The following is a 57,671-nucleotide window of genomic DNA, read 5'->3' as shown; positions in this document are numbered from 1 at the left end:
ACCTTCAGCCCCAACAGATCGGCCAGTTGCAGCAAGCCATAATAAGTCGGTGATTCGGCGGCGATCAGATCACCCGGCTTGGTCAACACCCGCAGCGACATCTGCAACGCATCGACACAGCCATGGGTGACCACCACTTCACTGGGATCAACCACCACACCGGCATCACGCATGCGGATGGCGATCTGCCGGCGCAAAGGCTCAAAACCCGGGCTGAACATATAGCTGAACGCCCGCGGACTATGGAAACGAGTGACCTTGGCCAGTTGTTGATGCAGCGCCCGCACCGGCAAGTAGTCGACATGCGGCACCGCTGCGCCGAACGGGAACACACCGTCGCGCCGCGCTTCGGTCAGCACTTGCTGGATGATGCTGCTGCGGGTGACCAGACCGGGGCGCTCGACCCGGGCGATATCCGGGGTCTGCGCCGTCAGCGCCGGGGTCTGGTGCACATAATAGCCAGACTGCGGACGAGCGCGGATCAACCCCTGGTCTTCCAGGTTGGCATAGGCCTGCAGCACCGTGGCATGGCTGACATTGAGCTGCGAACTCATCTTGCGCACCGACGGCACCCGCTCGCCCGGCTGATAGACACCACGACGAATGTCTTCGGCCAGTTGCTGGGCGATGCGCTGGTAGAGCAACAGGTTGGTCATGATCGGTTCTCGACACGCAGGCAATGTAGTTATTTTTGTACGACTCGAAGTTCGAGCCAGAATACCGGAACAGTTGCAAAGTGTACTGGGACAGATTGCAGAATAGTCGACAATACAGTTGTGTGACAGCCCCCTGCCGCCACTTTCTGACGCCCATAAAAAAGCCCGGTGAGCGGCACTCACCGGGCTTTTCAGAGGGTGTTAGCGCGCTGCGCCAAGCTTGCCCTTCTCGTCGGAAAAGACGATCTCGACCCGCCGGTTCTGCGCCCTGCCCCGCTCCGAAGCATTGGCTTCGACCGGGTACTGGTCGCCATATCCTTCGACCTGAATGCGCTTTTCGTCGACTCCCAGGTCGACCAGCATATCCGCCACCGCCTGCGCCCGGTCGCGGGACAACTTGAGGTTGTCCTCCGCAGCACCGGTGCTGTCGGTGTAACCCTCGATACGCACGACACGCTTGGGGTTGAGTTGCAGGAACTGCACGAGCTTGAGCACGGTTCGATTGGCCGAGTTCTTCAACTCGGCGCGACCTGTATCGAACAGTACATCGCCCAGGGTCATGACCAGGCCGCGATCACTCTGGGTGGTAGCCAGGCTGACAATCTGCGCCTCCAGCCACTTGCCCTGCTGCTGCACACTGGCAAGCTTGGCCTCACGCAGCGCCAGCTGCAGGCGTTGACGCTCAAGCTCAAGCTTGGCCAGACGCTCCTGGTTGAGCACCAGATTGCTGTGCTCACGGGCAATATCACTGTAGCGCTGGCTCAGGTAGGCATAGTGGCGCACATCGGCACCGGTCCCGAAGTAGCTGGACAGCCGATCGGCACGCGCCAACGACTCACCCGCGCGAATGACATCGCGCGGCGCACTGCGCAGCACATCGGAATCGTCCTTGACGGTCTGGAATTTGGCTGTCGCTTCATCCAGCGCCGTCTCGCTGCGCTGACTGGCGCAACCCTGCAGACCGACGAGTCCGAGCAGCAACAAGGCGGCCATAGGTTTGATCGAACTCACGGCTGTTCTCCCAACTGTTTACGCAGGCGATTGACCCGCGATTGCAGCAGGTCGAGCTGCTCTTTGCTTTTGCTGGTCAACACCCGCGCCTCGGCCAGGCGTGCGTCGAGCTCGGCCTGTTCGGCGCGCATGCGTGCATCGCGATAGGCTTCATGGCTCATGTTGACCTGGGCCCGGGCCATTTTGTCTTCGGCCAGCTTCAGTTCTGCCACTTCATCGGTCGCACCGACGGCCTTGGCCTGCGCCAGCGCCTGCTCGGACAGGCGCAGCTGTTCATTGGGGGCCGGGTCATTGGCGCATCCGGCCAGGGCCAGCAGCGCCAGGGCGGCGAATAGTGAATGAGTTCTCACGCAATCTTCCTACTGATTAGGGGCATCCAGCGGTACCTGCATCTGCGCCTTCCAGCGCTCGACATTGCGTTGCAGCACCGCCTGGGACACGCCGGAGGCCGGCAATTCTGTCAGCTTTTTTGCCAGTTGTCCGCGCAACCAAGCGTCATTGCATGCCGAATTATGCGACAAGGCTAGGTACAAACCAGGACGGTCCAAGGGCAAGCCACGGGCGATCAACGCATTGCTCATGCCCAGGGTCTGGGCCATGGCCATACCGGCGTATCGTCCGGCCAGCACATAGTCGACCTGACCAAGCAACAGTTTCTGAAACGCCTGGGTCAGATTCTGCGCTGGCGCAAGCCGCAACTGACTCTTGGCGTAGGCTGAAAATTCCGGGGTAAGGCGGGCTTTTTCCGAAACACTGCCCTGGTGCTCGCGCAGATCGGACAAGGTGTCGTAGACCAGCGACGAGTCGTGGCGAGTCCAGACTACGTACTCGTTGTTTAACAACGATGGGTGGACATAGTCCACCGTAGTGAGCTCGGCCACCGCGAAGGGTGAGTCAATCAGCAGATCCACACGACCGCTGCGCACTTCTTCCAGCGCCTGGTTGCGCGTTCCGCTATCAAGCACTTCAACCTTCAGGCCCAGCTCGCCAGCAACTTGTTTGAACAGATCGACGTTGGCGCCGATCAGGTGTTTGGGATCTTGCGGGTCACGCCAGGAATAAGGCGGAGCATCAGGGCTGCCGGTAGCCACCAGCCGTTCGCACTTACCCACGGCCCACGCCGACAACGGCATCACTAGCGTAGCGAAAACCAGCGCCGTGTTGATTCGGCCATGCCATCCCATGCAATCACTCCCACCCTTAATACCCTGAATGAAAAAGCCCGATCAATCGAGCTGCACAAGACTGGCTTGCGCAGCCCGAACGGATCGGGCTCTTTTATAAGTGAAGCGGCTGGATTAAACCAGCTTCTCCAGCTCAGGGATGGCTTCGAACAGGTCAGCGACCAGGCCGTAATCGGCCACCTGGAAGATCGGCGCTTCTTCGTCCTTGTTGATCGCAACGATCACTTTGGAGTCTTTCATGCCGGCCAGGTGCTGGATCGCGCCGGAGATACCGACGGCAATGTACAGCTGTGGCGCAACGATCTTGCCGGTCTGACCGACCTGCATGTCGTTCGGTACGAAACCTGCGTCAACGGCAGCGCGCGAAGCGCCGACAGCAGCGCCGAGCTTGTCAGCCAGGGCGTACAGGTGCTTGAAGTTGTCACCGTTCTGCATGCCGCGGCCGCCGGAAACGACGATCTTGGCAGCGGTCAGCTCAGGACGATCGGACTTGGCCAGCTCTTCGCCAACGAACGCCGACTTACCAGCGTCGTGAGCAGCAGCAACCGCTTCAACCGCAGCCGAACCACCTTCAGCAGCAACGGCATCAAAGCCGGTGGCACGCACGGTGATGACCTTGACGGCAGCGCTCGACTGCACAGTGGCAATGGCGTTACCGGCATAGATCGGACGCTTGAAGGTGTCAGCCGATTCCACCGAGATGATTTCGGAGATCTGGTCGACGTCCAGCAGCGCTGCAACGCGTGGCAGGATGTTCTTGCCGTTGGAAGTGGCAGGTGCCAGCACGTGGCTGTAGCCCTTGCCCAGCTCGGCTACCAGCGGAGCAACGTTCTCTGGCAGTTGATGGGCGTAAGCGGCGTTGTCGGCAACCAGCACCTTGGCAACGCCAGCGATCTTGGCTGCAGCTTCAGCAACACCACCGACATTCTGGCCAGCGACCAGCACGTGGATGTCGCCACCGATTTTAGCGGCAGCAGCAACAGTGTTCAGGGTGGCCGGGGCAACGGCACCGTTTTCGTGTTCAGCGATAACCAGGATAGTCATTTAGATTACCTTCGCCTCGTTCTTCAGTTTCTCGACCAGTTCAGCAACCGACTTGACCTTGATACCCGCGCTGCGTGCAGCTGGCGCTTCGACTTTCAGGGTCTTGTTGGTGGAGGCGGTGGAAACGCCCAGCGCGTCTGGAGTAACGGTTTCCAGCGGCTTTTTCTTGGCCTTCATGATGTTCGGCAGCGACGCGTAGCGCGGCTCGTTCAGACGCAGGTCGGTGGTGACGATTGCTGGCAGGTTGAGTGCCACGGTCTGCAGACCGCCGTCGATCTCACGGGTGACGTTGACCTTGTCGCCAGCCACTTCAACCTTGGAGGCGAAAGTGCCTTGCGCGAAGCCGGTCAGCGCCGCCAGCATCTGGCCGGTCTGGTTGTTGTCGCTGTCGATCGCTTGCTTGCCAAGGATCACCAGCTGCGGCTGCTCTTTGTCGACCACAGCCTTGAGCAGTTTGGCCACGGCCAGCGAGGTCAGCTCTTCAGCGGACTCGACCAGCACGGCACGGTCGGCACCCAGTGCCAGGGCGGTACGCAGTTGCTCCTGGGCAGTGGCCGGGCCGACGGTAACGACGACGATCTCGCTCGCAACGCCCTTTTCTTTCAGGCGTACGGCTTCTTCTACGGCGATTTCGCAGAAGGGGTTCATGGACATCTTGACGTTAGCAAGGTCGACGCCGGAGTTGTCCGCCTTGACGCGAACCTTGACGTTATAGTCGACCACTCGTTTGACAGCTACAAGAACCTTCATGGATTCCTCGTTACTCTCCGGTGAAAAGAATGTCGCCTGGGGCAAACCCGGCGATTGCGCGTGGGTACAAGGGCACCTCTAAAAACGATTGCAGCCGATAGAATTTAACCCTGACCCAGCAGTCCCAATTCGACCTTGCAGCAGCAAAACCCGTGAGTCATTTTCTGTCGTGGTGTGTAAACTCCACTACAAAGCGGCCCGCGGCCCAGCTGCCCTGCTTTTCGCCTGGTTTTTAGGGGTGCACCTGCATCCGGCGGTCAGCCTACGGCGAGCGCAAAACCGCTCGTATCTTGACCGTAACGCCCAATCCGGTCAATACGGCAAACCGGTCAGATTCACGCCGTGCGTCTTTGATTTTACTGGCCTGCGGCAAATTCAAACAAACGTTTGTATTGGACCCCGTGAGTGGTGTAGATATAATGCGCGGCCAAGAGAAAGCGGTGTAGTCCGTCATCACTCGAGCTACAGCTTACACGTAGTAAAAAATGACCGCCTGACACCCGCCAACAAAGAAAAACCGATGAGCCTTGAGTAGGAGAGAACCTGTGGAACGCGAATACATGGAATTCGACGTGGTCATTGTCGGCGCTGGCCCGGCTGGCCTGTCCGCCGCCTGCCGACTGAAGCAGAAGGCCGCCGAAGCCGGTAACGAAATCAGCGTCTGCGTGGTCGAGAAAGGCTCGGAAGTCGGTGCCCACATCCTCTCCGGCGCGGTTTTCGAACCGCGTGCCCTGAACGAACTGTTCCCGGACTGGAAAGAGCTCGGCGCCCCGCTCAACACCGAAGTCAAACGCGACGACATCTACGTGCTCAAGGATGCTGGCAGCTCGGTCAAGGTCCCGGACCTGTTCGTGCCCAAGACCATGCACAACGAAGGCAACTACATCATCTCCCTGGGCAACCTGTGCCGTTGGCTGGCCCAGCAGGCCGAGAACCTGGGCGTGGAGATCTACCCGGGCTTCGCCGCCCAGGAAGCGTTGTTCGACGAGAACGGCGTAGTCCGCGGGATCATCACCGGCGACCTGGGTGTCGACCGTGAAGGCAACCCGAAAGAAGGCCTGTACACCCCGGGTATGGAACTGCGTGGCAAGTACACCCTGTTCGCCGAAGGCTGCCGTGGTCACATCGGCAAGCAACTGATCAAACGCTTCAACCTGGACAACGAATCCGACGTTCAGCACTACGGCATCGGCCTGAAGGAAATCTGGGAAATCGATCCGGCCAAGCATGAGCAAGGTCTGGTTGTGCACACCGCTGGCTGGCCACTGGATGTCATGGCCAAGGAAAACACCGGCGGTTCGTTCCTCTATCACCTGGAAAACAATCAGGTGGTGGTTGGCCTGATCGTCGACCTGTCCTACTCCAACGCTTACCTGTCGCCGTTTGACGAATTCCAGCGCCTCAAGCACCACCCGGTGATCAGCCAGTACCTCGAAGGCGGCAAGCGCATCAGCTATGGCGCCCGCGCCCTGGCCAAAGGCGGCTTGAACTCGCTGCCGAAAATGGTCTTCGCCGGTGGCGCCTTGATCGGTTGCGACCTGGGCACCATGAACGTGGCCAAGATCAAGGGTAGCCATACGGCCATGAAGTCCGGCATGCTCGCTGCCGACGCAGTGGCCGATGCCCTGCTGGCCGGTGGTGAAGGCGGCGATCAACTCAACAGCTACGTCGAAGCCTTCAAGGCCAGCTGGCTGTATGAAGAGCTGTTCTCCAGCCGTAACTTCGGCCCGGCCATGCACAAGTTCGGCCCGATGCTCGGCGCGGCGTTCAACTACCTCGACCAGAACTGGTTCGGTGGCAAACTGCCGTTCACCCTGCACGACACCAAGCCGGACTACGCCTGCCTGAAGCTGGCTGCCGACTCGAAGAAAATCGATTATCCGAAGCCCGATGGCAAGCTCAGCTTCGACAAGCTCAGCTCGGTGTTCCTCTCCAGCACCAACCATGAAGAAGAACAGCCTTGCCACCTGAAGCTGGCCGACGCAAGCATCCCGATCGGCACCAACCTGCCGCTGTATGACGAACCGGCCCAGCGCTACTGCCCGGCTGGCGTATACGAGGTGGTGACCCAGGAAGACGGCAACAAGCGCTTCCAGATCAACGCCCAGAACTGTGTGCACTGCAAGACCTGTGACATCAAGGACCCTTCGCAGAACATCACCTGGGTGACGCCGGAAGGCGCTGGTGGTCCGACTTACCCGAACATGTAAATCAGGCTGCCAACAAAAAGCCCCCTCGCCTGGCGGCCAGGGGGCTTTTTGTTGCACATCGGTTAGCGTCAGCAGCGTACGGCCTGATCCTCAAACCCGAGCGTTTCCCGCGCCCCGTAATACACCGCCGTCAACAGCCCGACCACACCCATGACCAGACTGAAAACCACGCATACCCACGGACTCCACGGCATCAGCGCAATCAACATCAGCGGCGTGGTACTGGCCCACAGTGCATAGGCGATGTTGTAGGTAAAGGAAATCCCCGACACGCGGATCGACGCCGGAAACAGCCCGACCATCACCGACGGCACCACACCGACCACACCACAGGCCAATCCTGCCAGGGCATAGGCCAGCCCGGGCCACTGCCAACCACCCACCAGGCTCGCATACAAAGCACCAATGCCCAGCGGCAGCAGCAAACTGTAGAACATCAGCGCGCGCCAGGCGCCGACCCGGTCGACCAGCAGCCCGGCCAGCACGCAACCAATGTTGAGAAAAACGATGCCCATGCTGCTCAAGGCGAAGGTGTGTCCGGCACTCATGCCAAAGCGCTGCTGCATCACCGTCGGGGTTATGACCACCAACACCACCACCGCCGAGGTCAGCACACAGGTCAACAGCACGGCAGGAATCAGCGCCCGCCGGTGCTCACTGAGCACCGTGCGCAACGGAAATGCCACCGGCTGCTCGCGGCGCTCGCGCAAGGCCAGGAACACCGGCGTCTCGCTCAACCAGCGGCGCAGCCACACGCCGATGACCCCGAACACCCCACCCAGCAGGAACGGCAAGCGCCAGGCGTAGTCGAGGATCTCTTGTGGGGTGAACAATTGCGCCAGCAGCGTCGCCGTCAAGGCGCCAAGCAGATAGCCGAACGTCAGCCCTGCCTGGAGGAAGCCCAGCGCATAGCCGCGCCGTCCGGCCGGTGCGTGCTCGGCAACGAACACCCAGGCACTGGGCACTTCGCCGCCTACCGCTGCGCCCTGGAAAATCCGCAGCGCCAGCAGAATCAGCGGGGCGAAATAGCCGATTTCGGCGTAGGTCGGCATCACCCCGATCAACAGGCACGGCAAGGCCATCATCAGGATACTCAAGCTGAACACCTGCTTGCGTCCCAGGTGGTCGGCAAAGTGCGCCATCAGGATTCCGCCCAGCGGCCTGGCCAGGTAGCCGGTGACAAAGATCCCGAAACTCTGCAACAAGCGCAGCCATTCGGGCATCTGCGGCGGGAAGAACAACTGGCTGAGGGTCAGGGCGAAGAACACGAAAATGATGAAATCGTAGATTTCCAGTGCGCCGCCCAAGGCCGCCAGGCTCAGGGTTTTGTGGTCACTGCGCGTCAGGCGTAGCGCTGGCGCAGGCGTGGTGGCTGTCATAAGGGCATCCGTCAATCGATGGGCATCGACGCGCTCTGCGGCGCGCCCGGGCGAACGCCAGAGGATAGCAAACCACACCGCAAGGATGTGCCAGCTGATGCCACGACTCAGGATTGACGGGAAAAGATCGACGGCGCAAAACTCATTCGCCGCGGTGAATACCCCGCAGAAGGCGTCCGTTCGAACACACCTGGCAGCTGCCCGATGACTTTCGGCGAGTCGATGATCGCCATGAAGGTATGCATGGTCTCGTCGTCTGGGACCTTGGGAAGGCTGACACTCACCGCTTCGCGCTGGCCACTGGGAATGGCCGGCACTTTCAGGTGCTGGGACTGGTACAGCAGGGCGTGCTGGATCTGCACGCTACCCCGGCAGAAACGCTCCAGGTCGACCCCGACATGGCTGGCCAGGTCTATATTGCCCACCAGCAGGTTGAATGGCTGCAGTGCGCTCTGCACAAGGCGCTGCAAGTCTTCAAACGATTCGACGGGAGCAATGCGATAGTAGCCCATGCCATTGAGGATTTTCTCCAGCTGCAGCAATTGCATCGGATGCTCGTCGGCAATCAGGATCCGTAGTGATTTGTTTGGCATCGTCTATGACCAAGGCTTGATAGCGTTAGTGACGTTCCTTGACCTTACTGCGCCAAAAACTCAACTACAGGCTGGTGGCGGGCACTTCGCCGGATATAGGGTCTTTCTTGATAGTTGTTGGGAAATCCACAGAAAGCAAGCGCGGCCACAACGAAATTTTCACACGTCCCCGGTAATCCACCCGTATCAGGACTCCCACTGACGCATGCGCACACGGCAGTGTTTCATCGCATTGACGATGTGTTTTTCCACCAGGCTGCGGGAAATATCCAGACGTTCGGCGATTTCCTGATGTGACAGATCTTCGAGAATGCGCAGCAGAAAGCTGTCGCGGCAGGGCTAGCTCAACTCACCGAGGGCACGCTGCATCAACGCAGGCGCTGTCGCAGCTCCTCAGCAAGACGGACCTATCAGACCTCTCCTGCCCAGTGATCGGACATGAATGACTGTCAGCAAAAATCGGCGCTGGTAAATTCCTCGGCAACCGGCTCGTCTATCTGGGAGCCGCCCATGCCTGTACTGCCTGTCAGCATGAAACCACGGCCCAACCCCTTGGCTGGAAACCCACATGAGACGTCCTTCAACTACCCGCCGTCTGTTGCTTTGCGGCCTCGGCCTGCTCAGCTTGGGCGCCCTCCTTGCCTGGAAAGCCCTACCCGCTGGCGGTGACTTGCTCAGCACCGTGGCAGTGACACGCAGCGATATCGAAAGCAGTGTGACCGCGCTAGGCACTTTGCAGCCCCGACGCTACGTGGACGTGGGTGCCCAGGCTTCAGGGCAGATCCGCAAGCTGCATGTGGAAGTTGGCGACCCGGTCAAGGAGGGGCAGTTACTGGTCGAAATCGACCCTTCCACCCAGCAGGCCAAGCTCGATGCCGGGCGCTTCTCGATTGACAACCTCAAGGCCCAGCTAGCCGAACAGCAAGCGCATTACCAGCTCGCCGAACAACAATACAAGCGCCAGCGCAATCTGGCCGCCGGAGGCGCAACCCGCGAGGAAGACGTCCAGAGCGCCCTGGCCCAGCTCAAGGTGACCCAGGCGCGCATCGACATGTACCGCGCGCAGATCCGTCAGGCCCAGGCCAGCCTGCGCAGCGACGAGGCCGAACTGGGCTACACGCGTATCTACGCGCCGATGTCGGGGACCGTGGTCGCCGTGGATGCACGCGAGGGCCAGACCCTCAACGCCCAGCAACAGACACCCTTGATGCTGCGCATCGCCAAACTGTCGCCGATGACCGTCTGGGCACAGGTATCGGAAGCCGATATCGGTCACGTCAAACCCGGCATGTCGGCCTACTTCACTACCCTGGCGGGCGGCAAGCGCCGCTGGACCAGCAGCGTACGCCAGATCCTGCCGGTACCCCCCAAGCCCCTGGACCAGTCGAGTCAGGGTGGCGGCAGCCCGGCCAGCGCCAGCGGCACCGGCACGGGCAGCAAAGTGGTGCTGTACACCGTGCTGCTGGACGTGGACAACCCTGACAATGCCTTGATGGCGGAAATGACCACCCAGGTGTTTTTCGTTGCCGGCCGCGCCAGCAAGGTGCTGACCGTACCGGTGGCCGCCCTGGATGAAGACGCCAGCAACGAAAACATGCGCATTGCCCAGGTACTCGATGCCAACGGCAAGATCGAGCAACGCCAGGTACGCACCGGGCTGAGCGATCGCCTGCGGGTACAAGTGCTTGAAGGCTTGAACGAAGGCGAGCACTTGTTGATCGGCGCACCTGCTGCCAGCGGAGGTTGAATGAGTACGCCGCTGATCGAACTGCGTGACATCCGCAAATCCTACGGCGGGGTCGACACCCCGAAGGTCGAGGTGGTGCGAGGCATCAGCCTGGCGATCCACCCGGGCGAGTTCGTTGCCATTGTCGGCGCATCCGGTTCCGGCAAGTCCACCTTGATGAACATCCTCGGTTGCCTGGATCGTCCGACCTCCGGGGACTACCTGTTCGCCGGCAAGAACGTTGCCGAGCTGGACAACGACGAGCTGGCCTGGTTGCGCCGTGAAGCCTTCGGTTTCGTGTTCCAGGGCTACCACTTGATCGCCTCCGGTTCGGCCCAGGAAAACGTCGAGATGCCGGCCATCTATGCCGGTACCCCCGCAGCCGAACGCCATACCCGCGCCAGCGCTCTGCTCGATCGCCTGGGGCTCGCCAGCCGTACCGGCAATCGCCCGCACCAGCTCTCCGGTGGCCAGCAGCAGCGCGTGTCGATTGCCCGCGCATTGATGAACGGTGGCCATATCATCCTGGCCGACGAACCCACCGGCGCACTCGACAGCCAGAGCGGCGCCGAAGTCATGGCCTTGCTCGATGAGCTGGCCAGCCAGGGCCATGTGGTGATCCTGATCACTCACGATCGCGAAGTGGCGGCCCGGGCCAAGCGCGTCATCGAGATTCGTGACGGTCTGATCGTCAGCGACTCGGCCAGCGAACAATCCCCCGCCGCCGTTGGCGCACCCGGCCTGCAGGCTGAAGACCTGCGCCAGCGCCTGGACCAGGGCGCCACCCACAGCGGGGCCTGGAAGGGCGAAATGGTCGAGGCGCTGCAAGCGGCCTGGCGAATCATGTGGATCAACCGTTTTCGCACCGCCCTGACGTTGCTCGGTATCGTCATCGGCGTGGCTTCGGTGGTGGTCATGCTCGCCGTCGGCGAAGGCAGCAAGCGCCAGGTCATTGCGCAGATGGCCGCGTTTGGCTCCAACATCCTCTACCTGGGTGGCAGCATGCCCACCCTGCGTGAGCCCCCCGGGGTCATCACCCTGAACGATGTTGCCGCGCTGGGCAGCCTGCCGCAGGTGAAAATGATCATGCCGGTGATCGGCAACAAGTTGATGGTGCGCTACGGCAACAACAACCAGGAATTCTATGTCGGCGGTAACAACACCCACTTCTCCAACATTTTCAACTGGCCGGTGGTTGAGGGCAGTTTCTTTACCGAAGCCGATGAGCAAGCCGCAGCTGCCGTCGCGGTGATCGGCCAGAAGGTCAAACAAAAGCTGTTTGGCACCCAGATCGACCCGATCGGTCAGTACATCCTGATAGGAAACGTGCCCTTCCAGGTGCTCGGCATCCTGCAAGGCAAAGGCGCCAGTTCAGGCGATCAGGACAGCGATGAGCGCATCGTGGTGCCCTACTCGGCAGCCGCAATCCGCTTGTTCGGCAGCCACGACCCGGAGTACGTGACCATCGCCGCTGCCGACTCGCGGCAGGTGGCCGAAACCGAAGCGGCGATCGACAGATTGATGCTCAAGCTGCACCACGGCAAACGCGATTTCGAGTTGAGCAACGACGCCGCGCTGATCCAGGCCGAAGCTCGCACGCAGAACACCCTGTCACTGATGCTTGGCTCGATTGCCGCAATCTCGCTGCTGGTCGGCGGTATCGGCGTGATGAATATCATGCTGATGACCGTGCGCGAGCGCACCCGCGAGATCGGTATCCGCATGGCCACTGGCGCCCGTCAACGCGACATCCTGCGCCAGTTCCTCAGCGAAGCGGTGCTGCTGTCGATGGTCGGCGGCCTTACCGGCATAGCCCTGGCCTTGCTGATAGGCGGCGCGCTGCTGCTTGGCAACATTGCCGTGGCCTTCTCTCTGCCTGTCGTGCTCGGCGCCTTTGCCTGTGCAGTGGTCACCGGGGTGGTGTTCGGTTTCATGCCGGCACGCAAAGCCGCCCGTCTCGACCCGGTCAAAGCCCTTACCAGCGAATAATCAATGAACGTGCCCAGCCGTCTCAGTGTGTTGTCCATCAGCTTGTTCATCGCCGCGTGCAGCAACAGCCCCACGCCACCACAAAGTGGTCTGCAAGCGCCGGATGCCTGGCAAAGCCAGACCGCCACACTCGCTCAACCAATGCCGCAACAGGACTGGTGGAAGCAGTTTTCCAGCGCCACGCTCGATCAACTGATCGCGCAAGCGCGGCAAAATAGCTTCGACCTCGCCGCTGCCGCCGCCAGGGTGCGCCAGGCCCAGGCCTCGGCGGTGATCGCCGGCGCCCCGCTGCTGCCGGAGGTCAAGTTCGGCCTGGATGGCAGCCGCCAGCGCCTGCTGCACGGCAATGGTTTCGACCAGCTCGACGCCAGCAGTCGCGAACGCACCAGCACCTCGTTCAATACCCGCCTGAGTGCCAGCTACGAGATCGACTTCTGGGGAGGCAAGACCGCCGCCCGTGACAGCGCCCTGCTTGACCTGGAGGCCAGCCGTTTCGACCGGCAAACGGTCGAACTGACCCTGCTCAGCGGCGTCGCCAACAGCTACCTGCAAAGCCTGGCGCTGGCCGAGCAGGTGCGTATTGCCCAGCTCAACCAGGCCAATGCCAAGGACGTGCTACGCCTGGTGCAGGCCCGCTACGACTCAGGCTCGGCCACGGCCCTGGAGTTAGCCCAACAACGCAGTCTGGTCGCTGGCCAGGCACGCCAGGTGCCGTTGTTTGAACAACAGCTACAGGAAACCCGCATCACCCTGGCAACCCTGCTTGGTGAACCGGTACAACAACTGACGCCGATCCAGGAATCGCTCTACGGGGTGCGCTGGCCGGAGATTGGTAGCGGCGTGCCCAGCGAACTGCTCAGCCGTCGTCCCGATATTGCCGCCGCCGAAGCACGCCTGGCCGCCGCCCAAGCCAATGTTCAGGTGGCGCGCGCGGCGATGCTGCCAAGCCTGACCCTCGGCGCTGACCTGGGGTCGGGCGCCGACACCTTCGCCCAGACCCTGCGCAGCCCCTACTACGCCCTGAGCGCCGGTCTGGCTGCGCCGATCTTCAACAATGGCCGTCTGCGGGCTGAGCGGGACAAGGCACGGGACCGGCAGGAAGAGCTGTTACAAAACTATCGCAGCAGCATCATGGTCGGCTTTGCCGACGTCGAGAAAGCCCTCAACGCTATCAGCGGTGTGGACGATCAGCGCCAGTGGCAGGATCAGGAAGTCGAGCAAGCGCGTACGGCCTTTACGCTGTCGGAAAGCCGTTACCGGGCCGGTGCCGAAACCTTGCTGACGGTGCTGGAGACCCAGCGCACCTTGTACCAGGCTCAGGACCAGCAGGCACAGCTGCGTCTGGCGCGACTGCAAGGCAGTGTGGCGTTGTACAAGGCGCTGGGAGGGGGTTGGCAGGTGTCTCGGTAAATACCTCATCGCGGGGGTTGCCCCGCGATCAAGTGTTCAGGAAATGATGCCGCGCAACGAAAGATGCCGCGCATACCACGGCCGTTGCGGCACACGGCGGACCAAATCAGCGATTTTGTCGTCTTCACCAAAAGTTATACGCAACGCCAGTTTCATGGTTTCCACATCCATCTCCACCGACTTGCCAGGCAAGGTCCCAGGCACGGTACTGCAGCCATGGGTCACAGGCCCCAACCAGGGATCCTCGACCTCGACCCAGCGCCCCGGGGCGAACCATTTCACGCCATTGACCTCAAGCCTGCGCACCTGGCCCGGGTTGTGCCGCTCATGGGCGCGATACCAGTCTTCGATGCGATCGTCGATCCAGCCATGAAAGCCCCAGAATACTGGGCTCACATGCGAAGAAAACGGATCGCCTAGGAAGTCGTTTTCCGCGCCGAACCAGCGCGAAGCAAAGTCAGCCGGATCGCGGGCAAACGGTACCGGCGCACCGTTGACCGGATCCCGCGGTATCGAGGCCCAGCACATGTGCAACCAGTCATGCAGGTTCATCTCCAGCTCCGAGCCGAACGTACCCAGCGTCAGTTTCGACAGGTAGAGCGGATCCTGGTACTGCGACTCCCAGACCTGAAAGTTACTGCAGAACGTTTCACCGGCCTTGATCGCCGACACCCACTGGCCATAGGCATCATCGCCCGGCGCCTGCCAGGTTGGCGGCACGCAATAGCCGTCATGGTTGTCGAAGTAGCGGGCGAAGCCCTGACGGTCCTGTTCGACGTTGGGTTTTGGCAAGGGGAAATGGGTCCAGGACGGCAGCTCCTGCAGGGTGCGGGCAGTAGCGAGCATGTCCCGGTGCATGAACAGAAAGTCGATACCCGATCCATTGCGATGTTTGCGCGGGCCACGGGCGTCGCGTTCCCGGTCCCGAGGCCCGGGTTGCCAGCCGAGTCCACGCAAGGCGCCGCGTTTTTCTTCAGACAGGGTGTGCCACTTATCCCGGGTGGCATGCCAGAGCTGGTGAAACAGACGGTGCTCGGCGCTGATCACCCAGGCCTGCATTTGCGCGGTATAGGGCAAGCGCTCACGGGCCTCGGGGAACAGACGTTTGACTGCAACAAATTGGCTATCCAGCAGCGGCAAGGCCATCGAGCGGTCCAGCGGCTGCAGGCGGCCACTCAAGGTGCCGCTGCCGGCATTGGCAAAACTGCCCCAGACTTCATCCAGGCTGGCAATACACTCATAATCGGTGCCGCCGTGATTGCTCAGCAGGCGCCAGCGCACTTGTGCGCTGGAGGCGCCGACCAGGTCACCCACCACCCGGTAAGCCACAGGCCCCGGTCCCTCAAGACGGCTTTTTTCATCGACGAAGCCACGCAGTCCGCGCCCCTTGTTCGCAACGTCCAGATACAGCTGCAGCCCTTGCTCGGGCAAGCCGGCAAGTCCGCCCTGGCTGCCGTAAACGCGCAGATCCCAGACCCCACGGAGCTGATCCGCCAACTGCTGACCGGCGACATCGGCCAGTTCGACACTGGCCTCACCCGGCGTGACGATATCGTCCTCAGGGTCATGGGTCAGTTCCTTGTGCGCGTAATAGGCCGCAGGCACCGCTGCCCCCGCCACTGCCAGGCCCGCTATGAATCCTCGTCGCGATATCGTCATTGTCCTACCCGTGTCCGCCATAAAGCAGGCTTTATCCAAGCTAGGACGTATCGTGGAGCGGAAAATTTAACGGCCAGACCGGCGCCTAATTCAGCTGTGCGGGGATTCGTTTCTCAGGTGAATTCTCTGCAAAAGGGTATCGCCCATGTCTTCCTCCACCTCCTTGGCCAGCGCTTTGGGCAACGGCCTGCGCAAGCTGGTTGGCAAACCGGCCAGGCCCAGTGGTTACCGTGTGTTCGATGTCGAGCTCAAGGCAGTCATTCGCCTGAGCCCGTCGCTCACCCGCTTTGTTTTCAGTGGTGACGACGTCGCACAGATGCACACCCTGGCTGCCGACCAGCGCATCAAGATTTTCTTTCCCAATGCCAACGGCCAGCCACCGCAGTTGCCCAAACAGGGCTCCTGGCAGGAAGCCCGACGCGGTCTGGATGCCCGGAGCAGCCCGCCAATGCGCACTTACACCATCCGCGCTCTGCGCCGAGAGGCGCGGGAGGTGGATGTCGACTTTGTCCTGCATGGCGTCAATGGTCCTGCTTCAGCCTGGGCAACCCAGGCCCGTGTCGGTGATCGCCTGCAGATGGTCGCACCCAATTTCGCCTTCGCCGGCGACCCCGGTGGATACGAATGGCGACCGCCAAAAGACTTGCGCACCTTGCTGCTGGTCGGTGATGAAACCGCCCTGCCCGCCATCGCCGGGATTCTTGAACAAATGGTTTTGGACTACCCCAACGTACCGGTGCAGGCATTCATTGAAGTGCCCGGCGAACAGGACTGTCTTGATTTGACCTGCAGCGCGGTGACAGAGCTGACCTGGCTACCGCGCGATGTGCTCAACGGTGAGCATGGCGAAGCGATGATTCATGCCGTGCGCGAACTGGCACGACTGCCGCGTAGACAGCTCGACACCACCGATGCGCTTGAGGAGGTCGACATCGACCAGCAGATTCTCTGGGAACGCGGGGTGCCCAGCGCTGGTGAGTTCCACGCCTGGATTGCCGGTGAATCTGCGGCGGTGATGGGTATCCGCCGCTTCCTGGTCCAGGAGCGGGGGCTGGACCGCAGGACATTGACTTTGATGGGCTACTGGCGCGCTGGGCGCTCGTTCGATTGAAATGCTGATCGCGGGGCAAGCCCGCTCCCACAGGGCCCGCGTTTAACCTGTGGGAGCGGGCTTGCCCCGCGATCGTGCCCTCAGAGACCCGCCACAGCCGCTGCCAGCGCCCGCCCAAACCGCGCAGCCACTTCATCGACTTGCTCAGCGCTAATCACCAGCGGCGGCAGAAAGCGCACAACAGCACCCTGACGCCCTCCCAGTTCAAGAATCAGACCACGCTTGAGGCACTCGCGCTGAACCAGCGGTGCCAGCTGCGGGCAAACGGCCGGGTGGCCCTGGGCATCCCTGGCACTGGCCGGATCAACCAGCTCGACGCCGAGCATCAAACCACGGCCACGAATATCACCCAGTTGCGGGAAGTCTGCCTGCAAACGGCGCAGATGCCCAACCAGGCGCTCTCCCATTGCCTGGGCATGAGCGCACAGGTCGTGATCCTTGATGTACTTCATCACCGCCGAACCGGCGGCCATGGCCATCTGGTTACCGCGGAACGTGCCGGCATGCGCCCCTGGCTGCCAGGTATCCAGCCACTGACGGTAAACCACCACGGCCAGGGGCAGGCTGCCACCAATGGCTTTGGACATCACCACCACATCTGGGACGATGCCCGCGTGCTCAAAAGCAAACATCTTGCCGGTACGCGCAAATCCACTCTGGATCTCATCGACGATCAACGCCACACCGGCTTGCTCGGTAATCCGCCGCACGCCGCGCAGCCATCGCAGATCCGCCGGAATCACCCCGCCTTCACCTTGCACCGCCTCGACGATTACCGCGGCCGGCAATTGCACACCGCCCTCCGGATCGTTCAGCAGGTTCTCCAGATAATGCAGGTTGACCTTGACCCCCGCCTCACCGCCCAGTCCGAACGGGCAACGGTAGTCGTAGGGATACGGCAAAAACTGCACGCCATTGCTCAGCAGCCCGGCCAATGGCTTTTTCGGTGCCAGGCTGCCCATCAGGCTCAACGCCCCCTGGGACATGCCGTGGTAGCCGCCCTGGAACGACAGCACGGTGGTGCGCCCGGTCGCGGTGCGCACCAGCTTCAGCGCCGCCTCCACCGCATCGGTACCGGTCGGCCCGCAGAACTGGATCTTCGCTTCGTCACGCAGCGCCTGCGGCAACAGGCCGAACAGGTCCTGAACGAACTGATCCTTGACCGGCGTAGTGAGGTCGAGGGTGTGCAGGGGCAATTCGTCGGCCAATACCTGCTGGATCGCCTCGATCACCACCGGGTGGTTGTGGCCCAGCGCCAGCGTCCCGGCCCCGGCCAGGCAGTCGATGAACTGACGCCCTTCGACATCTTCGACATACAGGCCACGGGCCTTTTTCAACGCCAGGGGAATGCGTCGCGGGTAACTGCGGGCATTGGACTCCTGCTGCTTTTGTCGGGCCAGCAAGGGGGATTCTTCGAAGTGATAAAGCGTTTCGGCAGCGGCCAGGTCCGAAGACACCGACAGCGGCTGGGCAAGGCTGATAGCGACTGACATCTGGGGAAACCCTCGCAAGCAAGCGGATGAGCCCGTCACGCGCCTGTCACCAGATGTGTGTCGGGTTGTTATCGCTTGAAAAACGCTTCAGCGCCTTGCGGATTTAGCCCCGCGATCAACTACTGCGCACGTAAAGGGATATGCAAGAACACCCGCAGGCCATCGCTCTGGCTGTCGAAGCGCAGCGACCCGGCACAGCGCTGGACAATCGCCTGAACAATCGCCAACCCCAGCCCGCAACCGCCGCTTTGGCCATTGCGCCAGAAACGCTCGGTGAGGTGTTCAAGGTCCTGCTCGACGATTCCCGGGCCGTGATCACGCACCCGGAAGGCCACCTGGCCCTTTTCCATCTGCACCGCCAGCTCCACCGGCGCCGGGCCCCGAGTGTGGCGCAACGCATTGTCGAGCAGATTGCGCAAAGCGGTCACCGCCAGTGGCGAGGGCATCCCGAGGTACGCCTGAGCGGCCTCTGGTGCCAATTGCAGGTCAATGCGTTGCGAATCGCCAACCCCGGTGTCCTGGATGGCCTGGCGAGCCACCTGTTCGGCGCTGCACTGCACCCCGTCGTCAAACGACAGGCTGCCTTCAACCCGTGCCAACAGCAGCAACTGCTCCAGGGTCCGGTGCAAACGGTCAGCGCCCTGTTCTGCGTGCTCCAGCGCTTGCTCACGAACCGCGCCATCGGTCATCCGCGCCACCTGCAGGTGGGTCTTGATCGCGGTCAGCGGCGTGCGCAGCTCATGCGCGGCGTCGTCGGTCAGGCGCCGTTCACGCTCGATTGTCTGGGCAATGCGCAAGAACAGCTGGTTCTGGGTATCCAGCAGGGGCTTTAACTCGCTGGGCAAGGCGCGCACTTGCAACGGTTCCAGCGCATCAGGGCTACGCCGGCGCAGCGCATCACGCATGCGGTTGAGCGGTGCCAGGCCCTTGCCGATACCGATCCATAGCAGCCCAAGCGTTCCCAGCAAGGCGACAAACACCGGTGCCGAAGCCGCCAACAGGATCGAGCGGTTCAGCGCCTCACGCTCCTGGTGACGGTCGGCCGTGGTGATACGCACATCACCGCGGTAATAGGTAAACGTACGCCAGCGTGCACCCTCGATGGTCTGGTCGCGAAAACCGCTGCGATCGTCGTCGAGGGTGTGTCCCTGGCTATGATTTCGGGCAATGATCTCGCCACGCAACGAACTGACCTGACAGGCCATGCCATCCGGCACGCTGAGCTGGTCGGCACTCAACTTTGTGCCCTCGCCCTTGGCTGTCAGCGGTTGCGGCAACTGATCGATCAGGCCGGCAACCATGCGCGCCGAAGCCACCAGGCGCTGGTCGAGGGAAAACATCATCTGATAGCGCAGGTCGCGCAGCATCCAGGCCGCCGCCAGGGCCCAGATGAGCACGAAGGCGGTGCCGAGGATCAGCGTCAGGCGTACGCGCAGGCTCATGGCTGCTCGACCTCCGGCACCTGCGCCGGCCCCAGGCGGTAACCCAGGCCGCGTACGGTTTCAACGATGCCGTTGCCCAATTTGCGGCGCAGGTGATGGATATGCACGTTCAAGGCATTGCTCTCGACCTCGTCGCCGAAGCCATAGACGCTGTCCTTGAGCTGCTCGCTGGACAGCACCCGGCCACGGTTGTGCAACAGCGCCTGCAACAGCGCCTGCTCGCGTCGTGACAGGTCGATGGGTACCCCGCCCAGGCAGGTTTCGCGGCTGCTGGGGTCGTAGCTGAGCGGGCCGTGTTCGATGATATTCACCGCGCGCCCGGCTGAGCGTCGCAACAGGGTATGCAGGCGCGCAGCCAGCTCGCGCAGGTCGAAGGGTTTCAACAGGTAATCGTCGGCACCGGCCTGCAGGCCGTCGACCCGGTCAGTGACCGCATCGCGGGCGGTGAGCACCAGCACCGGCAGGCTCTCACCCTGCTGGCGCAGGCGCTGCAGCAGTTTCAGACCATCTTCATCGGGCAAGCCCAGGTCCAGCACCATGACATCGAAGGCTGCTGCCTGGAGCATGGCCTGGGCCGCAGCCGCCGTGGCGACCCGGTCCACGGTCATGCCCTGGGCGGTCAACCCCGCGGCGATACCGCTGGCAATCAGGTCGTCATCCTCGCAGAGCAGTACGTGCATGGTCGGTCTCGATGCTAAAAGTGGCAGTGAAGCGCAGGCGGATTAACTCAGGATTATGCCGCGCCCGCGCCGGATCGTCGCGGTCCGGGCGACAATCGACGCCGGTGGGTTAACACTCGGTTAATCGTGCTCGGCCAGGATCGGGCACTTATCGCACTACCAAGGCTTAGAGATGCGCACGTTACTAATTGCCCTGATGCTTCTGTTCAGCGGCCTGACCCAGGCCAACCCCTTCGCCCAGAGCGACTTTCTGCCGGTGGACAAGGCATTCGTGTTCAGCAGCGAGCGGCTGGACTCCGGGCAGATGCGCCTGCACTGGAAAATCACCGAGGGTTACTATCTTTACCAGAAACGCCTGAAGTTCGACGGCCTACCCATTGAGCAGCAGCCCGCGTTGCCAGAGGCCTTGCCCCATCAGGACGAGTTCTTCGGCGAGACTCTGGTGTATCGCGGCGAACTTGAACTGATCCTGCCTGCCTCCGCCAGTGGCCAGTTGCGCATGGGCTGGCAAGGCTGTGCCGATGCCGGGTTGTGCTATCCACCACAGACCAACCTGGTCAGCCTGAGCAGCGCCGCTGTCGATGAGCAAGAACAAGCCAGCGATCAGGCCCTGGCCGGCGGCCTGCAGCAGTCGGGCCTGGCCTGGAGCCTGCTGGCCTTTCTGGGCCTGGGCCTGCTGCTGGCCTTCACACCGTGCTCGTTGCCGATGCTGCCGATTCTCGCCGGACTGGTCCTCGGCAATGGCGTGAGTGCCCGCCGTGGCTGGGCATTGGCTATCGTTTACGTACTGAGCATGGCGCTGGTGTACGCCGCCCTCGGGGTGATTGCCGCGTTGCTAGGGGGAAGTCTTCAGGCCTGGTTGCAACAGCCCTGGTTGCTCGGCACCCTGGCCGGCCTGTTTGTGTTGCTGGCCCTGCCGATGTTCGGTGCCTTCGAGCTGCAGTTGCCGGCCTGGTTGCGCGATCGTCTGGAACGCGCCGGCCACGGCACCCGCGGCGGCAACCTGTATGGCGCGGCCTTGCTCGGTGCGCTCTCGGGGCTGTTGATGGGCCCGTGCATGACCGCGCCCCTGGCCGGTGCCCTGCTGTACATCGCCCAGAGCGGCAACGCCGTCCACGGCGGGCTGGTGCTGTTCACACTCGGCATCGGCATGGGCTTGCCGCTGTTGCTGCTGGTGACCCTGGGCAATCGCTACCTGCCGCGCCCCGGCCCGTGGATGAACCTGGTCAAGGGCCTGTTCGGCTTCGTGTTCCTGGCCATGGCCCTGTATACCCTGCGCACCGTGCTGGAACCCTCGCTGTGGCTGGGACTGATCGGCGCCTGGCTGATTGCCCTGGCCTGGGCGGCATGGCCTGCATTGCATGGCCTGCGGCCAATCCGCGCGGTGCCGCTGCTGCTGGGCTTCTGGGGCAGCCTGCTGGTGATCGGTGCCGCCGCCGGCGGCGACGACCCCTGGCAACCGCTGCAGCCGTTCCGCGCCGGTAGCGGCACGGTGGTTGCCAATGCTGTCCACAGCGATGCCTTCATCACCGTCAGCCAGCCGGCTGAGCTACAACGCGAGCTGGACATAGCCAAGGCGCAAGGGCAGTGGGTGATGCTCGACTACTATGCCGACTGGTGCGTGTCGTGCAAGGTCATGGAAAAACAGGTGTTCGCCCGCGCCGATGTGCTGGCCGCGCTGAACGGCGTACGCTTGCTGCGCCTGGATGTGACCGCCGATGCGCCCTCCAGCCGCGAATTACTACAACGTTACCAGGTGCCCGGCCCGCCCAGCCTGATCTGGATCGGCCCGGAAGGCAACGAGCGCCGCGCCCGCCGCATCACCGGTGAAATCGATGCGAAGAACTTCCTCGAACAGTGGGCCCAGACCCGGAGTCAAGGTTGATGCTGACGGTAAACCTCGGGCCACTGACCATGGCCGTCGATCATCTGTTGCTGCTCTGCGCACTGGCCTTGGCCACCCTGGTCGGCTGGCGCGTGGCCAAACGCGGTGGCGACAACCCGGAATCGGTGCTGTTCGGCCTGTTCCTGCTGGGTCTGCTGGCGGCACGCCTGGGGTTCGTACTCAGCTACTGGCCAATGTACCGCGATGATCCGCTACAGATAGTCGACCTGCGCGACGGCGGCTTCCTGCTCTGGCCAGGTTTGCTGGTGGTGGCCATCGGTGCGTTGTGGCAAGGCTGGCGCCGCGCCAGCTTGCGCCGTCCGCTGGGCTGGGGCTTGTTCAGCGGCGTGCTGTTCTGGCTACTCGGCAGCCTCGCCAGTCATCTCTACGAGCAAGGCACACAACTGCCCGAAATGAGCCTGCACAAGGCCGACGGCCAGACCGTGCAGTTGACCTCCTACCGTGGCCGCCCGCTGGTCATCAACCTCTGGGCCACCTGGTGCCCGCCGTGCCGTCGGGAAATGCCGGTGTTGCAACAGGCGCAACACGAACACCCGGACATCACCTTCCTGTTCGTCAACCAGGGCGAAACCCCGCAGACGGTCAGCACCTTTCTCGCCACCACCGGCCTGAACCTGTCCCATGTGCTGTTTGACGGCGGTGGCCAGCTGGCCCAGCAGGTCGGCTCCATGGCCCTGCCCACCACCCTGTTCTACGACGCCGACGGCCGCCTGGTTGGCAGCCATCTGGGCGAGCTGTCGCGAGCCAGCCTCAGCCACGCCCTGGAATCCTTTGAGCGCACGCCTGCGCCTGTCGCCACCCACCCTTCAAGGAATGACACATGCACCCTTTGCTGAAACTGCCACTGACCCTGACCTTCGGCCTGCTGGCCAGCCAGGCTGCCCTGGCCGAAACCCTGCCCAAGGCCGTGCAGCAAATGGAAGCCAAGGGCGTGAAGATCAAAGGCAGCTTCGATGCCCCCAACGGCCTGCGCGGTTACGCCGCCGAGTACCAGAACCGGGGCATGGCCCTGTACCTGACACCGGATGGCAAACACGTACTGGTCGGCAGCCTGTTCGATGAACAAGGCCAGGACTTGAGCGAAGCACCGCTGGAGAAGCTGGTCTACGCACCGATGGCCAAGGAGGTCTGGGCGAAGATGGAAAAGACCGCCTGGATCGCCGACGGCAAGGCCGATGCGCCACGCGTCGTCTATCTGTTCAGCGACCCCAACTGCCCGTACTGCAACATGTTCTGGCAGCAGGCGCGGCCCTGGGTCGAGTCGGGCAAGGTGCAATTGCGCCACATCATGGTCGGTATCATCCGCGAAGACAGCCCGGGTAAATCGGCGGCGCTGTTGGCCAGCAATGATCCGGTCAAGGCTCTGCTCAAACACGAGAGCGCCGGCAAGGCCAGCACGCTCAAGGCACTGGAGAAAATTCCGGCGGCCGTGCAAGCCAAGCTCGATGGCAACCAGGCCTTGATGGAGGAACTGGGATTGGCCGCCACGCCAGCCATCTTCTACATGGATGAGCAACAACAACTGCAAACGCAGCAAGGCGCGCCACGTCCGGAGATGCTTGGGAAGATTCTCGGCAAGCGTTGATCCGCTGACAGCAGGTTGTAACACCAGCACCAGCAAGGCGTCTGGAGAGTACCCCTAACCGAAAAGGAACTCTCCATGACCCGCCCCGCCTACCTTGACACCTTTGTGCGCTCCTCCCTCGACATCACCTTGCTGCGCCTGAGCCTGATCGTGATTTTCATCGGTTTCGGCTACACCAAGTGGTTCGCCTATGAAGCCCAGGCGCTCATTCCACTGATCGACAACAGTCCCTTGCTGTCCTGGATGCATCCCGCCTTTGGTATCCAGGGCGCCAGCTATGCCCTGGGCGTGGCCGAGTGGGCGATTGGCGCCGCGTTGCTGATCGGCTTCTGGCAGCCGCGTTGGGCGGTGGCCGGGGCGCTCGGCTCGGCGATCACCTACCTGACCACCCTGACCCTGATCCTGACCACACCCGGTGGTTGGGAGAACAGTGCCGGTGGATTTCCGGCCATGGGCGGCGCGACGTCCTTTCTGATCAAGGACGCCGTGCTGCTGGCCGCCTCGGTCGCTTTGCTCAAACACGACCTGCAACGCACCTGCCCCACCACGGCCTAGACCCTACAGCGCTTCGAGCTCGGCCATCAGGTCACTGAGCCGGTCGACCTTGTCGTCGCTCAGCTCACTGGCCTTGAGGCCTTCCACGTAGTTCGCCAGCGCTTCGACGGTGCTGCACTCGAACATCGCCCGCAACGGCACGTTCAGTTGCAGCGCCTTCTGCACCCTCGAGGCGATCTGCGTAGCCAGCAGGGAGTGCCCGCCCAGCTCGAAGAAATTGTCGCGTACCCCGACCTGTTCGACCTTGAGCACTTCGGCCCAGATCGTCGCCAGGGTCTGCTCCAGGTCGCTGCGCGGAGCGAGGAAGTCCTGCCCCTGCTGAGCGGCAAAATCAACGCTCGGCAACGCCTTGCGGTCAAGCTTGCCGTTGGCATTGAGCGGCAGTTGCTTGAGCCAGGCCCAATGTAACGGGACCATGTATTCGGGCAGCTCTGCGCGTAAGCGCTGCTTGATCAGCTCGAGCAACACGCTGCTGTCCGCTGCCGCATCGCTGGCCACCAGATAACCCACCAGGTGCTTGCCATTGACCCCCTCCTGAACCCCCACCGCCGCGTCGCGCACTTCGGCCTGTTCATGCAGTCGCGCTTCGATCTCGCCCAGCTCGATACGGTAGCCACGGATCTTCACTTGATGGTCAATGCGTCCGACGTATTCGAGCACGCCATCCTGACGGCGCCGCGCCAGGTCACCGGTGCGGTACAGGCGCTCGCCCGCCACGCCGAACGGATGCGGGATGAACGCCAGGGCGGTGCGCAGCGGATCGCTGACATAGCCGCGACCGACACCGGTGCCGGCCACACAGAGTTCACCGACGGCTCCCAGTGGCACCAGCTGCTGATCGTCGCCAAGCAGGTACAGACGGTTGTTATCGGTCGGCGTACCGATCGGCAGATAGCTGCCACGAGTCGAAGCCGCATCGACGCGGAAGAACGCCACGTCATCGGAGCATTCCGCCGGGCCATAAGCATTGACCAGAGCGATCTGCGGATAGCGCTGCAGCCACTGCGACGCCAGCTCGGGTGGCATCGCCTCGCCGGTTGGCAGCATCCAGCGCAGGCCGTCGAGTTGCTGATGCTCGTTGGCAAGCATGCCCTGGATCAGTGACGGCACGCTTTCCAGCACCGTGATCCCGCAGGCCTGAACATGCTCAAGCAAGCCCTGCGGATCGTGGGCAATGCTGTTGGGCACGATCGCCACCTGAGCACCGAACAACGGCGCGGCGAGGAACTGCCAGACGGAAATGTCGAAACTCTGCGAAGCGGTCTGGGCAATCACGTCGTGCTCGTCCAGTTGCAGGTAGGGCACCTTGCTCAACTGGTTGTTGAGCATGCCGCGCTGCTCGACCATCACCCCCTTCGGCAAGCCCGTGGAGCCGGAGGTATAGATCACGTAGGCGAGGTTGTCCGGCGCGCTGTAGATGCCTGGGTTGACCTCGGGCAGATCGGCGTTCTGCACCTGCTCCCAGACCAGCAACTTCGGCCGCCCCGCGCAAGCCAGCTCATCGAGCAGTGCACGGCCCTGCTCGGCGCAGGCCTGACTGCAGACCAGCACCGGCGTACGACTGAGTTCGACGATGCGTTGCAGACGCGCCGCCGGCAAGCCCGGATCGAGCGGCAAGTAACCGGCACCCGCCTTGAAGCTGCCGACGATCATCCCCAGCAACGGCAAGTCACGCTCGGCCAGCAGCGCCACCGGCTGATCAATGCTCACCCCGGCAGCCACCAGCGCATGCCCCAGGCGGTTGGCCTGGCGATTGAGCTGTGCGTAGCTGATCGACTGCTCCAGGCACCGTGCTGCAGTACGCTGCGGATGGGCAGCAACCTGTGTCTCGAACAGCGCTACGTAACTCTGCTCCAGCGGGTAATCCCGTTGGCTACGGTTGCAGTCTTCCAGCAGCAGGCGGCGTTCCTGCTCACCCAGCAACGGCAGCTCGCTCATGTCGCCGTGGAAACCATCGGCCAGGGCCAGCAACAGGCGCTTGAACTCGGCCAGCAAGCGCTCGACCGTCGAGGTGTCGAAATAGCGCTGATCGAACGACAGGTGCAGCCCAAGGTCATCGCCTGGATAGCAGACCGCGGTCAGCGGGAAGTTGGTGTGGGTGCGACCGGAATCGGAACTGGCATTCAGGTGCTGTGCGCGGTTCAGAACCGCAACTTCCACCGGGGCGTTTTCGAACACGAACAGGCTGTCGAACAATGGCTGGCCCTTGGGCAGCTCACTGCATTCCTGAATGCTCACCAGCGGCAGGTACTCGTATTCGCGCAACTCCATGTTGCGTTCGAACAGACCCTTGAGCCATTCGCGGACGCTGCAAGGCTCACCGGCAGCCGGCAACTGCACCCGCAGGGCGATACTGTTGATGAACAGCCCGACCGTGCGCTGCATCTGCGGCATGCTCACCGGACGACCGGCCACGGTCACCCCGAACAGCACGTCGCGCTCGCCGCTATAACGGCTCAACAGCAGAGCCCAGGCCGCCTGGGCGAAGGTGTTGACGGTCAATTGATGGGCCTGAGCCAACTCACGCAGGCGTGCTCCATCGCTGGCATCAAGGCGGGTGTGACAGTCTCCGACGATCATCCCGGTATTCTCGGCGCCGTGATCACGCAGCAGCGGCCGGTCGCTCGGCACTGCCGTGCTGCGTTCGAAGCCCTGCAGGTTGTCGCGCCACCACTGACGCGCGGCGTCCAGGTCCTGGTGCTGCAGCCAGCTGATGTAGTCGCGGTAGCGCGGCGGCACCGGCAACTGTGCCTCGCGTCCTTCGCCCAGAGCCATGTACAGCTCGAAGAAGTCGTTCATCAGCAACGAGCGGCACCAGGCATCGATAAGAATGTGATGGTTGCTCATCATGAACCAGTAGCGGTCCGCGCCGACGCGGATCAGGCGCAGCTGGAACGGTGCCTGTTGCAGCAGATCGAAACCGGCTTCGCGCTCCTGCTTGTGCAGGGCCTGCAGGCGCGCTTCCTGCTCGTCCTCGGCAAGGTCGACCCAGTCCAGATAATCGAGCGCGGTGCTGCCCGGCTTGTGGATGATCTGTAGCATGGCTTCGCCAGCGTTCCAGCTGAACGACGCACGCAGGGCTTCGTGTCGCTCGACCACCGCTTGCCAGGCCTGGGCAAAACGTTGCGGGTCGAGGGCGCTGTTGATCCGGTAGCGGTCCTGCATGTAGTAGATGCCGGTGCCGGGTTCGAGCAGGGTATGCAGCAACAGCCCTTCCTGCATCGGCGTCAGTGGGTAGACATCTTCGATCTGCGCGGCGGGCACTGGCAGGCTGTCGATCTGCTCCTGGTTCAGCTGCGCCAGCGGGAAGTCCGACGGGGTGAAGCTGCCATTGCCTGGGGTCAGACAGTGCTCGATCAGGCCAAGCAGTTCGATTTTGTAAGCTTCAGCCAACTGCTCGATGGTGCGTTGATCGTAGCGTTCACGGCTGAAGGTCCAGCGCAGCTGCAATTCACCGGCATACACCTGGCCATCGACACTCAACCAGTTGGGCAATGGCGCCTCCAGGTCATGAGCCTCACCGGCCGGCTCGTCCACCGGCTGGAACAGGGCATCGGCCTGGAATTGCTGGTCGAACTGGCCGAGGTAATTGAAGGTGATCCGCGCCTGCGGCAACGCCGCCATGCTTTCACGTACCGTGGTATCGGCCAGGTAACGCAGTACACCGTACCCCAGCCCCTTGTGCGGCACCTGACGCAGTTGTTCCTTGATCGCCTTGATCGACGCAGCGGCGTCAGCCGCAGGGCTAAGGCTCAATGGATAGGCACTGGTGAACCAACCGACACTGCGGGTCAGGTCCATATCCTCGAACAGGCTTTCCCGGCCATGCCCCTCCAGTTGCACCAGCACCGCGGTGTCGCCGCTCCAGCGGCACAGCACCCGGGCCAGGGCGGTCAGCAGCAGGTCATTGACCTGGGTGTGGTAGGCCGCTGGCGCCTCCTTGAGCAGTTGCCGGGTCTGCGTGGCATCCAGGCGCACGCTCAGGGTGTGCGCCTGCTTGTGCAGGTTCGCCCCTTGCGGGTGATCGCAGGGCAGCTCACGGTGAGCCGTGCTCAGTTGCGTCTGCCACCAGTGCTGTTCGTCGCGCAGTGAATCACTGCCGGCATAGGCTTGCAGACGTGCGGCCCAATCGCTCATCGCGCGGGTTTTCGCCGCCAGTGCCTGGCCCCGGTAAAGCGCCTGCAAATCTTCCAGCAGCACCCGCCACGACACGCCATCGACCACCAGGTGATGGATTGCCCACAGCAGGCGTTGCTGCCCCTCTGCGTCTTCGACCAGCAGTGCCCGCAGCAGCGGACCATTGTGCAGATCAAGGCTGCGCTGGACGTCGCTGTACAGCGGCTGGCAGTCGGCAAAGCTGTTGACCGACACCTGCCAGAGCAGCTCGCGGCTTTCACCCTGGACATAGTCGCCCTGCCATTGGCCATCCTGCGTGCTGAAACGCAGGCGCAGCGCGTCGTGCTGTTCTACCAGTTGCTGCAAGGCCTGTTCCAGCGCCTTGGGCACCAGACGTTCGGTCGGCGCCAGCAATACCGACTGGTTCCAGTGCTGGGGCTGCGCGACATCGCTGTCGAAGAACCAGTGCTGGATCGGCGTCAGCGCCGCGCGACCGCTCAGAGGCCCTTGATCGACCGGGTTGTCGTCGCTGCGGCGCACCACACTGGCCAAGGTCTGGATGGTCTGGTGCTGGAACAGGTCACGCGGGGTGAAGTGCAGCCCCGCCTGACGGGCACGGCTGACCACCTGGATCGACAGGATCGAGTCACCACCCAGTTCGAAGAAGTTGTCCTGCAAGCCGACCCGCGGGACATTCAACACATCGCGCCAGAGATTGGCCAACTGCTGCTCCAGCGCGTTGCGCGGTGCTTCATAGTGCTCACGCCCGTGTTCCAGATCAGGCGCTGGCAAGGCACGGCGGTCAAGCTTGCCATTGCCCATCAAGGGCATCTGCTCCAGCACTACCAGATGGCTGGGCACCATGTAATCTGGCAGGTGCAACCGTAACTGCGCCTTGAGGGCATCACGCAGCGCGGCTTGCTCTGCGGCATCGGCCTGAGCCTGCGCGCAGACCAGATAAGCAACCAGTTGCTTGCCGCCCGGCATGTCCAGGGCCAGCACTACTGCTTCGCGAACCGCCGGATGCTCCAGCAGGCGCGTTTCGATTTCGCCAAGCTCGATGCGGAAGCCGCGAATCTTTACCTGATGGTCGATGCGACCCACATACTCAACCAGCCCGTCGGCGCCCTGCCGCACCAGATCGCCAGTGCGGTACAGACGCCCGCCATCAGCGCTGAACGGGTCGGCGACAAAACGTTCGGCACTGAGTCCCGGCCGTTCATGGTAGCCCTGGGCCAGACCGGCACCGCCGACATACAGCTCGCCAACTCCACCCTGGGGCAACAGCGCCAGGTCGGCATCGAGAATGTAAGCCACCCGGGCGCCGACCACGCTGCCGATCGGCACACTGCCGGCACCGGCTGGCAACTGTTCCGGTGCCAGGCACGCCAGCGGCATGACCACCGTTTCGGTCGGCCCATAGGCATTGAAGAACTGCTGCGGCGTAAAGGCCTGACGGATCCGCTGCAGGTGCTCAGCGGTCAAGGCTTCGCCACCGGTGATACACAGGCGCACCGGCAGGGTCTCGTTACGGCTGGCCAGCCACTGCGCCAGTTGACTGCCATAACTCGGGGTGAAGCCAAGAACCGACACCCGCTGCTCGCGAATGAGGGTGCAGATCTCTTCGGCACCCCACTGCCCCTGGGCGCGCAGGACCACCCGCGCGCCACACAGCAGCGGCACCAGCAAACGCTCGGTAGCGGCGTCAAAGTTGATCGAATAGAAGTGCAATTCGCAGTCGTCGCTGCGCATGCCGAAGCGCTCGATAACTGCCTGGCAGTGCATGGCGATCTCGCCTCGACTGACCACCACCCCCTTGGGCTTGCCGGTGGAGCCGGAGGTGTAGATCAGGTAGGCCTGATGGCCGGGCAGACTGGCCACGGTCAACGGCTCGCGGCTGACATTGGCCAGCGCCGGGCCGTCATCTTCCAGACTCCAGCGTTCGACCGGACCCGGCAGTTCGCCCAGTGCCTCGAACAGGCTGCGCTGACCGAGCAACAGCCTGATGCCGCTGTCTTCGATCATGTAGTGCAGGCGTTCCAGCGGGTACTCCGGGTCCAGCGGCACATAGGCGCCCCCGGCCTTGAGGATTGCCAGCAAGCCCACGACCATCTCCAGCGAGCGCTCCAGCGCCAGACCTACCCGTACCTGCGGGCCCACCCCGCGCTCGCGCAGTACCCGGGCCATTTGGTTGGCGCGGGCGTCCAGCTCGGCATAGCTCAGGTGCTGACCGGCAAAGGTCAGCGCCAGGGCCTGCGGCTGACGCGCCGCTTGCGCACTGAACAGGCCTTCGATGGTCTGCTCCAGGTCTGCATCAAGGTCGCCTTCGAGGCTGTTACGCAGCTGCTGTTGTTCAGTGCTGGCCAGCATCGGCAACTCGCACAGACGCTGCTCGGGATTGTCGAGCATGGCCGCCAGCAGGTTCTGCCAGTGTGCGGCCATCTGCGCGATGCGTGGCTCGTCGAACAGGTCGCAGCTGTAGGTCAGGCAGCAGCCCAGACGCCGGTCGAGGTCGGTGACTTCCAGGTTGAGGTCAAACTTGGTCGCGCGGGCGTCGTTGACCAGGTAATCCACCTGCATGCCCGACAATTGCCGGCGCTGCTGGAACTCCCATCGCTGCACGTTGCACATCACCTGGAACAACGGGTTGTAAGCGGTGCTGCGTGCAGGCTGCAAGGCTTCGACCAGTTGATCGAACGGCAGGTCCTGATGCGACTGGCCTTCGATCACGGTCTGGCGGACCTGATCGATCAGCTCGGCGACGCGAATTTGCCCATCAAGCTGGCAACGCAGCACCTGGGTGTTGAGGAACGCACCAATCAGCCCTTCACTTTCCGGGCGGATGCGGTTGGCCACCGGTGCACCGATGCGCAGGTCCTGCTGGCCGCTGTAGCGATAGAGCAGCAGCGCCAGGGTGGCGGTCATGGTCATGAACAGGGTCAGGCCACGCTCGGCATTGAAGGCACGCACCCGCGCCGCCAGTTGCGCACTGAGGTCGAAGCGATAGAGCTCACCCCGATGGCTTTGGACCGCTGGCCGCGGTCGGTCGGTGGGCAGCTCCAGCACCGGATGCTCGTCACCGAGCCGGGCTTTCCAGTACTCCAGTTGCCGCCGGCCTTCACCGGCTTCCAGCCACTGGCGCTGCCAGACGCTGTAGTCCAGGTACTGCACCGGCAAAGCCGGCAACGGCGATTCACGCTCATCGACAAAGGCTTCGTACAGCTCGCCCAGTTCGCGGGCGAAGATGTCCATGGCCCAGCCTTCAGTGACGATATGGTGCAGGGTCAGGACAAAATAGTGCTCGTGCTCGCCGGCCTTGACCAGGCAGGCACGCAGCAGCGGGCCGCGCTCCAGGTCGAAGGGTTGATGCGCCTGCTCATCGGCGAAGGTCTGCAGACGTTGCTCGCGTTCGGCAGGCGTGTGCGCGGAAAAGTCCTGCCAGTGCATCTGCAGCGTGCTGTCGCTGTGCACGCACTGATACGGCACGCCGTCGATGCTCGGGAAGGTGGTACGCAGGGTCTCATGGCGCACGATCAGGGTTTGCAAGGTCTGCTCGAAGCGGCTGACATCCAGCACCCCACGCAGCCGCGCCATGCCGCCGACGTTGTAGGCGGGGCTGTCCGGCTCCATCTGCCAGAGGAACCACATGCGCTGTTGGGAGTAAGACAAAGGCACAGCCTGACGACGGTCGATCCGCGCGATCTCGCCCTGCAGGTTGTGTTCGCCGCGGTGCTGGATACGTTCGACCTCGCGGGCAAAGGCGCACAGCTCACTGGCTTCAAACAATACCCGCAGCGGCAACTCGACGTTGCACGCCTGGCGGGTGCGAGAAATGATCTGGGTCGCCAGCAACGAGTGCCCGCCGAGGGCAAAGAAGTCATCCTGCAGACCGACCTGCTGCAGCCCCAGCACTTCGCGCCAGATCGCGGCGATCTGCTGTTGCAGCGCGGTGCTAGGTTCGATGTGCTCACGGGTGGTCCAGACCGGCTCCGGCAGCGCTTTGCGCTCGACCTTGCCACTCGGCCCCAAAGGCATCTGCGCCAAATGCATCAGTAATGCCGGGACCATATAGGCCGGCAGTTGTTCGCCCAGTGCCGCCATCAGTCCGGCGTTGTTTTCCACGCCGCTGTAATAACCAACCAGTTGCGCCCCGGCGACGGTCTGGCGAATCAGTACCAGCGCCTGCTCAACCCCCGGCTGACTCAGCAGGCAGGCTTCAACTTCTTCCGGCTCGACACGAAAACCGCGCAGTTTCACTTGCTGGTCGAGACGTCCCAGGTACTCCAGTGCCCCCAGGGACGCCACCCAGCGGGCACGGTCCCCACTCCGGTAAAGACGCTGGCCATCGCCCTCGGGATCGGGCACGAAACGTTCGGCAGTCAGCCCTGGACGCCCGAGGTAGCCACGCGCCAGCCCTGCCCCACCGAGGAACAGCTCGCCGGGAACACCGGGGGCACTGAGCTGCAGCTCCTCATCGAAGACCCGGCACAAAACATTAGCCAGCGGCCGGCCAATCGGCGAACGCGCGCCATCTGCCTCGCTGCACTGCCAGTGAGTGACGTTGATCGCGGTTTCGGTCGGGCCATAACGGTTATCCAGCGCCACCTGCGGCAACACCTGCAGCACCCGGTCACGCAGCGCGGCCGACAACGCCTCACCGCCGGAGAACAGACGGCGCAAGCTGGTGCAGCTCGCCGCCAGTGGCTCTTGAACAAAGACCTGCAGCAGGGCCGGAACAAAGTGCAAGGTGGTCACGCCATGCTCGCGCACCAGTGCGGCAATCCGCTGCGGATCGCGGTGCTCGCCCGGGCCTGCCAGCACCAGCTTGCAGCCGGTGACCAGCGGCCAGAAGCATTCCCAGACCGAAACGTCGAAGCTGATCGGCGCCTTCTGCATCAGCACGTCGTGCTCATCCAGCGCGTAGCGCTGCTGCATCCACTGCAGGCGTTCGGCCAATGCTGCATGGGTGTTGCCGACGCCCTTGGGTTGCCCGGTGGAGCCGGAGGTATAGATCACATAGGCGAGGTTATCGCCATGCAGGTGCAGGCCCGGTGGCTGGCACGGCCAGCTGTCGAGATTGAGCTGATCCATGGCAATGGCGCTGACCCCGTCCACCTGCGGCAGACGCGCCAGCACCTCGCTGTGACTGAGCAGCAGGCTCGCGCCACAGTCGGCGAGCATGTAGGCCAGGCGCTCTACCGGGTAATCGACATCCAGCGGTACATAGGCACCACCGGCCTTGAGAATCGCCAGCACGCCAATCAACAACTGTGGCGAACGTTCGGCGGCAATGGCCACGCAGACATCCGGGCCGACGCCCTTGTCGCGCAGGTAATGGGCCAGGCGGTTGGCCTGCTGGTGCAGGCTGGCATAGTCGAGGGCGCCGCCGTCCCACACCAGCGCGGTACGCAGCGGCGTCAGCCGTGCCTGCTCATTGAGTTGCTCGACCACCCACTGTTGCGCTGCAGGCGCCGGGGCCTGCCCCCATTGCAGCAGTTGCTCACGTCCTTGTGCATCAAGCAGCTGCAAGTCACCAATGGCTAACGTCGGCTCGGCGCACACCAGCTCCAGCAAACTGAGCAGGTGTGCCGCCAGACGCTGCACACTGGCGGCGTCGAACAACTCGCTGGCGTAATCGAACGACAGCGACAGGCGCCCCTGATGGTCTTCCTCGCTGTGCAACTGCAGGTCGAACTTGGCCTCGCGGCTGTGCCACGGCAGCGCTTCGGCGAGCAGCCCGGGCAGGCGACGCAACGCACTCAAGTCGCGCTGCTGGTGGTTGAACATGACCTGGAACAGGCCCTGTTCGCGGGCATCCGGGAAGGCTGCGAGCAGTTGCTCGAACGGCAGGTCCTGATGGGCTTGGGCCTGCAAGGTGGTCTGCCGTACCTGGGCCAGCAGCTCGACAAACGGCAGGCGCGAATCGAGTTGCGCACGCAGGACCTGGGTGTTGATGAAAAAGCCGACCAGCCCCTGGGTTTCCAGGCGCGGACGGTTGGCGTTAGGTACCCCGACACGAATATCGGACTGCCCGCTGTAGCGGTGCAGCAGGCTCTGGAAACCGGCCAGCAGGATCATGAACAGGGTGCTGTCGTGCTGCCGGGCGGTACTGCGCAGCGCTTCGGTCAACGCCGCCGGCACACGCAGGCTCAGGCGTGCGGCCGACTTGTGCTGCTGGCTGGAGCGCGGGTGGTCGGTGGCGAGGTCGAGCACTGGCTGTTCATCGCCCAATTGCGCCTGCCAGTAGTTCAGTTGCCGTGCAGCCTCCCCCTCGGCCAGCCATTGCCGTTGCCAGCTGCCATAGTCGGCGTAGTCCAGGGTCAGCGCTGGCAACTCGGCCTGCTGCCCCTGGCAATGGGCGGCGTACAAACGCGAGAACTCGTCGATGAGGATATTCATCGACCAGCCATCGGCAATGATGTGGTGCAACGTTACCCACAGCTGATGCGCTTCGCTGTCAAGGCGCGCCAGGGTCACCCGCAGCAAGGGACCGGCTTGCAGATCGAACGGTTGCTGCGCTTCGGCCTCTCGTCGCGCCAGTACCGCATCGTTGTCGAGGTCGCTCAAGTCCAGGTGCTGCACAGTGAGCTTCAGCGCTGGCAGGATTCGCTGCAGCGCCTGGCCATCAACCTCGGCAAATACCGTACGCAGGGATTCATGACGCTCGACCAGGGCCTGGAAACTGGACTGCAGCGCCGCCCGGTCCAGCTCGCCGCGCAAATGCAGCGCCCCCGGAATGTTATAGGCAGCGCTCTGCGGTTCCAGCTGCCAGAGCAGCCACAAACGATTTTGTGCCAGTGACTGCGGCAACGCCTGGGTACGGGCGAGACGTTCGATCCCCCCCTGCGCTAAGCCCGCCTGCTGCGCGGCGGCAACAGCGCTGCAGAAGTCGCCCAGCAGCGGCGCATCGAACAGCACGCGCAAGCTCAACTGCAGGTCCAGTTCATCGCCCAGGCGAGCGGTAAGCTGAGTGGCGGCGATGGAGTTGCCACCGAGGAGAAAGAAATGGTCATCGTCGGCGACCTGCTCCACCCCCAGTTGCTCGCACCACAGGCGCGCAATCAGACTACGCAACGGGTTGCCCAGCAGCGTTTCAGCGACCGTCACCGATTGCTCTGCATCCGGGAAACGCGCATAGCAGTCGAGGCTGCCATCATTCATCCGCAGACGGCAGGCCGAACGTTGCAGCTTGCCGCTGGACGTCTTCGGCAGCGCCCCCGGATTGAGCAACAGGACCACCGCCGGGGCTTGCTGGCAGGCATCGGCAATAACCTGACGCAAGGTCTTGATCAGGCTTTGCGGGCTGACGATCTTCTGCACATTGCGGCTGATTTCGACGGCGACACCGATGCCCTCCTCGCCCTGGTCATCGACGGCAAACACCGCCACCCGCCCTTTGCGCAGTACCTCGACCTCACGCTCCAGGGTCTTCTCCAGATCCTGCGGGTAGAGGTTGTGCCCCCGCACGATCAGCAAATCCTTGAGCCGGCCGGTGACAAACAGCTCCCCCTCGCGGACAAAACCCAGATCGCCGGTGCGCAGCCAGGTCTGTCCGCCTTGCTCGACAAAGCTCTGCGCAGTCGCTTGCGGGTTGCGCCAGTAGCCTTTGGCAATGCTCGGACCACAGGCCCAGATCTCGCCGACTTGATTATCAGCCAGCACCGTCAGCTGTTGCGGATCGACGATCTGCACGCCGTGCCCGGGCTGGCTGCGCCCGCAACTCATCTGCACCGCATCACTGCCAGGTTCGGCGCTGTTGCGTGCCAGCGCACCGGCATCCAGAGTCATCGCAGCAATACCCTGGCCACGGCTACTGCCGCTGACAAACAGGGTGGCCTCCGCCAGGCCGTAGCTGGCAAAGAAGCTCTGGGCGCTGAAGCCACATTCGGCAAATTTCTCAGCAAAGGCCTGGAGGCTGTCCTGGCGGATCGGCTCGGAACCGGAATAGGCCACCCGCCAGCGGCTCAGGTCGAGTTTGGCCAGCGCCGCGCTACTGACCCGCTCGCTGCACAGGCGATAGGCGAAATCGGGGCCGCCACTGATGGTGCCGCCGTGGTCGCTGATCGCCTGCAGCCAACGCTGCGGACGGGCGAGAAAATACGCCGGGGCCATCAGCACGCAAGGCACACCGCTGAAGATCGGTTGCAGCAAGCCGCCGATCAGGCCCATGTCGTGGTACAGCGGCAACCAGCTGACGATGACATCGTCCGGATTGAGGTCGATACCGAAACCGTGGCGGATCAACACCTCGTTGGCCACCAGGTTACCGTGACTGACCTGCACGCCTTTGGGCAGCGCCGTGGACCCGGAGGTGTATTGCAGGAAAGCGATGTCATCCGCTTGCAGCGCGAGTATCTGCCAGGCGTCGGCCAGTGCTGCATCCAGATGATCGACCGCCAGCAACTGCGGCGCCGCTTCTTCGGCCAGCACCGCCAATGCTTGCAGGCTGTCGTGCAGGGTGCTGGTGGTCAGCAGCAGGCGCGGCTCGGCATCGTCGATGATCGACAGCAGGCGCTCCTGGTGATGACGACGGGCGGACTCAGGCGGGTAGGCCGGCACGGCAATGACCCCAGCGTACAGGCAGCCGAAGAAGGCAGCGACGTAATCCGGCCCGCTGGGAAACAGCAGGATGGCCCGGTCTCCAAAGGCCGTACGGGCCTGCAGGGCAGCGGCAATGGTCCGTGCACGCAGGTCCAGTTCCCGGAAGGTCAGCACCGCCTCCTCTTGCGGGTCGTCGGCCAGAAAGCGCAAGGCAACCCGCTCCGGGGTTTGCGCAGCACGTTGCGCCAGTGCCTGGACCAGCGTAACCGGGAGTTCGAAGGCGTCCGTCATGGGAGGGTTCCTGCCAGAGTCTGTACGTGAAATCAGGGCTCGACAGTGGCGCGTAGCGGCGATGCGCTTGCGCGTTGCGCCTGTCGAGCGCCGGGTGATGTACACAGAGGAACGGATGGGCAGGGCAAATAATTAAGCGCTGAGTACAGCTTGGGCGGGGCGCTGGAAGGCGGCTTTTTTGAAGTGGATCACAGCGTCGGACTTATAACCAAATTATTCTGATACGCACCGCTTTCTCATTTGACAATAATTATCATTACGAATAATTTGTCGCACGTCGTAGGAAGCCTCCCGGCTTGGAGTGCTCCCCCTCCCTCTTAGAGACAAGGTGATTTCCATGGCGGAACAACTATCCACAGGTAAGTGCGATTCACCGTTACTCCAGGCGTTTGTCGACAACCGCAGCATTCTGGTCAAGATCGCCGCGCGCATCACCGGCTGCCGCTCCCGCGCTGAAGACGTGGTGCAGGACGCTTTTTTCCGGCTCAGCTCTGCGCCGCAGATCACCTCCTCGTTCAAGGCCCAGCTGAGTTATCTGTTTCAGATCGTGCGCAACCTGGCCATCGACCATTACCGCAAGCAGTCCATGGAGCTCAAGTACTCCGGCAGCGAAGAGGAAGGCCTGAACGTGGTCATCCAGGGCGCCTCGCCCGAAGCCACGCACATCAACTTCGCCACCCTGGAACACATCGCCGATGCGTTGAACGAACTGCCGCAGCGCACCCGCTATGCCTTCGAGATGTATCGCCTGCACGGCGTTGCCCAAAAAGACATCGCCAAAGAACTGGGCGTCTCGCCGACCCTGGTCAACTTCATGATCCGCGACGCCATGGTGCATTGCCGCAAAGTCTCGAATCAGAGGACTTGAGCGCTTCAAGCTGCAAGTTGCGCATTCCCTGCCGGCAACTTGCAGCTTGCCGATCACACCAGTTTGCAACGCTCGAAGAAGCGCTCCCGCCCCAGAATCATCAAAGCCGCCCGCTTGTGCGGGAAGTCGAATTCCTTCTCGCAATGAAAGCACTGATCGTGCATGTAGCCGATCATCTTGCTGTTGTCGGCACGCGGCTCGGCCACCACCCGCTGGGTGCGCGGATCGTCGAGAAACAGGTAGTGCACCAGCGCTGACAGCCAGCTGGCCACCTTGTGCGGGCCACGGTGATGTTCTTCACCGACCAGCATGTGAATGCCACGATCGTAGTCATCAACTGCATAGAAAGGAGCGATGCGGTCTTCTTTGGCCCAATAGGCTTCGAAGTAGGCAAAGGGCTGATCGTCGAAACAGCCGATCAGGGTCAGGCTGTGAGGGTCGGCCTGCAGTTTGCTCAGGTAGTCACGGTGCTGCTCGAGGCTGCCGCCCTCCTGCCAGAAATTCAGGACCCGCGGGTTGTTCTGCCAGCGGTTGAAACGTTCCAGATCGGTGTCGATTTCCAGCGTGCGCAGCGATACCCAGGCTCCCAGGCGCGCATCGAAACGCCGGTACACCTCACCCCGTGGTTTCGGCGCGCGGCGTGGATGGCGCTTGCCCTCGGTGATCTGCATCTGTTGCGGGTAAACCCCGTCAAGCGCCTGACCTAACCAGGGCTGCGGCAATTGCCAGAACTGCGTCCTCTCACAGCTGTACACCCCGCTCTGGTCTTGCTCGACCAGCAAACCGCTGAGCAGTGCATCGGCCGGTGCCGGACTCAGGTGCCAGGTCAGGCGCTGGCAACCAGGGTCGCGGGCGAACAGCCAATAGCATGCAGCCCACAAGGCTTGCTGTGGCCGCTCGTGGGCAAACGCTTCAAGGTGAACTTGCAGCGTTTCACCACGCACCAGACGCACCCGGATCAACGGGCTGCCTTCAAGCACAAGGCTCAGGTGGCAATCACTTTCATCGGCGTCCAGGCTAAGCCAGCGGGGTAAGGATAACGGTTGCGAAGGAGTGTCGAAGGGCATGGTCTTGGCTCACGAAGGAAAAATGCTCACCGTTGTGAACGTGGCCGCCCGGGGGAAATTTAGTGTGCCTGAGGGGTGCTTACGCTGATGCGATAAGGCTGGAAGATCCGCAACAGTTCACCCTTGTCGCGCAATTGCTGCAACAGGCCGGCAAAGGCCGGGCCACTGATCGGCGCGCCTGGGCGCAACAACGCGAAATGGTGATAGATCTGATCGACCCGCTGGGACGTCAGCAATTTGCCGACGCTGCCCGGATTGCGCGCGAGGAAGTCGCTGAGGTAGGAACGGGTCACCAGGGCGATATCGGCCCGACCGCGCTGAACCATCAGCAGGTTACTGTCGTGGGAGTAGGTCAAGGTCGCATTGTAGTGATCGGCGAGATATTGCGGGTCCGGATTGAAGCCGGCAAAGGCGTAGTGATAGCCGCTGTACAGGGCCAGACGCTTGCCGTTGAGGTCGGCAAAATAGCGCTCGTCACGGTCGGGTTGAAGGTGGGTGACGAATACTTCGGCATCCTCCAGGCCCATATCGACCGCTACATGCTCGATGCCCTGCCATCCCCACTGCGGGTTCTCGAAGATCGCCATGTCGGTGCGCCCCTGGCGCAAATCGCCGAATCGACGCGGAATCGAGGTAGGCACCAGAATGAAACGGTAGTGCGGCTGGGCGTTGTTCAATGCCTCGACCAGCTGCGGCAACAGCCCGGTCTCGGCGCCCTTCTCGGGACGCACGGTATAAGGAGGGAAATGCGTGGCGCCGACCTTGACCTCGATCGCCTCGAATGCCTGGACCGGCGACGCCAGCCACAGGGTGGCAAGCATGAACAGGAAAGACACAGCCTGCGGCATGGGCGTTGGAGTCAAAGCAACACACTCTTTGCGGGTTTTAACCGGAATTCGCCTAAGCTAGGCGTTTTCCTGGCGCTGTACAACTATCGATTGTGCCAAATTCCAGTTACCGGCAAAAGGCCAGGGGATACCCCAAGCGTTGAAGTTTGGCTACGCTCTAGCGAGTCTTGCAAGGGAGCCTACTATGGGGCATTGGCTGGTGATCGACCTGGAAGCAACCACAGACGATGGGGGCTGGCCGGTCACGGATATGGAAGTTATCGAAATCGGTGCGACGCTGGTCAATCGACAGGGCCGGGAGGTCGATCATTTCCAGCGCTTCGTCAAACCACGACGACGCCCGCAACTGACACCTTTTTGCCGTGAGCTGACGCATATCAGCCAGGCCAATGTCGACACGGCCGCCTCCTTCGCTGAAGTCTGGGGACAGTTCGAACGCTGGATCGGCCATCATCGGGGGCATCTGCAGGCCTGGGTCAGCTGGGGCGACTACGACCGTCAGCAATTGCTGCAGGAATGGCAGTTGCATCACGTGCACAGCGTGCTCGCCGACCTGCCGCACATCAACCTCAAGCAACGTTTCGCCAAGACCCGTCAACTGCAACGGCCACTCGGCCTCAACGGCGCCTTGCAACTGGCTGGCCTGCAGTTCAGCGGCCAGCAGCACCGCGCCCTGGAAGATGCCCGCAATACCGCACGGCTGCTACCCCTGTCCCTGCCGGTCAACGGCACCTGAAAGCGGATGACGGCGCCATACGCCTTGGGCATACTGGCCAGCCTTTTCAGCCCCTTTTCAGGAGTCGCCCATGTTTAAGGTCAACGAGTACTTTGATGGCACCGTCAAGTCGATCGCCTTCGGCACCGCCGAAGGCCCGGCCACGGTTGGCGTGATGGCCCCCGGCGAGTACGAATTCGGCACTGCCCAGCGTGAAATCATGCACGTGGTGTCCGGCGCCCTGACCGTCAAGCTGCCTGACAGCGACAACTGGGAGACTTTCTCGGCAGGCAGCCAGTTCAACGTGCCGGCCAACAGCAAGTTCCAGCTGAAGGTGGCCGTGGATACCGCCTACCTGTGTGAGTACCGCGGCTGATTCAAAAAATTCGCGGGGCAAGCCCGCTTCCACTGCGTGTACCTACACCCTGTGGGAGCGGGCTTGCCCCGCGATGCGATGTAACTGGAAAAGCAAACTCAGCGCACAAACGCCGCAATCCGATCTGCAGCCGTCTGCAGATGATCACCCTGACTGAACCCGGAAGCCTTCAACGGCTTCAGATCATGATCCCCCGCCTGCAGCCAGCACAGCTCGATCGATGGCGATAGCGCATAGCCTTCCACCGTCTGCCGATTACCCAACGCATCGCGTTCGCCCTGGATGATCAGCGTCGGCGTCTTCAGCTCGGCCAGATGCGCCACCCGCGGCTTTTCCGGCTTGCCGGCGGCATAAAAGGGATAACCCAGGCACACCAGCGCATCCGCACCCAGCTCATCGGCCAACAGGCTCGCCATACGACCACCCATGGACTTGCCGCCGATGGCCAGCGTTCCAGTGACCAATGGTCGCACCTGTTGGTACACCTCTTGCCAGCATTCGAGCAACTTGGCCTGCGGATTTGGGGGCCTTTTGCCACCATCGAGGCGCCGCTGCGCCATGTAGGGAAACTCGAAGCGCACCACTCCCAGCCCTTGTGCCGCCAGCCTTTGCGCGATTTCTTCCATGAACCCGCTGTCCATCGGCGCACCCGCGCCATGCGCCAGAATCAGACAGCGTAAATGTTCGCCATCCCCCTGATTTTGCGGGGCATTCCAGCGCCAGCCACGGCTTTCGATCAACCGCGCCCATTGATCCCCGTCAATACCGGCCACTTGCCCATTAATCATGCTTGCCTCGCTATTTAGCCTGCCTATAACCGTGGATGGGAACCCATACATGAACACAACCAGCAGTACCGCCTACAACTACCAGGTGGTCCGCCAATTCGCCATTATGACGGTGGTGTGGGGAATCGTCGGGATGGGGCTCGGCGTTTTTCTTGCCGCGCAACTCGTCTGGCCTTCGCTCAACTTCGACCTCCCCTGGACCAGCTTCGGGCGCCTGCGCCCGCTGCACACCAACGCGGTGATCTTCGCCTTCGGTGGTTGCGCGCTGTTCGCCGCCTCCTACTACTCGGTCCAGCGCACCTGCCAGACCACCCTGTTCTCACCACGCCTTGCCGCCTTCACCTTCTGGGCCTGGCAACTGGTGATCGTCCTGGCCGCCGTCAGCCTGCCGCTGGGTTATACCAGCTCCAAGGAGTACGCCGAACTGGAATGGCCGATCGATATCCTGATCACCATTGTCTGGGTCGCCTACGCCGTGGTGTTCTTCGGCACCCTGATGAAGCGCACCACCAAGCACATCTACGTGGGCAACTGGTTCTTCGGTGCGTTCATCATCACCGTGGCGATCCTGCACATCGTCAACAACCTGGAACTGCCGGTCAGCCTGACCAAGTCCTATTCGCTGTACAGCGGCGCCACTGACGCCATGGTCCAGTGGTGGTACGGCCACAACGCCGTGGGCTTCTTCCTGACCGCAGGCTTCCTCGGCATGATGTACTACTTCGTGCCCAAGCAGGCCGAGCGTCCGGTGTATTCCTATCGCCTGTCGATCGTGCACTTCTGGGCACTGATCACCCTGTACATCTGGGCCGGTCCCCACCACCTGCACTACACCGCCCTGCCCGACTGGGCACAGTCGCTGGGCATGATCATGTCGCTGATCCTCCTCGCCCCGAGCTGGGGTGGCATGATCAACGGCATGATGACCCTCTCGGGCGCCTGGCATAAGCTGCGCAGCGACCCGATCCTGCGCTTCCTCGTGGTGTCCCTGGCGTTCTACGGCATGTCGACCTTCGAAGGTCCGATGATGGCGATCAAGACCGTCAACGCCCTGTCGCACTACACCGACTGGACCATCGGCCACGTACACGCCGGTGCCCTGGGCTGGGTAGCGATGATTTCGATCGGCGCCCTGTACCACATGATCCCGAAAGTCTTCGGCCGCGAGCAGATGTACAGCCTGGGCCTGATCAACGCGCACTTCTGGCTGGCCACCATCGGCACCGTGCTCTACATCGCCTCGATGTGGGTCAACGGTATCGCCCAGGGCCTGATGTGGCGCGCGGTCAACGCCGACGGCACGCTGACCTACTCCTTCGTCGAAACCCTGGTGGCCAGCCACCCTGGCTTCATCGTGCGCTTCGTCGGCGGGGCGATCTTCCTCACCGGCATGTTCCTGATGGCCTGGAACACCTGGCGCACCGTGCGTGCCCCGGTGACCGCGACTGCACCTGCCGCTGCGCAGCTGGCCTGAGGAGATCGAGATGAAACACGAAGTAATCGAGAAGAACGTCTTCCTGCTGGTGCTGTTGATGGTCTTTGCCGTCAGCATCGGTGGCCTGACCCAGATCGTCCCACTGTTCTTCCAGGACGTTACCAACAAGCCGGTCGAGGGCATGAAGCCCTACACCGCGCTGCAACTGGAAGGCCGTGACATCTACATCCGCGAAGGCTGTGTGCAGTGTCACTCGCAGATGATCCGTCCGTTCCGCGCCGAGACCGAGCGCTACGGCCACTACTCGGTCGCCGGTGAAAGCGTCTGGGACCACCCGTTCCTGTGGGGCTCCAAGCGTACCGGTCCGGACCTGGCCCGCGTCGGCGGCCGCTACTCCGATGACTGGCACCGTGCGCACCTGTACAACCCGCGCAACGTCGTGCCCGAGTCGAAGATGCCGGCCTACCCATGGCTGGTCGCCAGCCCGGTAGACAGCAGCCACACCGAAACCAAGCTGCGCACCATGCGTACCCTGGGCGTGCCTTACACCGATGCGGATATCAGCGGTGCGGTGGAATCGATCAAGGGTAAAACCGAGATGGACGCACTGGTCGCCTACCTGCAAGTGCTCGGCACTGCGATCAAGAACAAGAGGTAAGGGCCATGGACTTCACACTGGATATCGGCCAGCTGCGCGGCCTGGGCACCCTGCTGGTGGCCATCGCCTTCATCGGCCTGTCGCTGTGGGTGTTCAACGGTCGGCGTGACCGCGAGTTTGCCGAGGCAAGCTTGTTGCCGTTCGCCGATGACCGCCTAGCACCTGCCGCCAACGAACCCGCATCGAGGAGTAACGGGCAATGACCACCTTCTGGAGTACGTACATCTGCGTACTGACCATCGGCAGCCTGATCGGCTTGACCTGGCTGCTGCTGGCCACGCGCAAGGGCGAAAAGCCCAACGGCGGCGACCAGACCATGGGCCACAGCTTCGACGGCATCGAGGAGTACGACAACCCGCTGCCCAAGTGGTGGTTCTGGCTGTTCGTCGGCACCCTGGTGTTCTCGGTCGGCTACCTGATCCTCTATCCCGGCCTGGGCAACTGGAAAGGCATCCTGCCGGGTTATCAGGACGGCTGGACCCAGGTCAATGAATGGCAGAAAGAAATGGACAAGGCCGACGCCAAATTCGGCCCGATCTTCGCCAAGTTCGCGGCCATGCCGGTAGAAGAAGTGGCCAAGGATCCGCAAGCACTGAAGATGGGTGGCCGCCTGTTCGCCTCCAACTGCTCGGTGTGCCACGGTTCCGACGCCAAGGGTGCCTACGGCTTCCCTAACCTGACCGACAAGGACTGGCGCTGGGGCGGTGATCCGGACACCATCAAGCAGTCGATCATGAGCGGTCGTCACGGCGTCATGCCGGCCTGGGCCGAAGTGATTGGTGAGCAAGGTGTAGCCGACGTCGCCGCTTTCGTCCTCACCAGCATGGATGGCCGCAAGCTGCCAGAAGGCACCAAGGCCGATGTCGCCAACGGCGAGAAGCTCTTCGCGACCACCTGTGTGGCCTGCCACGGTCCTGAAGGCAAGGGCACCCCAGCCATGGGCGCACCGGACCTGACGCACCCGCAAGCCTTCATCTACGGTTCGAGCTTCGCCCAACTGCAACAGACCATCCGCTATGGTCGTCAGGGTCAAATGCCTGCCCAGGAAGCCATCCAGGGTAACGACAAGGTCCACCTGCTGGCCGCCTATGTCTACAGCTTGTCGCAGGATGAACCAGCTCAAGCTGATAACCTCTCTGCCAAGTAAAATCATCCCTTAACTGAGCCTTGACTCAAACCGCCGCAGCCACCCGGATGCGGCGGTTCCCTTTCCCCCTTGCGACCAAACGTCGCACCTCCCGCACCACCCCGCCTTGCACCCGCCTTGATCGGAACTAAGCTTGTTGCCACAGCGACCGCAACCCGGGGCCTGCTAATCCCGTTGGTCGGTCGTGGCTGTTGAAGAATGCGTGCAAAGGTAGATGGGATCGGCTCGACCTCTTGCTACCCGCTTCTGGATAACAGAAAACGGTTGCAACAAGCCTGACCGATTGGACAAGAAAAGATGAATAACGGTACACATATCAAACAGATAATTGTGTACACTTTGCCCGCCAACAAGGCCCGGAACAGCGGTAGACCGGGCTTTGGCAAAGGTCGGCGCGGGAGCCATCGCGTTGCAATAACCACACGGTTTATACATACTTGCGCCGATTTTTTAACCTACAAAAACACCCAAACCGTGGAACCTTAGAATGAGCACAGCAATCAGTCCGACTGCTTATAACTATAAGGTCGTCCGCCAGTTCGCCATCATGACGGTGGTCTGGGGGATCCTTGGCATGGGGCTTGGAGTCTTCATCGCCTCGCAACTGGTATGGCCCCAGCTGAACCTGGACCTGCCATGGACGAGCTTTGGACGTCTTCGCCCACTGCACACCAACCTGGTGATTTTCGCCTTCGGTGGCTGTGCGCTGTTTGCCACTTCCTATTATGTCGTGCAGCGTACCTGCCAGACGCGACTGATTTCCGACAGCCTCGCGGCCTTCACCTTCTGGGGTTGGCAAGCGGTGATCGTCGGCGCGCTCATCACCCTGCCGCTGGGTTACACCACGACCAAGGAATACGCCGAGCTGGAATGGCCAATCGCCATTTTGCTGGCGATTGTCTGGGTCACTTACGGTGTGGTGTTCTTCGGTACCATCGTCAAGCGCAAGACCAAGCACATTTATGTGGGTAACTGGTTCTACGGTGCGTTCATCGTGGTCACCGCGATGCTGCACATCGTCAACCACATGTCGCTGCCGGTCAGCCTGTTCAAGTCCTACTCGGCTTACTCGGGTGCCACCGACGCAATGATCCAGTGGTGGTACGGCCACAACGCCGTGGGCTTTTTCCTGACCACCGGTTTCCTCGGCATGATGTACTACTTCGTGCCCAAGCAGGCCGAGCGTCCGATCTACTCCTATCGCCTGTCGATCGTGCACTTCTGGGCACTGATCACCCTGTACATCTGGGCAGGTCCCCACCACCTGCACTACACCGCCCTGCCGGACTGGGCGCAGTCGCTGGGCATGGCCATGTCGATCATTCTCCTGGCGCCAAGCTGGGGCGGCATGATCAACGGCATGATGACCCTCTCGGGCGCCTGGCATAAGCTGCGCACCGACCCGATCCTGCGTTTCCTCGTGGTGTCCCTGGCGTTCTACGGCATGTCGACCTTCGAAGGTCCGATGATGGCGATCAAGACCGTCAACTCGCTGTCGCACTACACCGACTGGACCGTTGGCCACGTACACGCCGGCGCCTTGGGCTGGGTAGCGATGATCTCGATCGGCGCCCTGTACCACATGATCCCGAAAGTCTACGGCCGCGAGCAGATGCACAGCATCGGCCTGATCAACGCGCACTTCTGGCTGGCGACCATCGGTACCGTGCTGTACATCTCCTCGATGTGGGTCAACGGCATCACCCAGGGCCTGATGTGGCGTGCCATCAACGACGACGGCACCCTCACCTACTCCTTCGTCGAAGCCCTGCAGGCCAGCCATCCGGGCTTTATCGTCCGCGCCCTGGGCGGTGCGTTCTTCGCCTCCGGCATGCTGCTGATGGCCTACAACGTGTTCCGCACCGTCCGCGCCTCGAAGCCGGCCGAAGCTGAAGCCGCCGCTCAGATCGCTGTAGTTGGAGCTCACTGATGAAGCATGAAGTAGTCGAGAAGAATATCGGCCTGCTGGCCTTCTTCATGGTCATCGCCGTGAGTGTCGGCGGCCTGACCCAAATCGTCCCGCTGTTTTTCCAGGACGTCACCAACAAGCCGGTCGAGGGCATGAAGCCACGCACCGCACTGGAGCTGGAAGGCCGTGACATCTACATCCGCGAAGGCTGCGTGCAGTGCCACTCGCAGATGATCCGTCCGTTCCGTGCCGAAACCGAGCGCTACGGCCACTACTCGGTGGCCGGTGAAAGCGTCTGGGACCACCCGTTCCTGTGGGGTTCCAAACGTACCGGTCCGGACCTGGCCCGTGTCGGCGGTCGTTACTCCGATGACTGGCACCGTGCGCACCTGTACAACCCGCGCAACGTCGTGCCCGAGTCGAAAATGCCGGCCTACCCATGGCTGGTAGAGAACAAGCTCGATGGCAAGGACACCGTCAAGAAAATGGAAGTCTTGCGCACCCTCGGCACACCGTACACCGATGAAGACATCGCCGGTGCCCGCGACGCGGTCAAGGGCAAGACTGAAATGGACGCTCTGGTGGCCTACCTGCAAGGCCTGGGCACCATCATCAAAAGCAAACGGTGACATTGATGGATATCGGGATGATTCGTGGCCTGGGCACCGTCGTGGTGATGGTGGCCTTTATTGGCCTGGCGTTGTGGGTGTTCAGTTCTCGGCGCAAGTCCGAGTTCGACGAAGCGACCATGCTGCCCTTCGCGGATGATCCCGAAGCCAGCAAGCACGTCGAGCAAGCGCAAGCGAAAGCGTCTAGGAGTAACAACGAATGACTACCTTCTGGAGTCTGTACGTCACCGTTTTGAGTCTGGGCACGATCTTCGCCCTGACCTGGCTGCTGCTGTCCACCCGTAGGGGCCAGCGCAGCGAACCCACCGATGAAATCGTCGGTCACTCGTTCGATGGCATCGAGGAATATGACAACCCGCTGCCAAAATGGTGGTTCTGGCTGTTTGTCGGCACCATCGTTTTCGCCCTGGGCTACCTGGTGCTGTACCCGGGCCTGGGTAACTGGAAAGGCGTATTGCCGGGTTACCAGTACGTGGATAACGAGAAAAAGACCGAGTTCGCCAACGGCCAGCCTGGCTGGACCGGCGTGCACGAGTGGGAAAAGGAAATGGCCCGCGCGGACGCTAAATTTGGGCCGATCTTCGCCAAATTTGCAGCCATGCCCATTGAAGAAGTGGCCAAGGACCCGCAAGCCCTGAAAATGGGCGGCCGCCTGTTCGCCTCCAACTGCTCGGTGTGCCACGGTTCCGACGCCAAGGGTTCCTATGGCTTCCCCAACCTGACCGACAACGACTGGCGCTGGGGCGGTGATCCGGCAACCATCAAGGCCACCATCATGGGCGGTCGTCATGGGGTGATGCCGGCTTGGTCGGAAGTGATCGGCGAGCAAGGCGTTGCCGATGTCGCCGCCTACGTGCTGACCAACCTCGATGGCCGCAAGCTGCCAGAAGGGGCGAAGGCCGACGTCGCCAACGGCCAGAAGATCTTCGCCGCCAACTGCGTGGCCTGCCACGGTCCTGAAGGTAAAGGCACCCCAGCGATGGGCGCGCCAAACCTGACCCACCCACAGGCGTTCATCTACGGTTCGAGCTTCGCGCAACTGCAGCAGACCATCCGTTACGGCCGTCAGGGCCAGATGCCTGCCCAGGAAGCAATCCAGGGCAACGACAAGGTCCACCTGTTGGCGGCCTATGTCTACAGCCTGTCGCATCAAGGCGAGAAGACTGCCGACGCGAAGTAATTCGCACGGCAAGCCAAAAGGCCCCTTCAGTGCAGACTGGCGGGGCTTTTTTATCACCTCCGCTTCCATAGGGTTATGGCTCTTCGCATGACCCAGATCAATTGACACGCCCACTACACTAATCACCAGGCAAACCCAACGCGACTAAAGGTCGCAACCATGCCCCATGCTGCCACTACAGGCGTATTATCCGACCAAGAGCAGCATAAACTTCTGACTGCGGTCGGCACGCACTGATCGCGGCGTTATTCCACTGCCGTGGGACTCAATGATGAGCAAGCAGATTCCAGTACATGATGTCACCCCGCCTGCCAATAAAGACAAAGACAGCGTCGATCTCTACGCCTCTCGGGAAAAAATCTACACCCGGGCCTTCACCGGCCTGTTTCGCAATTTGCGCATGGCCGGCGGCGCCCTCCTGTTCCTGCTGTATTTCGGTACGGTGTGGCTGAACTGGGGCGAGCATCAGGCAGTCTGGTGGAACTTGCCCGAGCGCAAGTTCTACATCTTCGGCGCCACCATCTGGCCGCAGGATTTCATCCTGCTTTCCGGCCTGTTGATCGTTGCCGCCTTTGGCCTGTTCTTCATCACTGTATTCGCCGGCCGGGTCTGGTGCGGCTACACCTGCCCGCAAAGCGTCTGGACCTGGATTTTCATGTGGTGCGAAAAGGTCACTGAAGGTGACCGCAACCAGCGCATGAAGCTCGACAAGGCGCCCATGAGCGGCAACAAATTCCTGCGCAAACTGGCCAAGCACAGCCTGTGGCTGTTGATCGGTTTTGTCACCGGCATGACCTTCGTCGGCTACTTCTCACCGATCCGCGAACTGGTGGTGGAGTTCTTCACTGGCCAGGCCGATGGCTGGGCGTATTTCTGGGTCGGCTTCTTCACCCTGGCCACCTACGGCAACGCCGGCTGGCTGCGCGAGCAAGTGTGCGTGTACATGTGCCCCTATGCGCGCTTCCAGAGCGTGATGTTCGACAAGGACACGCTGATCGTTTCCTACGATCCACGTCGCGGCGAAACCCGCGGCCCGCGCAAGAAAGACCTCGACTACAAGGCCCAGGGCCTGGGTGACTGCATCGACTGCACCATGTGCGTCCAGGTCTGCCCGACCGGCATCGACATCCGTGACGGCCTGCAGATCGAGTGCATCGGCTGCGCTGCGTGCATCGACGCCTGTGACACCATCATGGACAAGATGAACTACCCCAAAGGCCTGATCAGCTACACCACCGAGCACAACCTCTCCGGGCAGAAAACCCACATGTTGCGCCCGCGTCTGATCGGCTATGCGGTGGTCTTGCTGGCCATGATCGCCCTGCTCGCCAGCGCCTTCGTGATGCGTTCGCTGGTCGGCTTCGACGTCAGCAAAGACCGCGTGCTGTACCGCGAAAACGCCCAGGGCCGGATCGAAAACGTCTACAGCCTGAAGGTCATGAACAAGGACCAGCGCGACCACGTCTACGTGCTCGAAGCCGCTGGCCTGCCAGACCTCAAGCTTGAGGGCGCGAAAGAAATCCGCGTCGCGGCCGGCGACATCGTCAGCCTGCCGGTACAACTGTCGATGGCCCCGGAAAAACTGCCGTCGAGCACCAACGAAGTCATCTTCGTCCTCAAGGACGCTGACGACAGCGCCACCCAGGTTGAAGCCAAGAGCCGTTTCATCGGCCCACAAATTCGATAAGAGATTGAGTCTATGCCTTCTGCAACAGCCGCCAGCCCCTGGTACAAGCACCTTTGGCCATGGATCATCATCGGGGTGCTGGCCACCTCGGTGACCCTGAGCCTGACCATGGTCTACATTGCGGTCAACAACCCGGACAACCTGGTCAACGACAACTACTACGAGGCCGGCAAAGGCATCAACCGCTCGCTGGACCGTGAACTGCTGGGCCAGACCCTCAACCTCAAGGCCAGCATCCATCTGGACGAGCTGACCGGTGAAGTCGAGCTGCGCCTGAGCGGTAACAGCCAGCCGAAAACCCTGGAACTGAACCTGATCTCGCCAACCCAGCCGGAGAAGGACCGCAAGATCGTCCTGACCCAGAGCGCCAGCGAAGCCGGACGCTATGTCGGTCAGCTCAGCGACAAGATCGAAGGCCGTCGCTTCGTCGAGCTGCTCGGCAGCCAGGACGAGCATGTCTGGCGCCTGTTTGAAGAAGAGCAGGTCGGCCATGATGTAACCCTGCAGCTGGGCGACGAAGCGCTGCAAGGGGCTGAACACCTCGAAAAATGAGTCGGCCTTGATCGCGGGGCAAGCCCGCTCCCACCGAGACACACTGTGGGAGCGGGCTTGCCCCGCGATCAGGTTCCCCCGAACCTTGCGATAGATTGCCATGACCAGCCCCACGCCTTGCTACCACTGCGCCCTGCCCGTTCCGGCCGGCAGCCACTTCACCGCCGTGGTACTCGGCCAGGACCGGCTGTTCTGCTGCCCGGGGTGCCAGGCCGTGGCCGAAGCCATTGTCGCCGGCAACCTGGAAAGCTATTACCAGCACCGCAGCGAAGCCAGCGCCAACCCCGATGCCCTGCCTCAGCAACTGGTCGATGAGCTGGCCCTGTATGACCGTGCCGACGTGCAAAAACCTTTCGTCCGCCACAACGGTGAGCTAGCCGAAACCACCCTGCTGATCGAAGGTATCAGCTGCGCCGCCTGCGGCTGGCTGATCGAAAAACACCTGCGCAACCTACCCGGCGTTGCCGAGGCGCGACTGAACCTGTCCAACCACCGCCTGCAGGTCAACTGGGCTGACAGCCAATTACCGCTGTCCAGACTGCTGGCCGAACTGCGCCACATCGGCTACGCCGCGCACCCCTATCAGGCCGACCGCGCCGCTGAACAGCTGGCCAGTGAGAACCGCACCGCCCTGCGCCAGCTGGGGGTCGCCGGCTTGCTGTGGTTCCAGGCGATGATGGCGACCATGGCCACCTGGCCGGAATTCAACATCGACCTGAGCCCGGAACTGCACACCATCCTGCGCTGGGTCGCGATGTTTCTGACCACCCCGATCGTCTTCTACAGCTGCGCGCCGTTCTTCCGTGGCGCCGCCCGTGACCTGCGCACCCGGCACCTGACCATGGACGTTTCGGTCTCGCTGGCCATCGGCCTGGCCTACGCTGCCGGGATCTGGACGGCGATCACCGGCAGCGGCGAACTGTATTTCGATGCAGTGGGCATGTTCGCCCTGTTCCTGCTCGCAGGCCGCTACCTGGAACGCCGCGCCCGTGAGCGCACTGCCGCCGCCACTGCCCAGCTGGTCAACCTGCTGCCGGCTTCCTGCCTGCGCCTGGGCGCGGCGGGCCAGAGCGAGCGAATCCTGCTCAGCGAACTGCAACTGGGTGACTGCGTACTGATTCAACCCGGTCATGTCGTGCCAGCCGACGGGCGTATCGTCAGCGGCCAGTCGAGTGTCGACGAGTCGCTGCTCACTGGTGAATACCTGCCCCAGCCGCGCCGTGCCGGCGATGCAGTGACCGCCGGGACCCTGAACGTGGAAAGCGCGCTGACCGTCGAAGTCCAGGCCCTGGGCCAGGACACGCGCCTGTCGGCCATCGTCCGCCTGCTGGAACGAGCGCAGTCGGAAAAACCGCGCCTGGCGGAAATCGCCGACCGCGCCTCACAGTGGTTCCTGCTGTTCTCCCTGGTCGCTGCCGCGGCCATCGGCCTGCTCTGGTGGCAACTGGACCCGTCGCGGGCGTTCTGGATTGTCCTGGCAATGCTGGTCGCCACCTGCCCCTGCGCCCTGTCACTGGCCACGCCAACCGCGCTGACCGCTGCCACCGGCACCCTGCACAAGCTCGGCCTGTTGCTGACCCGCGGCCACGTTCTTGAAGGTCTGAACCAGATCGACACAGTGATTTTCGACAAGACCGGCACCCTCACCGAAGGCCGCCTGACCTTGCGCGCCATTCGTCCGTTGGCCGCTGCCGACGCCGATCAGTGCCTGATGCTTGCTGCCGCCCTGGAAAACCGCTCCGAGCACCCGATTGCCCGTGCCTTCGGGCGCGCCAGCGTGGCCGCCGACGAAGTGCACGCCGAACCTGGTCTGGGACTTGAAGGCGTCGTACAAGGGCAACGCCTGCGCATCGGCGAAGCGGGTTTCGTTTGCGCCTTGAGCCACACTGCGGCTCCCGAGATGCCCGCCGAACCCGGTCAGTGGCTGTTGCTGGGGGACACCCAGGGTGCTCTGGCCTGGCTGGTGCTCGACGACCGTCTGCGCAATGACGCCGCCGACCTGCTCGCCGCCTGCCGTGCCCGTGGCTGGCAAACCCTGCTGCTGTCCGGCGACAGCTCGCCGATGGTGCAGAGCGTGGCCGCCGAACTGCAGATCGACCAGGCCATCGGCGGCTTGCGCCCGGACGACAAACTGGAAAAACTCAAAGCCCTGCAACAGCAGGGCCGCAAAGTGCTGATGCTTGGCGACGGGGTCAACGACGTACCGGTGTTGGCCGCCGCCGATATCAGCATCGCCATGGGCTCAGCCACCGACCTGGCCAAGACCAGCGCCGACGCGGTGCTGCTGTCCAATCGCCTCGACGCCCTGGTACAGGCCTTCAGCCTGGCCCGGCGCACCCGCCGGATCATTATCGAGAACCTGCTCTGGGCAGCGCTGTATAATGGCCTGATGTTGCCCTTTGCCGCCCTCGGTTGGATCACCCCGGTGTGGGCGGCCATCGGCATGTCCGTCAGCTCGCTGATCGTGGTGCTCAACGCCCTGCGCCTGACCCGCATCAGCGCTCCGGCCGCCGGCGTCACAGCGACCCGCGACTCACACCCGGCCACGGCCTGATCAGGAGCTTCCATGCCCGCGCTATACATCATGATTCCGGCCGCGCTGCTGATCGTTGCCATCGCCATCTACATCTTCTTCTGGGCGGTGGACAGTGGTCAGTACGACGACCTCGACAGCCCGGCCCACAGCATCCTGTTCGACGATCAGGACCCACAGCACACCGCCGCGATGGACGAAGCCGACGGCAAGAAACCCGACGACGGCGCCCCACCCCGTGTTTGAACTGCTGCCTCTGCTCAGCTCGGCGCTGATCCTCGGCCTGCTCGGCGGCGGCCATTGCCTGGGCATGTGCGGTGGGCTGATGGGTGCCCTGACCCTGGCGATTCCCAAAGAACAGCGCAGCCGCCGCTTTCGCCTGCTGCTGGCCTACAACCTGGGACGCATCTTCAGTTATGCCCTGGCCGGCTTGCTGCTGGGCCTGGCCGGCTGGGCCGTGGCCAACAGCCCGGTAGCCCTGGGCATGCGCGTGGTCGCGGCGCTGCTGTTGATCAGCATGGGCCTGTACCTGGCCGGCTGGTGGAGCGGCCTGACCCGCATCGAAGGCCTCGGACGCGGCCTGTGGCGCCACATACAGCCTGTGGCCAACCGCCTGCTGCCGGTCTCAAGCCTGCCCCGCGCCCTGCTGCTCGGCGCCCTGTGGGGCTGGCTGCCGTGCGGCCTGGTCTACAGCACCCTGCTGTGGGCCGCGAGTCAGGGCAACGCCGCTGACAGCGCCTTGCTGATGCTGGCCTTCGGCCTTGGCACCTGGCCGGTGCTGTTGGCCACCGGGCTTGCCGCCGAACGCACCAGCGCCCTGTTACGCAAACGTGGCATACGGATCGCTGGCGGTATGCTGGTAATCCTGTTCGGCCTCTGGACCCTGCCGGGGCCGCACCAGCACTGGCTGATGGGCCACTGAAGCGCCGTTGATACAAATCAAGACGGGATGTTTCCTCGCCCCCTAGACTTCGGGCACTGCTGCTCATTCTGGGGATTGCCCACATGCTCGACGCACTCCGTTGGGACTCCGACCTGATCCGTCGCTACGACCTGTCCGGCCCACGCTACACCTCCTATCCAACCGCGGTGCAACTGCACAGCGAAGTCGGCTCCTTCGACCTGCTGCACGCCCTGCGTGACAGCCGTCGTGCCGTGCGCCCATTGTCGCTCTACGTGCACGTGCCGTTCTGCGCCAACATCTGCTACTACTGCGCCTGCAACAAGGTCATCACCAAAGACCGCGCCCGCGCCCAGCCCTACCTGCAGCGCCTGGAGCAGGAAATCCAGCTGATCGCCTGTCACCTGGACCCCAAGCAGAGCGTCGAGCAATTGCACTTCGGTGGCGGCACCCCGACCTTTCTCAGCCACGTCGAACTGCGCCAGCTGATGGTGCATTTGCGCCAGCATTTCAACCTGCTGGACGACGATTCCGGCGACTACGGCATCGAGATCGACCCGCGCGAAGCCGACTGGCCGACCATGGGCCTGCTGCGCGAACTGGGCTTCAACCGCGTCAGCCTGGGTGTACAGGACCTCGAACCAGCCGTGCAACGGGCGATCAACCGCCTGCAGACCCTGGAGCAGACCCGGGCGATCATCGACGCGGCACGCACCCTGCAATTTCGCTCGATCAACCTCGACCTGATCTATGGCCTGCCCAAGCAGACGCCGGAGGGCTTTGCCCGCACCGTGGACGAAGTCATCAAGCTGCAACCGGACCGCCTGTCGGTATTCAACTATGCCCACCTGCCGGAACGCTTCATGCCCCAGCGGCGCATCGACAGCAACGACCTGCCGGCGCCCGCCGCCAAGCTGGAGATGCTGCACAGAACCATTGAACAGCTGACCGCTGCCGGCTACCGCTACATCGGCATGGATCATTTCGCCCTGCCCGACGACGAGTTGGCCATTGCCCAGGAAGAGTCGACCCTGCAACGCAACTTCCAGGGCTACACCACCCACGGCCACTGCGACCTGATCGGCCTCGGCGTCTCGGCCATCAGCCAGATCGATGACCTGTACTGCCAGAACACCAGCGACCTGAACACCTATCAGGACACCCTGTCCAGCGCCCAGCTGGCCACCAGCCGCGGCCTGGTCTGCAGCGCCGACGACCGCCTGCGCCGCGCGGTGATACAGCAATTGATCTGCCACTTCGAACTGAATTTCGAGACTATCGAACAAGCCTTCACCATCGATTTTCGTGGCTACTTCAAGGACCAGTGGCCCGCCCTGCAAGCCATGCACGACGACGGCCTGATCACCCTCAGCAACCAGGGCATCCAGGTATTGCCCGCCGGTCGCCTGCTGGTCCGCTCGGTGTGCATGGTTTTTGATGCCTACCTCGGCCTGCACAGCCAGCAACGCTTCTCCCGGGTCATATGAGCCGCAAGGCACGGACACTGTTTACAGTCATATTTGTAAAGCACACTATGTTTATCGGAGGTCGGACGATACGCCGCACCTCATCCAGCCCACCCTACCCGGGTGCGGGCTGGCCGAAACCCCATGCCCTGAGTTACCCTTACGGCTTATGTGTGCTTTCCCCCAAGGAATGAAGAAATGTCCGAGCCAGTCAAACTGCGCCCCCATAACCAGGCCCACTGCAAGGATTGCAGCCTGGCGCCTCTGTGCCTGCCATTGTCGTTGAACATGGAAGACATGGATGCATTGGATGACATCGTCAAACGCGGGCGACCGCTGAAGAAAGGCGAGTTTCTGTTCCGCCAGGGTGACAACTTCGCTTCGGTCTACGCAGTGCGCTCCGGCGCCCTGAAAACCTTCAGCCTGAGCGACGGCGGCGAAGAACAGATCACCGGCTTTCACCTGCCCAGCGAACTGGTCGGCCTGTCCGGCATGGACACCGAAACCTATCCGGTATCGGCCCAGGCCCAGGAAACCACGTCGGTCTGCGAAATCCCCTTCGAACGCCTCGATGAGCTCTCGGTTCAGCTGCCGCAGCTGCGTCGCCAGCTGATGCGGGTGATGAGCCGCGAGATTCGCGATGACCAGCAGATGATGCTGCTGTTGTCGAAGAAAACCGCCGACGAGCGGATCGCCACCTTCCTGGTCAACCTCTCGGCGCGCTTCCGGGCCCGGGGTTATTCGGCCAATCAGTTCCGCCTGAGCATGTCGCGCAACGAAATCGGCAACTACCTGGGCCTGGCTGTGGAAACTGTTTCACGGGTTTTCACCCGCTTCCAGCAGAACGGCCTGATCGCCGCCGAAGGCAAGGAAATCCACATCCTCGATCCGATCCAGCTGTGCGCGCTGGCCGGTGGTGCACTGGAGAGCTGAGGCCACGGGATAAGGGTATACTGGCGGGCATTCGTTTTTCAGGATACCCGCCCCATGCACAGCGATACCTTCGACCTCAAAGCCCTGATCCGCCCCGTACCGGACTTCCCCAAAGCCGGCGTGATCTTTCGCGACATCACGCCGCTGTTCCAGTCGCCACGGGGCTTGCGCCATGTGGCTGACGCCTTCATCGAGCGCTATGTCGAGGCCGACTTCAGCCACATCGGTGCCATGGACGCCCGCGGCTTCCTGATCGGCTCGATCATTGCCCACCAACTGAACAAGCCGCTGATCCTGTTCCGCAAGCAGGGCAAGCTGCCGGCTGACGTGCTCGCCGAAGGCTACCAGACCGAATACGGCGAAGCCTTCCTTGAAGTGCACGCCGACAGCCTGTGCGAAGGCGATTCGGTGCTGATTTTCGATGACCTGATCGCCACTGGCGGGACCTTCGTGGCAGCAACCAACCTGGTGCGCCGCATGGGCGCGCAAGTGTTCGAGGCCGCGGCGATTATCGACCTGCCGGAACTGGGTGGCTCGCAGAAACTGCAGGACCTGGGTGTTCCAACTTTCTGCCTGACCGCGTTCTCGCTGAGCGAGTACTGAGTTTCGATCGCGGGGCAAGCCCGCTCCCACCGGCTATTGCTGCCC

Annotated in this window: 44 protein-coding genes and 1 pseudogene (1 of these 45 running past the window's edge); 28 read left to right on the top strand and 17 right to left on the bottom strand. The window is 62.5% G+C overall.

Translation table 11 applies throughout. The features are described 5' to 3' along the window. From NPS47_RS11565 to NPS47_RS11540, 6 genes are all read right to left on the bottom strand, one after another. Positions 1–656, bottom strand: the 5' portion of a protein-coding gene (locus tag NPS47_RS11565; protein ID WP_274295095.1) for a PLP-dependent aminotransferase family protein. 790 nt of this gene lie to the left of the window's left edge; the window shows 656 of its 1,446 coding nt (coding positions 1–656); the start codon lies at positions 654–656; the stop codon falls past the left edge of the window. Positions 657–857: 201 nt separating this feature from the next. After that, positions 858–1,649 carry an OmpA family protein gene (locus tag NPS47_RS11560; RefSeq protein ID WP_157194783.1) on the bottom strand — a complete coding sequence of 264 codons (792 nt, stop codon included), beginning with the start codon at positions 1,647–1,649 and terminating at the stop codon, positions 858–860. Positions 1,650–1,663: 14 nt separating this feature from the next. Next, complete coding sequence (locus tag NPS47_RS11555; protein ID WP_038613130.1) at positions 1,664–2,017, bottom strand: DUF4398 domain-containing protein; 354 nt, start codon at positions 2,015–2,017, stop codon at positions 1,664–1,666. 9 nt (positions 2,018–2,026) lie between these two features. Continuing rightward, positions 2,027–2,851, bottom strand: a complete 825-nt coding sequence (locus NPS47_RS11550) for a substrate-binding periplasmic protein (RefSeq protein WP_274295094.1) — start codon at positions 2,849–2,851, stop codon at positions 2,027–2,029. A gap of 114 nt (positions 2,852–2,965) precedes the next feature. Then, positions 2,966–3,895, bottom strand: a complete 930-nt coding sequence (locus tag NPS47_RS11545; protein ID WP_274295093.1) for an electron transfer flavoprotein subunit alpha/FixB family protein — start codon at positions 3,893–3,895, stop codon at positions 2,966–2,968. Further along, on the bottom strand, positions 3,896–4,645 hold the full coding sequence (locus NPS47_RS11540; protein WP_009396278.1) for an electron transfer flavoprotein subunit beta/FixA family protein: 750 nt from the start codon (positions 4,643–4,645) through the stop codon (positions 3,896–3,898). It lies immediately after the preceding gene. Positions 4,646–5,190: 545 nt separating this feature from the next. Between NPS47_RS11540 and NPS47_RS11535 the strand changes: the two genes are divergently transcribed. Then, positions 5,191–6,855 carry an electron transfer flavoprotein-ubiquinone oxidoreductase gene (locus NPS47_RS11535; RefSeq protein WP_274295092.1) on the top strand — a complete coding sequence of 555 codons (1,665 nt, stop codon included), beginning with the start codon at positions 5,191–5,193 and terminating at the stop codon, positions 6,853–6,855. Positions 6,856–6,923: 68 nt separating this feature from the next. On the opposite strand, the gene NPS47_RS11530 is transcribed toward NPS47_RS11535, so the two are convergent. The 3 genes and pseudogenes from NPS47_RS11530 to NPS47_RS11520 all read right to left on the bottom strand — a co-directional run. Continuing rightward, positions 6,924–8,234: an MFS transporter gene (locus NPS47_RS11530; RefSeq protein ID WP_274295091.1), complete on the bottom strand. Its 1,311-nt coding sequence runs from the start codon at positions 8,232–8,234 to the stop codon at positions 6,924–6,926. A 107-nt stretch (positions 8,235–8,341) separates the two neighbouring features. Continuing rightward, complete coding sequence (locus NPS47_RS11525) at positions 8,342–8,827, bottom strand: histidine kinase (protein ID WP_274295090.1); 486 nt, start codon at positions 8,825–8,827, stop codon at positions 8,342–8,344. A gap of 186 nt (positions 8,828–9,013) precedes the next feature. Next, positions 9,014–9,196 (bottom strand): annotated as a pseudogene (locus tag NPS47_RS11520) (sigma factor-like helix-turn-helix DNA-binding protein); the annotation flags it as partial. A 199-nt stretch (positions 9,197–9,395) separates the two neighbouring features. On the opposite strand from NPS47_RS11520, the gene NPS47_RS11515 reads away from it, so the two are divergent. Genes NPS47_RS11515 through NPS47_RS11505 form a run of 3 tightly spaced genes read left to right on the top strand, consistent with a single transcriptional unit; the run spans position 9,396 to position 13,952 of the window. Further along, positions 9,396–10,574: an efflux RND transporter periplasmic adaptor subunit gene (locus tag NPS47_RS11515; RefSeq protein ID WP_274295089.1), complete on the top strand. Its 1,179-nt coding sequence runs from the start codon at positions 9,396–9,398 to the stop codon at positions 10,572–10,574. Further along, positions 10,575–12,542, top strand: a complete 1,968-nt coding sequence (locus NPS47_RS11510) for a MacB family efflux pump subunit (protein ID WP_274295088.1) — start codon at positions 10,575–10,577, stop codon at positions 12,540–12,542. Positions 12,543–12,545: 3 nt separating this feature from the next. Further along, positions 12,546–13,952 carry an efflux transporter outer membrane subunit gene (locus tag NPS47_RS11505; RefSeq protein ID WP_274295087.1) on the top strand — a complete coding sequence of 469 codons (1,407 nt, stop codon included), beginning with the start codon at positions 12,546–12,548 and terminating at the stop codon, positions 13,950–13,952. A 36-nt stretch (positions 13,953–13,988) separates the two neighbouring features. Here NPS47_RS11505 and NPS47_RS11500 read toward each other — a convergent pair whose 3' ends face one another. Continuing rightward, a complete protein-coding gene (locus tag NPS47_RS11500) occupies positions 13,989–15,611 on the bottom strand; it encodes a twin-arginine translocation signal domain-containing protein (RefSeq protein WP_274295086.1) in 1,623 nt (540 codons plus the stop codon). 145 nt (positions 15,612–15,756) lie between these two features. Here NPS47_RS11500 and NPS47_RS11495 point away from each other — a divergent pair, with 145 nt between their 5' ends. Next, positions 15,757–16,722 (top strand): siderophore-interacting protein, encoded by a 966-nt coding sequence (locus tag NPS47_RS11495; protein ID WP_274295085.1) that lies wholly within the window; start codon positions 15,757–15,759, stop codon positions 16,720–16,722. A gap of 80 nt (positions 16,723–16,802) precedes the next feature. Here NPS47_RS11495 and NPS47_RS11490 read toward each other — a convergent pair whose 3' ends face one another. The 3 genes from NPS47_RS11490 to NPS47_RS11480 form a co-directional block, all read right to left on the bottom strand. Continuing rightward, positions 16,803–18,215 (bottom strand): aspartate aminotransferase family protein, encoded by a 1,413-nt coding sequence (locus NPS47_RS11490; RefSeq protein ID WP_274295084.1) that lies wholly within the window; start codon positions 18,213–18,215, stop codon positions 16,803–16,805. Between the two features lie 119 nt (positions 18,216–18,334). Beyond that, a complete protein-coding gene (locus tag NPS47_RS11485; protein WP_274295083.1) occupies positions 18,335–19,657 on the bottom strand; it encodes an ATP-binding protein in 1,323 nt (440 codons plus the stop codon). Next, positions 19,654–20,337, bottom strand: coding sequence for a response regulator (locus tag NPS47_RS11480; RefSeq protein ID WP_274295082.1), 684 nt, complete (start codon positions 20,335–20,337; stop codon positions 19,654–19,656). The genes NPS47_RS11485 and NPS47_RS11480 overlap by 4 nt, the downstream gene beginning before the upstream one ends. A 172-nt stretch (positions 20,338–20,509) precedes the next feature. Here NPS47_RS11480 and dsbD point away from each other — a divergent pair, with 172 nt between their 5' ends. The 4 genes from dsbD (at position 20,510) to NPS47_RS11460 (ending at position 24,383) form a co-directional block, all read left to right on the top strand. Further along, positions 20,510–22,222 (top strand): protein-disulfide reductase DsbD, encoded by a 1,713-nt coding sequence (dsbD, locus tag NPS47_RS11475; RefSeq protein ID WP_274295081.1) that lies wholly within the window; start codon positions 20,510–20,512, stop codon positions 22,220–22,222. Beyond that, positions 22,222–23,079 carry a TlpA disulfide reductase family protein gene (locus NPS47_RS11470; protein ID WP_274295080.1) on the top strand — a complete coding sequence of 286 codons (858 nt, stop codon included), beginning with the start codon at positions 22,222–22,224 and terminating at the stop codon, positions 23,077–23,079. The genes dsbD and NPS47_RS11470 overlap by 1 nt, the downstream gene beginning before the upstream one ends. Next, entirely contained in the window at positions 23,064–23,828 is a 765-nt protein-coding gene (gene dsbG, locus NPS47_RS11465) for a thiol:disulfide interchange protein DsbG (RefSeq protein WP_274295079.1), read from the top strand. The genes NPS47_RS11470 and dsbG overlap by 16 nt, the downstream gene beginning before the upstream one ends. 75 nt (positions 23,829–23,903) lie before the next feature. Beyond that, positions 23,904–24,383 carry a YkgB family protein gene (locus NPS47_RS11460; protein ID WP_274295078.1) on the top strand — a complete coding sequence of 160 codons (480 nt, stop codon included), beginning with the start codon at positions 23,904–23,906 and terminating at the stop codon, positions 24,381–24,383. Between the two features lie 3 nt (positions 24,384–24,386). On the opposite strand, the gene NPS47_RS11455 is transcribed toward NPS47_RS11460, so the two are convergent. Beyond that, positions 24,387–37,331, bottom strand: coding sequence for a non-ribosomal peptide synthetase (locus tag NPS47_RS11455; protein ID WP_274295077.1), 12,945 nt, complete (start codon positions 37,329–37,331; stop codon positions 24,387–24,389). Between the two features lie 337 nt (positions 37,332–37,668). On the opposite strand from NPS47_RS11455, the gene NPS47_RS11450 reads away from it, so the two are divergent. After that, positions 37,669–38,199: an RNA polymerase factor sigma-70 gene (locus tag NPS47_RS11450; RefSeq protein ID WP_274295076.1), complete on the top strand. Its 531-nt coding sequence runs from the start codon at positions 37,669–37,671 to the stop codon at positions 38,197–38,199. A gap of 53 nt (positions 38,200–38,252) precedes the next feature. On the opposite strand, the gene NPS47_RS11445 is transcribed toward NPS47_RS11450, so the two are convergent. Both NPS47_RS11445 and NPS47_RS11440 read right to left on the bottom strand, forming a co-directional pair. Then, positions 38,253–39,266, bottom strand: a complete 1,014-nt coding sequence (locus NPS47_RS11445) for a GNAT family N-acetyltransferase (RefSeq protein WP_274295075.1) — start codon at positions 39,264–39,266, stop codon at positions 38,253–38,255. A 59-nt stretch (positions 39,267–39,325) separates the two neighbouring features. Next, positions 39,326–40,129 carry a substrate-binding periplasmic protein gene (locus NPS47_RS11440; protein WP_274295074.1) on the bottom strand — a complete coding sequence of 268 codons (804 nt, stop codon included), beginning with the start codon at positions 40,127–40,129 and terminating at the stop codon, positions 39,326–39,328. Between the two features lie 169 nt (positions 40,130–40,298). Between NPS47_RS11440 and NPS47_RS11435 the strand changes: the two genes are divergently transcribed. Both NPS47_RS11435 and NPS47_RS11430 read left to right on the top strand, forming a co-directional pair. Continuing rightward, positions 40,299–40,850, top strand: a complete 552-nt coding sequence (locus NPS47_RS11435) for an exonuclease domain-containing protein (RefSeq protein ID WP_274295073.1) — start codon at positions 40,299–40,301, stop codon at positions 40,848–40,850. A gap of 70 nt (positions 40,851–40,920) precedes the next feature. Beyond that, positions 40,921–41,205 (top strand): pyrimidine/purine nucleoside phosphorylase, encoded by a 285-nt coding sequence (locus NPS47_RS11430; RefSeq protein WP_010225980.1) that lies wholly within the window; start codon positions 40,921–40,923, stop codon positions 41,203–41,205. A gap of 98 nt (positions 41,206–41,303) precedes the next feature. Here the strand turns inward: NPS47_RS11430 and NPS47_RS11425 are convergent, their stop codons facing one another. Further along, positions 41,304–41,993, bottom strand: a complete 690-nt coding sequence (locus tag NPS47_RS11425) for an alpha/beta family hydrolase (RefSeq protein ID WP_274295072.1) — start codon at positions 41,991–41,993, stop codon at positions 41,304–41,306. 49 nt (positions 41,994–42,042) lie between these two features. Between NPS47_RS11425 and ccoN (NPS47_RS11420) the strand changes: the two genes are divergently transcribed. The 16 genes from ccoN (NPS47_RS11420) to NPS47_RS11345 all read left to right on the top strand — a co-directional run bounded on the left by ccoN (NPS47_RS11420) (position 42,043) and on the right by NPS47_RS11345 (position 57,626). After that, complete coding sequence (ccoN, locus tag NPS47_RS11420; protein ID WP_274295071.1) at positions 42,043–43,467, top strand: cytochrome-c oxidase, cbb3-type subunit I; 1,425 nt, start codon at positions 42,043–42,045, stop codon at positions 43,465–43,467. A gap of 10 nt (positions 43,468–43,477) precedes the next feature. Beyond that, complete coding sequence (ccoO, locus tag NPS47_RS11415) at positions 43,478–44,086, top strand: cytochrome-c oxidase, cbb3-type subunit II (RefSeq protein ID WP_038613174.1); 609 nt, start codon at positions 43,478–43,480, stop codon at positions 44,084–44,086. Between the two features lie 5 nt (positions 44,087–44,091). Continuing rightward, a complete protein-coding gene (locus NPS47_RS11410; RefSeq protein ID WP_038613176.1) occupies positions 44,092–44,289 on the top strand; it encodes a cbb3-type cytochrome oxidase subunit 3 in 198 nt (65 codons plus the stop codon). Then, positions 44,286–45,233, top strand: coding sequence for a cytochrome-c oxidase, cbb3-type subunit III (ccoP, locus tag NPS47_RS11405; protein ID WP_274295070.1), 948 nt, complete (start codon positions 44,286–44,288; stop codon positions 45,231–45,233). The genes NPS47_RS11410 and ccoP (NPS47_RS11405) overlap by 4 nt, the downstream gene beginning before the upstream one ends. Before the next feature lie 487 nt (positions 45,234–45,720). Next, a complete protein-coding gene (gene ccoN / locus NPS47_RS11400) occupies positions 45,721–47,163 on the top strand; it encodes a cytochrome-c oxidase, cbb3-type subunit I (protein WP_274295069.1) in 1,443 nt (480 codons plus the stop codon). Continuing rightward, positions 47,163–47,771, top strand: coding sequence for a cytochrome-c oxidase, cbb3-type subunit II (ccoO, locus tag NPS47_RS11395; protein ID WP_274295068.1), 609 nt, complete (start codon positions 47,163–47,165; stop codon positions 47,769–47,771). Before ccoN (NPS47_RS11400) ends, ccoO (NPS47_RS11395) begins: the two co-directional genes overlap by 1 nt. A gap of 5 nt (positions 47,772–47,776) precedes the next feature. Beyond that, a complete protein-coding gene (locus NPS47_RS11390) occupies positions 47,777–47,974 on the top strand; it encodes a CcoQ/FixQ family Cbb3-type cytochrome c oxidase assembly chaperone (protein ID WP_010225992.1) in 198 nt (65 codons plus the stop codon). Beyond that, positions 47,971–48,951, top strand: a complete 981-nt coding sequence (gene ccoP / locus NPS47_RS11385) for a cytochrome-c oxidase, cbb3-type subunit III (RefSeq protein WP_274295067.1) — start codon at positions 47,971–47,973, stop codon at positions 48,949–48,951. The genes NPS47_RS11390 and ccoP (NPS47_RS11385) overlap by 4 nt, the downstream gene beginning before the upstream one ends. A gap of 271 nt (positions 48,952–49,222) precedes the next feature. Then, positions 49,223–50,638 (top strand): cytochrome c oxidase accessory protein CcoG, encoded by a 1,416-nt coding sequence (ccoG, locus tag NPS47_RS11380; RefSeq protein WP_274295066.1) that lies wholly within the window; start codon positions 49,223–49,225, stop codon positions 50,636–50,638. Between the two features lie 12 nt (positions 50,639–50,650). Continuing rightward, a complete protein-coding gene (locus NPS47_RS11375) occupies positions 50,651–51,190 on the top strand; it encodes a FixH family protein (protein ID WP_274295065.1) in 540 nt (179 codons plus the stop codon). A 100-nt stretch (positions 51,191–51,290) separates the two neighbouring features. Continuing rightward, a complete protein-coding gene (locus tag NPS47_RS11370) occupies positions 51,291–53,744 on the top strand; it encodes a heavy metal translocating P-type ATPase (protein ID WP_274295064.1) in 2,454 nt (817 codons plus the stop codon). Positions 53,745–53,756: 12 nt separating this feature from the next. Next, positions 53,757–53,969 carry a cbb3-type cytochrome oxidase assembly protein CcoS gene (ccoS, locus tag NPS47_RS11365; protein ID WP_274295063.1) on the top strand — a complete coding sequence of 71 codons (213 nt, stop codon included), beginning with the start codon at positions 53,757–53,759 and terminating at the stop codon, positions 53,967–53,969. After that, entirely contained in the window at positions 53,962–54,645 is a 684-nt protein-coding gene (locus NPS47_RS11360) for a sulfite exporter TauE/SafE family protein (protein ID WP_274295062.1), read from the top strand. The genes ccoS and NPS47_RS11360 overlap by 8 nt, the downstream gene beginning before the upstream one ends. 83 nt (positions 54,646–54,728) lie before the next feature. Beyond that, on the top strand, positions 54,729–56,111 hold the full coding sequence (hemN, locus tag NPS47_RS11355; protein WP_274295061.1) for an oxygen-independent coproporphyrinogen III oxidase: 1,383 nt from the start codon (positions 54,729–54,731) through the stop codon (positions 56,109–56,111). 177 nt (positions 56,112–56,288) lie between these two features. Further along, entirely contained in the window at positions 56,289–57,023 is a 735-nt protein-coding gene (gene fnrA / locus NPS47_RS11350; RefSeq protein WP_157193418.1) for a Crp/Fnr family transcriptional regulator FnrA, read from the top strand. A gap of 54 nt (positions 57,024–57,077) precedes the next feature. Further along, on the top strand, positions 57,078–57,626 hold the full coding sequence (locus NPS47_RS11345; protein ID WP_274295060.1) for an adenine phosphoribosyltransferase: 549 nt from the start codon (positions 57,078–57,080) through the stop codon (positions 57,624–57,626). The last annotated feature ends 45 nt before the right edge of the window (positions 57,627–57,671 follow it).

The sequence above is a fragment of the Pseudomonas putida genome (assembly GCF_028682475.1).
GTDB lineage: Bacteria > Pseudomonadota > Gammaproteobacteria > Pseudomonadales > Pseudomonadaceae > Aquipseudomonas > Aquipseudomonas putida_AG.
Note: the sequence above shows the minus strand (reverse complement) of the source record. Positions and strands in the feature narration are given on the sequence as shown.

Bases quoted from the DNA above. Each gene is read 5' to 3' on its own strand.
- ccoP (WP_274295067.1), top strand. From the start codon at position 47,971: ATGACTACCTTCTGGAGTCTGTACGTCACCGTTTTGAGTCTGGGCACG.
- NPS47_RS11530 (WP_274295091.1), bottom strand. From the start codon at position 8,234: ATGACAGCCACCACGCCTGCGCCAGCGCTACGCCTGACGCGCAGTGAC.
- dsbG (WP_274295079.1), top strand. From the start codon at position 23,064: ATGCACCCTTTGCTGAAACTGCCACTGACCCTGACCTTCGGCCTGCTG.
- NPS47_RS11560 (WP_157194783.1), bottom strand. From the start codon at position 1,649: ATGGCCGCCTTGTTGCTGCTCGGACTCGTCGGTCTGCAGGGTTGCGCC.
- NPS47_RS11445 (WP_274295075.1), bottom strand. From the start codon at position 39,266: ATGCCCTTCGACACTCCTTCGCAACCGTTATCCTTACCCCGCTGGCTT.
- NPS47_RS11425 (WP_274295072.1), bottom strand. From the start codon at position 41,993: ATGATTAATGGGCAAGTGGCCGGTATTGACGGGGATCAATGGGCGCGG.
- ccoP (WP_274295070.1), top strand. From the start codon at position 44,286: ATGACCACCTTCTGGAGTACGTACATCTGCGTACTGACCATCGGCAGC.
- NPS47_RS11345 (WP_274295060.1), top strand. From the start codon at position 57,078: ATGCACAGCGATACCTTCGACCTCAAAGCCCTGATCCGCCCCGTACCG.
- fnrA (WP_157193418.1), top strand. From the start codon at position 56,289: ATGTCCGAGCCAGTCAAACTGCGCCCCCATAACCAGGCCCACTGCAAG.
- NPS47_RS11510 (WP_274295088.1), top strand. From the start codon at position 10,575: ATGAGTACGCCGCTGATCGAACTGCGTGACATCCGCAAATCCTACGGC.
- ccoN (WP_274295071.1), top strand. From the start codon at position 42,043: ATGAACACAACCAGCAGTACCGCCTACAACTACCAGGTGGTCCGCCAA.
- NPS47_RS11540 (WP_009396278.1), bottom strand. From the start codon at position 4,645: ATGAAGGTTCTTGTAGCTGTCAAACGAGTGGTCGACTATAACGTCAAG.
- NPS47_RS11370 (WP_274295064.1), top strand. From the start codon at position 51,291: ATGACCAGCCCCACGCCTTGCTACCACTGCGCCCTGCCCGTTCCGGCC.
- NPS47_RS11515 (WP_274295089.1), top strand. From the start codon at position 9,396: ATGAGACGTCCTTCAACTACCCGCCGTCTGTTGCTTTGCGGCCTCGGC.
- NPS47_RS11480 (WP_274295082.1), bottom strand. From the start codon at position 20,337: ATGCACGTACTGCTCTGCGAGGATGACGACCTGATTGCCAGCGGTATC.
- dsbD (WP_274295081.1), top strand. From the start codon at position 20,510: ATGCGCACGTTACTAATTGCCCTGATGCTTCTGTTCAGCGGCCTGACC.
- NPS47_RS11490 (WP_274295084.1), bottom strand. From the start codon at position 18,215: ATGTCAGTCGCTATCAGCCTTGCCCAGCCGCTGTCGGTGTCTTCGGAC.
- NPS47_RS11505 (WP_274295087.1), top strand. From the start codon at position 12,546: ATGAACGTGCCCAGCCGTCTCAGTGTGTTGTCCATCAGCTTGTTCATC.
- NPS47_RS11470 (WP_274295080.1), top strand. From the start codon at position 22,222: ATGCTGACGGTAAACCTCGGGCCACTGACCATGGCCGTCGATCATCTG.
- ccoS (WP_274295063.1), top strand. From the start codon at position 53,757: ATGCCCGCGCTATACATCATGATTCCGGCCGCGCTGCTGATCGTTGCC.
- ccoG (WP_274295066.1), top strand. From the start codon at position 49,223: ATGAGCAAGCAGATTCCAGTACATGATGTCACCCCGCCTGCCAATAAA.
- NPS47_RS11485 (WP_274295083.1), bottom strand. From the start codon at position 19,657: ATGAGCCTGCGCGTACGCCTGACGCTGATCCTCGGCACCGCCTTCGTG.
- NPS47_RS11450 (WP_274295076.1), top strand. From the start codon at position 37,669: ATGGCGGAACAACTATCCACAGGTAAGTGCGATTCACCGTTACTCCAG.
- ccoO (WP_038613174.1), top strand. From the start codon at position 43,478: ATGAAACACGAAGTAATCGAGAAGAACGTCTTCCTGCTGGTGCTGTTG.
- NPS47_RS11375 (WP_274295065.1), top strand. From the start codon at position 50,651: ATGCCTTCTGCAACAGCCGCCAGCCCCTGGTACAAGCACCTTTGGCCA.
- ccoO (WP_274295068.1), top strand. From the start codon at position 47,163: ATGAAGCATGAAGTAGTCGAGAAGAATATCGGCCTGCTGGCCTTCTTC.
- NPS47_RS11435 (WP_274295073.1), top strand. From the start codon at position 40,299: ATGGGGCATTGGCTGGTGATCGACCTGGAAGCAACCACAGACGATGGG.
- ccoN (WP_274295069.1), top strand. From the start codon at position 45,721: ATGAGCACAGCAATCAGTCCGACTGCTTATAACTATAAGGTCGTCCGC.
- hemN (WP_274295061.1), top strand. From the start codon at position 54,729: ATGCTCGACGCACTCCGTTGGGACTCCGACCTGATCCGTCGCTACGAC.
- NPS47_RS11410 (WP_038613176.1), top strand. From the start codon at position 44,092: ATGGACTTCACACTGGATATCGGCCAGCTGCGCGGCCTGGGCACCCTG.
- NPS47_RS11545 (WP_274295093.1), bottom strand. From the start codon at position 3,895: ATGACTATCCTGGTTATCGCTGAACACGAAAACGGTGCCGTTGCCCCG.
- NPS47_RS11430 (WP_010225980.1), top strand. From the start codon at position 40,921: ATGTTTAAGGTCAACGAGTACTTTGATGGCACCGTCAAGTCGATCGCC.
- NPS47_RS11525 (WP_274295090.1), bottom strand. From the start codon at position 8,827: ATGCCAAACAAATCACTACGGATCCTGATTGCCGACGAGCATCCGATG.
- NPS47_RS11390 (WP_010225992.1), top strand. From the start codon at position 47,777: ATGGATATCGGGATGATTCGTGGCCTGGGCACCGTCGTGGTGATGGTG.
- NPS47_RS11500 (WP_274295086.1), bottom strand. From the start codon at position 15,611: ATGACGATATCGCGACGAGGATTCATAGCGGGCCTGGCAGTGGCGGGG.
- NPS47_RS11550 (WP_274295094.1), bottom strand. From the start codon at position 2,851: ATGGGATGGCATGGCCGAATCAACACGGCGCTGGTTTTCGCTACGCTA.
- NPS47_RS11460 (WP_274295078.1), top strand. From the start codon at position 23,904: ATGACCCGCCCCGCCTACCTTGACACCTTTGTGCGCTCCTCCCTCGAC.
- NPS47_RS11455 (WP_274295077.1), bottom strand. From the start codon at position 37,331: ATGACGGACGCCTTCGAACTCCCGGTTACGCTGGTCCAGGCACTGGCG.
- NPS47_RS11495 (WP_274295085.1), top strand. From the start codon at position 15,757: ATGTCTTCCTCCACCTCCTTGGCCAGCGCTTTGGGCAACGGCCTGCGC.